This is a genomic window from Pseudomonas sp. EZ-C24 (genome assembly GCF_014525325.1).
Classification (GTDB): domain Bacteria; phylum Pseudomonadota; class Gammaproteobacteria; order Pseudomonadales; family Pseudomonadaceae; genus Aquipseudomonas; species Aquipseudomonas shirazensis.
Map to the genome: position 1 here is coordinate 1 of NZ_JACDIU010000014.1, position 57,025 is coordinate 57,025.

Annotated in this window: 46 protein-coding genes and 1 pseudogene (1 of these 47 cut by a window edge); 14 read left to right on the plus strand and 33 right to left on the minus strand. The window is 63.0% G+C overall.

Going from position 1 to position 57,025, the window contains the following annotated elements; translation table 11 throughout:
* Positions 1–192 precede the first annotated feature (192 nt).
* From IDM28_RS09120 to IDM28_RS09130, 3 genes are all read right to left on the minus strand, one after another.
* A complete protein-coding gene (locus tag IDM28_RS09120; protein WP_188035761.1) occupies positions 193–2,514 on the minus strand; it encodes a TonB-dependent receptor in 2,322 nt (773 codons plus the stop codon).
* A 77-nt stretch (positions 2,515–2,591) separates the two neighbouring features.
* Complete coding sequence (locus IDM28_RS09125) at positions 2,592–3,710, minus strand: aryl-sulfate sulfotransferase (protein ID WP_188035762.1); 1,119 nt, start codon at positions 3,708–3,710, stop codon at positions 2,592–2,594.
* A 61-nt stretch (positions 3,711–3,771) separates the two neighbouring features.
* A complete protein-coding gene (locus IDM28_RS09130; RefSeq protein WP_101318651.1) occupies positions 3,772–4,755 on the minus strand; it encodes an aliphatic sulfonate ABC transporter substrate-binding protein in 984 nt (327 codons plus the stop codon).
* A gap of 85 nt (positions 4,756–4,840) precedes the next feature.
* Between IDM28_RS09130 and IDM28_RS09135 the strand changes: the two genes are divergently transcribed.
* Positions 4,841–5,926, plus strand: a complete 1,086-nt coding sequence (locus tag IDM28_RS09135; RefSeq protein WP_188035763.1) for a GlxA family transcriptional regulator — start codon at positions 4,841–4,843, stop codon at positions 5,924–5,926.
* Positions 5,927–5,933: 7 nt separating this feature from the next.
* Here IDM28_RS09135 and IDM28_RS09140 read toward each other — a convergent pair whose 3' ends face one another.
* From IDM28_RS09140 to IDM28_RS09160, 5 genes are all read right to left on the minus strand, one after another.
* A complete protein-coding gene (locus IDM28_RS09140) occupies positions 5,934–6,896 on the minus strand; it encodes an endonuclease (RefSeq protein ID WP_150573855.1) in 963 nt (320 codons plus the stop codon).
* A gap of 142 nt (positions 6,897–7,038) precedes the next feature.
* Complete coding sequence (locus tag IDM28_RS09145; protein ID WP_262500045.1) at positions 7,039–8,772, minus strand: FAD-dependent oxidoreductase; 1,734 nt, start codon at positions 8,770–8,772, stop codon at positions 7,039–7,041.
* A 72-nt stretch (positions 8,773–8,844) separates the two neighbouring features.
* Positions 8,845–9,165, minus strand: a complete 321-nt coding sequence (locus IDM28_RS09150; protein ID WP_150569518.1) for an NIPSNAP family protein — start codon at positions 9,163–9,165, stop codon at positions 8,845–8,847.
* Positions 9,155–10,897, minus strand: coding sequence for an FAD-dependent oxidoreductase (locus tag IDM28_RS09155; protein WP_188035764.1), 1,743 nt, complete (start codon positions 10,895–10,897; stop codon positions 9,155–9,157). Before IDM28_RS09155 ends, IDM28_RS09150 begins: the two co-directional genes overlap by 11 nt.
* Before the next feature lie 26 nt (positions 10,898–10,923).
* A complete protein-coding gene (locus IDM28_RS09160) occupies positions 10,924–11,739 on the minus strand; it encodes a shikimate dehydrogenase family protein (RefSeq protein WP_188035765.1) in 816 nt (271 codons plus the stop codon).
* A 124-nt stretch (positions 11,740–11,863) separates the two neighbouring features.
* Between IDM28_RS09160 and IDM28_RS09165 the strand changes: the two genes are divergently transcribed.
* Positions 11,864–12,637: an IclR family transcriptional regulator C-terminal domain-containing protein gene (locus IDM28_RS09165; protein WP_101318663.1), complete on the plus strand. Its 774-nt coding sequence runs from the start codon at positions 11,864–11,866 to the stop codon at positions 12,635–12,637.
* Positions 12,638–12,687: 50 nt separating this feature from the next.
* On the opposite strand, the gene IDM28_RS09170 is transcribed toward IDM28_RS09165, so the two are convergent.
* From IDM28_RS09170 to IDM28_RS09190, 5 genes are all read right to left on the minus strand, one after another.
* A complete protein-coding gene (locus IDM28_RS09170; RefSeq protein WP_188035766.1) occupies positions 12,688–13,380 on the minus strand; it encodes a type 1 glutamine amidotransferase domain-containing protein in 693 nt (230 codons plus the stop codon).
* Positions 13,381–13,501: 121 nt separating this feature from the next.
* On the minus strand, positions 13,502–16,066 hold the full coding sequence (locus IDM28_RS09175; protein ID WP_188035767.1) for an EAL domain-containing protein: 2,565 nt from the start codon (positions 16,064–16,066) through the stop codon (positions 13,502–13,504).
* Between the two features lie 111 nt (positions 16,067–16,177).
* Complete coding sequence (locus IDM28_RS09180; RefSeq protein WP_188035768.1) at positions 16,178–16,948, minus strand: SDR family NAD(P)-dependent oxidoreductase; 771 nt, start codon at positions 16,946–16,948, stop codon at positions 16,178–16,180.
* A 68-nt stretch (positions 16,949–17,016) separates the two neighbouring features.
* Positions 17,017–17,196, minus strand: a complete 180-nt coding sequence (locus tag IDM28_RS09185; RefSeq protein WP_101318671.1) for a CsbD family protein — start codon at positions 17,194–17,196, stop codon at positions 17,017–17,019.
* A 133-nt stretch (positions 17,197–17,329) separates the two neighbouring features.
* Positions 17,330–18,319, minus strand: coding sequence for a hypothetical protein (locus IDM28_RS09190; protein WP_150572937.1), 990 nt, complete (start codon positions 18,317–18,319; stop codon positions 17,330–17,332).
* A 232-nt stretch (positions 18,320–18,551) separates the two neighbouring features.
* Here IDM28_RS09190 and IDM28_RS09195 point away from each other — a divergent pair, with 232 nt between their 5' ends.
* The 3 genes from IDM28_RS09195 to IDM28_RS09205 are packed head-to-tail and all read left to right on the plus strand — an operon-like array spanning position 18,552 to position 20,559.
* Complete coding sequence (locus IDM28_RS09195; protein WP_101318674.1) at positions 18,552–20,033, plus strand: helix-turn-helix transcriptional regulator; 1,482 nt, start codon at positions 18,552–18,554, stop codon at positions 20,031–20,033.
* Positions 20,034–20,092: 59 nt separating this feature from the next.
* Entirely contained in the window at positions 20,093–20,242 is a 150-nt protein-coding gene (locus IDM28_RS09200) for a hypothetical protein (protein WP_181089522.1), read from the plus strand.
* The gene (locus IDM28_RS09205; protein ID WP_150569513.1) at positions 20,242–20,559 is read left to right on the plus strand and encodes a hypothetical protein; all 318 of its coding nucleotides are present in this window, start codon (positions 20,242–20,244) and stop codon (positions 20,557–20,559) included. The genes IDM28_RS09200 and IDM28_RS09205 overlap by 1 nt, the downstream gene beginning before the upstream one ends.
* 52 nt (positions 20,560–20,611) lie before the next feature.
* Here the strand turns inward: IDM28_RS09205 and IDM28_RS09210 are convergent, their stop codons facing one another.
* From IDM28_RS09210 to IDM28_RS09235, 6 genes and pseudogenes are all read right to left on the minus strand, one after another.
* Positions 20,612–21,928: a cytochrome c gene (locus tag IDM28_RS09210; RefSeq protein ID WP_101318678.1), complete on the minus strand. Its 1,317-nt coding sequence runs from the start codon at positions 21,926–21,928 to the stop codon at positions 20,612–20,614.
* 11 nt (positions 21,929–21,939) lie between these two features.
* Entirely contained in the window at positions 21,940–23,709 is a 1,770-nt protein-coding gene (locus tag IDM28_RS09215) for a GMC family oxidoreductase (protein WP_188035769.1), read from the minus strand.
* 36 nt (positions 23,710–23,745) lie between these two features.
* Positions 23,746–24,465 carry a gluconate 2-dehydrogenase subunit 3 family protein gene (locus IDM28_RS09220; protein WP_101318682.1) on the minus strand — a complete coding sequence of 240 codons (720 nt, stop codon included), beginning with the start codon at positions 24,463–24,465 and terminating at the stop codon, positions 23,746–23,748.
* A 385-nt stretch (positions 24,466–24,850) separates the two neighbouring features.
* Positions 24,851–25,006, minus strand: coding sequence for a DUF2986 domain-containing protein (locus IDM28_RS09225; RefSeq protein WP_101318684.1), 156 nt, complete (start codon positions 25,004–25,006; stop codon positions 24,851–24,853).
* Between the two features lie 99 nt (positions 25,007–25,105).
* Positions 25,106–26,167, minus strand: a complete 1,062-nt coding sequence (locus IDM28_RS09230) for an SDR family oxidoreductase (protein WP_101318686.1) — start codon at positions 26,165–26,167, stop codon at positions 25,106–25,108.
* A gap of 71 nt (positions 26,168–26,238) precedes the next feature.
* Positions 26,239–27,061 (minus strand): annotated as a pseudogene (locus IDM28_RS09235) (MFS transporter).
* Positions 27,062–27,212: 151 nt separating this feature from the next.
* Here IDM28_RS09235 and IDM28_RS09240 point away from each other — a divergent pair.
* A complete protein-coding gene (locus tag IDM28_RS09240) occupies positions 27,213–28,106 on the plus strand; it encodes a LysR family transcriptional regulator (RefSeq protein WP_150572925.1) in 894 nt (297 codons plus the stop codon).
* Between the two features lies 1 nt (position 28,107).
* Here IDM28_RS09240 and IDM28_RS09245 read toward each other — a convergent pair whose 3' ends face one another.
* Positions 28,108–29,061 (minus strand): LysR family transcriptional regulator, encoded by a 954-nt coding sequence (locus IDM28_RS09245; RefSeq protein ID WP_150569507.1) that lies wholly within the window; start codon positions 29,059–29,061, stop codon positions 28,108–28,110.
* 143 nt (positions 29,062–29,204) lie between these two features.
* Here IDM28_RS09245 and IDM28_RS09250 point away from each other — a divergent pair, with 143 nt between their 5' ends.
* The 3 genes from IDM28_RS09250 (at position 29,205) to IDM28_RS09260 (ending at position 31,791) form a co-directional block, all read left to right on the plus strand.
* Positions 29,205–30,032, plus strand: coding sequence for an amidohydrolase family protein (locus tag IDM28_RS09250; RefSeq protein ID WP_101318691.1), 828 nt, complete (start codon positions 29,205–29,207; stop codon positions 30,030–30,032).
* Positions 30,033–30,076: 44 nt separating this feature from the next.
* Positions 30,077–30,817 (plus strand): SDR family NAD(P)-dependent oxidoreductase, encoded by a 741-nt coding sequence (locus IDM28_RS09255; protein ID WP_101318693.1) that lies wholly within the window; start codon positions 30,077–30,079, stop codon positions 30,815–30,817.
* A 149-nt stretch (positions 30,818–30,966) separates the two neighbouring features.
* Positions 30,967–31,791 (plus strand): substrate-binding periplasmic protein, encoded by an 825-nt coding sequence (locus tag IDM28_RS09260; RefSeq protein WP_188035770.1) that lies wholly within the window; start codon positions 30,967–30,969, stop codon positions 31,789–31,791.
* 5 nt (positions 31,792–31,796) lie between these two features.
* Here the strand turns inward: IDM28_RS09260 and IDM28_RS09265 are convergent, their stop codons facing one another.
* Both IDM28_RS09265 and IDM28_RS09270 read right to left on the minus strand, forming a co-directional pair.
* Complete coding sequence (locus tag IDM28_RS09265) at positions 31,797–32,000, minus strand: hypothetical protein (protein ID WP_150569503.1); 204 nt, start codon at positions 31,998–32,000, stop codon at positions 31,797–31,799.
* A gap of 138 nt (positions 32,001–32,138) precedes the next feature.
* On the minus strand, positions 32,139–34,568 hold the full coding sequence (locus IDM28_RS09270) for a TonB-dependent siderophore receptor (RefSeq protein WP_188035771.1): 2,430 nt from the start codon (positions 34,566–34,568) through the stop codon (positions 32,139–32,141).
* 204 nt (positions 34,569–34,772) lie between these two features.
* Between IDM28_RS09270 and IDM28_RS09275 the strand changes: the two genes are divergently transcribed.
* A complete protein-coding gene (locus IDM28_RS09275) occupies positions 34,773–35,237 on the plus strand; it encodes a hemerythrin domain-containing protein (protein WP_101318702.1) in 465 nt (154 codons plus the stop codon).
* Positions 35,238–35,295: 58 nt separating this feature from the next.
* Here IDM28_RS09275 and IDM28_RS09280 read toward each other — a convergent pair whose 3' ends face one another.
* The 4 genes from IDM28_RS09280 to IDM28_RS09295 all read right to left on the minus strand — a co-directional run bounded on the left by IDM28_RS09280 (position 35,296) and on the right by IDM28_RS09295 (position 41,620).
* Positions 35,296–37,479: a TonB-dependent siderophore receptor gene (locus tag IDM28_RS09280; protein WP_188035772.1), complete on the minus strand. Its 2,184-nt coding sequence runs from the start codon at positions 37,477–37,479 to the stop codon at positions 35,296–35,298.
* Positions 37,480–37,645: 166 nt separating this feature from the next.
* The gene (locus tag IDM28_RS09285) at positions 37,646–38,488 is read right to left on the minus strand and encodes a TIGR03915 family putative DNA repair protein (RefSeq protein WP_150572918.1); all 843 of its coding nucleotides are present in this window, start codon (positions 38,486–38,488) and stop codon (positions 37,646–37,648) included.
* Complete coding sequence (locus IDM28_RS09290; RefSeq protein ID WP_101318708.1) at positions 38,479–39,699, minus strand: putative DNA modification/repair radical SAM protein; 1,221 nt, start codon at positions 39,697–39,699, stop codon at positions 38,479–38,481. Before IDM28_RS09290 ends, IDM28_RS09285 begins: the two co-directional genes overlap by 10 nt.
* Positions 39,700–39,835: 136 nt before the next feature.
* Complete coding sequence (locus IDM28_RS09295) at positions 39,836–41,620, minus strand: thiamine pyrophosphate-requiring protein (protein WP_188035773.1); 1,785 nt, start codon at positions 41,618–41,620, stop codon at positions 39,836–39,838.
* A gap of 235 nt (positions 41,621–41,855) precedes the next feature.
* On the opposite strand from IDM28_RS09295, the gene mqo reads away from it, so the two are divergent.
* Positions 41,856–43,508 carry a malate dehydrogenase (quinone) gene (gene mqo, locus IDM28_RS09300; RefSeq protein ID WP_101318712.1) on the plus strand — a complete coding sequence of 551 codons (1,653 nt, stop codon included), beginning with the start codon at positions 41,856–41,858 and terminating at the stop codon, positions 43,506–43,508.
* Between the two features lie 57 nt (positions 43,509–43,565).
* Here the strand turns inward: mqo and IDM28_RS09305 are convergent, their stop codons facing one another.
* Both IDM28_RS09305 and IDM28_RS09310 read right to left on the minus strand, forming a co-directional pair.
* Positions 43,566–44,810 carry a saccharopine dehydrogenase family protein gene (locus IDM28_RS09305; RefSeq protein WP_188035774.1) on the minus strand — a complete coding sequence of 415 codons (1,245 nt, stop codon included), beginning with the start codon at positions 44,808–44,810 and terminating at the stop codon, positions 43,566–43,568.
* A gap of 31 nt (positions 44,811–44,841) precedes the next feature.
* Positions 44,842–45,939 carry a carboxynorspermidine decarboxylase gene (locus IDM28_RS09310; protein WP_101318716.1) on the minus strand — a complete coding sequence of 366 codons (1,098 nt, stop codon included), beginning with the start codon at positions 45,937–45,939 and terminating at the stop codon, positions 44,842–44,844.
* A gap of 207 nt (positions 45,940–46,146) precedes the next feature.
* On the opposite strand from IDM28_RS09310, the gene IDM28_RS09315 reads away from it, so the two are divergent.
* Positions 46,147–46,356 (plus strand): DUF2945 domain-containing protein, encoded by a 210-nt coding sequence (locus IDM28_RS09315; protein WP_188035775.1) that lies wholly within the window; start codon positions 46,147–46,149, stop codon positions 46,354–46,356.
* Between the two features lie 58 nt (positions 46,357–46,414).
* Positions 46,415–46,687, plus strand: coding sequence for a PepSY domain-containing protein (locus IDM28_RS09320; protein ID WP_101318720.1), 273 nt, complete (start codon positions 46,415–46,417; stop codon positions 46,685–46,687).
* 78 nt (positions 46,688–46,765) lie between these two features.
* On the opposite strand, the gene IDM28_RS09325 is transcribed toward IDM28_RS09320, so the two are convergent.
* The 3 genes from IDM28_RS09325 to IDM28_RS09335 all read right to left on the minus strand — a co-directional run bounded on the left by IDM28_RS09325 (position 46,766) and on the right by IDM28_RS09335 (position 50,179).
* Entirely contained in the window at positions 46,766–47,680 is a 915-nt protein-coding gene (locus tag IDM28_RS09325; protein ID WP_188035776.1) for a pyridoxal-phosphate dependent enzyme, read from the minus strand.
* Between the two features lie 16 nt (positions 47,681–47,696).
* Positions 47,697–48,401: a transcriptional regulator gene (locus IDM28_RS09330; RefSeq protein WP_101318723.1), complete on the minus strand. Its 705-nt coding sequence runs from the start codon at positions 48,399–48,401 to the stop codon at positions 47,697–47,699.
* 74 nt (positions 48,402–48,475) lie between these two features.
* Positions 48,476–50,179 (minus strand): amidase, encoded by a 1,704-nt coding sequence (locus IDM28_RS09335; RefSeq protein WP_150572914.1) that lies wholly within the window; start codon positions 50,177–50,179, stop codon positions 48,476–48,478.
* 230 nt (positions 50,180–50,409) lie between these two features.
* On the opposite strand from IDM28_RS09335, the gene IDM28_RS09340 reads away from it, so the two are divergent.
* Entirely contained in the window at positions 50,410–52,386 is a 1,977-nt protein-coding gene (locus IDM28_RS09340; protein WP_101318727.1) for a BCCT family transporter, read from the plus strand.
* A 278-nt stretch (positions 52,387–52,664) separates the two neighbouring features.
* On the opposite strand, the gene IDM28_RS09345 is transcribed toward IDM28_RS09340, so the two are convergent.
* Together IDM28_RS09345 and IDM28_RS09350 are read right to left on the minus strand one after the other, a co-directional pair.
* The gene (locus tag IDM28_RS09345) at positions 52,665–54,080 is read right to left on the minus strand and encodes an efflux transporter outer membrane subunit (RefSeq protein ID WP_188035777.1); all 1,416 of its coding nucleotides are present in this window, start codon (positions 54,078–54,080) and stop codon (positions 52,665–52,667) included.
* Positions 54,077–57,025, minus strand: the 3' portion of a protein-coding gene (locus tag IDM28_RS09350) for an efflux RND transporter permease subunit (RefSeq protein ID WP_101318731.1). Its footprint extends 231 nt past the window's final position; 2,949 of the gene's 3,180 nt are visible here — the last part of the coding sequence; its start codon lies off the right edge, out of view — the gene reads right to left on this strand; the stop codon is at positions 54,077–54,079. The genes IDM28_RS09345 and IDM28_RS09350 overlap by 4 nt, the downstream gene beginning before the upstream one ends.

Consider the following 57,025-nt stretch of genomic DNA (forward strand, 5'->3'; position numbering starts at 1 on the left):
ACTAGGCCGCTCCTACAGGGACCGCTACGCATCAAGATAGGCGCTGTTGGCGTCGTACCCGGTGGGTATGGTCTATTGTGATGCGATGCATCACACCAGCGTGAAATGCTCGATCAACATCGAGGTCGAGTCGACTGCGGGCAAAGGCACCACCTTCAACGTGCGTATCCCGCTGCAGGTGGCGACGGTTGCTCAGAAGTCGTAGCGGCCAGTGACGCCAAGTGTGCGGGGTGTTCCCAACACCCCGGTGTAGGCACCGTTCGGTGAGTTCCACAAGGTGCTGTAGTAGGTCTTGTTGCCGGCATTGCGCAGCCACAGCGACAGGTCCCACTGGCCGTCGCCGAGGTCGCCGCGCACGCCCGCCGAAAGATTGACCACCGCATAACTGGGCAACTGCGCAAAGCGCGAGTCATCCACCGTGCCGACCGCGTGCGAGCGGAATGCATAGCTCGCATTGACGTAAGGCCGCAACATCCCAGCCTGCCATTCATAGGCGCCGTTGGCATTGAAGATCCACTTCGAGGCGCCGACCACCGCGTGCCCGCTCAGATCACAGGAGGCCGGTGCGCCCGGTTGCAAGGCGACCTCAGCCGGGCATGGCGCGTCGACGTAGTCGCGATAGCGCACGTCGTTCCACGAGCCGTTGAGGTTCAAGGTCAGACCGCGGGTCGGCAGCAACGTCGACTCAAGCTCCAGCCCGCGGCTGCGCACCGCTCCGGCGTTGGTCAGGTAGCTGGTGAGGTTGGCATCATCGTAGGCGTTGGTCTGGTAGCCATGCACCTCAGTCCAGAACAGGTTGGCATTGAGCAGCAGACGCTGATCGAACAGGCTGCTCTTGAGACCAAGCTCGGCATCGTTGGCGCGTTCGCTGCCAATCAACAGCGAGTCGGCGCCGGCCACCGGCGCGCTGGCCACGCTGAGGTTGACCCCGCCGGACTTCTCGCCGTGGGACAACGATGCGTATCCCATCACCTGATCATTGAAGTGGTAGGCGAGGCTGACCAGCGCCGAGGGGCTGAAACTGTACAGGCCAAGGTCGCCCGAGTCGTAAGCACCCAGCCGCGCCGCGCGCACGTTGGCAGCAGCACCCGTCACCGATGCGCCGCCGCTGGGCGCAAAACGGTTGACCCGCGCCTGTTTGACCTCATAAGTGCCGCGCAGACCGGCGCTCAGGTCCAGACGCGGCGTCAGGTGCCAGGTGCCCTGGGCGAACAAGGCAAAGCTGTCGGTATCGATGCGTCCCTTACCCAGGCTGGAGACATCGTTCAAGGCGCCTTGAGGCGTGCCGTTCCAGGTGTCGGCGAGCGGGCCGTAGTCGGTGAACACTTCATTGCGCATTTCCTGGCGCATGTAGTAAGCCCCGGCTACATAGTCGAACAACTCCCCGCGCGGCGAGGCCAGGCGCAGCTCCTGCGAATACTGGCGGTCGCGCGCCGACTGGCCGACATTGCGCATCACCGGTACGTTCAGCTCGTCATCGTTGCGCGGGGTGAAATCCCACCAGCGCCAGGCGGTGATCGAGGTCAGGGTGTAATCACCCGGCAGGGTCCAGTTGGCTTCCAGCGAGCTGCCGCCCTGAAATACGCGCACGTTCTGTTCGGCATCCAGATTGACCCGACGGCCCTCGGCCAACGTTGCGCCCACGGCTGCTGCGCGCTGCTGATAGCGGTTGACGCCGTTGATGGTCGGCCCGGTGCTGAACAACGAGCGCGTGCCTGCGCTGGAGTCTTCTTCGTTGTAGTCGGCGATCCAGCGCAGGTTGAAGCTGTCGTTGGGTTCGAACAGCAATTGCCCACGTAGGCCCTGGCGGGTGCCGCCACCCAGGGTTTCACCATTGAACTGGTTATCGACGTAGCCATTTTCTTCGCTGCGGTAGGCCGAAAGGCGCCCTGCCAAGGTGCTGCTCAATGGCCCGCCGAGGCTGGCGTGTGTCTGCTGATAGCCGCCTTCGCCGATCGATGTGGCGACGCTGCCCTCGGGGCTGAAGGTCGGCCGCCGAGTGCTGATATTGAGCACTCCGGCGGTGGTGTTCTTGCCAAACAAAGTGCCTTGCGGGCCGCGCAGCAGCTCCAGCTGCTCGATGTCGAGCAGGTCGAACACGGCCATGCCTGGTCGGCCGAGATAAACGTTGTCGAGGTAGATGCCGGCGCTGCCCTCGAGGCCGTCGCTCGCCGGATTGTTGCCCAGGCCGCGAATCGACAGGCTCGACTGACGGGCATGCATGAACGCGACGTTGACGCTGGGCATGGCTTGTTGCAGGTCTTGCAGCCGGTACAACCGTTGGTTCTGCAGGGTCTGCGCTGACAACACCGACATCGCTGAGGGCACGCTTTGCGCATCTTCCTCGCGGCGCCGGGCATTGACGGTAACGGTTTGCAGGCTCGTGTCATCGGCGTGCGCCGAGGCTGCGAGCGGCTCTGCGGCATGGCTTGGGCTGCACGCCAGCGCGAACAGGCCGGGGATAACCCGGGGCCAGAGGCACGCGCGGCGCTGATGAGAAAAACGCAGGTTCATCGGTAACTCCAGTGATGAGGCACCTCTCGCTGCGCGTGGTTTGCGTAAGCGTGATCGCAAGGGTTGGGGGTATTGGCTCAGTCGCGCAGCCAGGGGATGTCGGCGGCCTGATAGCGATGGGCGCGGAAGATCGCGTTGTTTTCACCGGGCAGGTACGCACGCGAGGCGGCGTCCGGGTACGCGGCAAAGTGCGGATTGATGTATTCCCATACCACTTCGCCGGCGCGGGTTACCTCGAACAGCCGGCCGAAGTTGGCTTCGGTGATCAAGGTATTGCCGTTATGCAGGCGTTGGGCACCGCCCATGAACGGGGTGAAGAAGGCATAGCCTGGGCTGTCGGCGTATTGCCATTCAATGCGCTGGGTATGCGGGTCGACTTCGATGACCCGCGAATGCGGCATCGACACGTGTGGCCGCGAGATGCCGTTGTCGAAGATCAGGATGCGCCCGTCCTCAAGTTCACTTGGGCAGTGCTGCTGGGCTACCACATCGTGACCCAGGCGCCAGAGCACGCGGTCGCTGGCCTTGTCCACGGCAATCACCGCCGACACGCTGCGCAGGCTGAGAATGACCTTGCCGTCGCGGCCCGGAGTAACTGCGTTGGTCATCGGCCAGTGATAGCGCTCAAAGCAAGCGTGCAGCGGGTAGTCTTCCGGCGCCAGGTGCTCCCAACTGCGCCATTGCCAGACCAGCGTGCCGCTGCGGTCAACCTCCTTGACCACATCGCCGTAGATCACCCCGCCTGCGGCCTCGCTGCCGGGGATACCGCCCTGGATGCGCTGCGCAAACGCTGCCGGCAGTGGCTCGGCGGTGGTGTAGAGCAGGTTGCCGTTGGCCAGCCATTGGGCATCGTGGTGGTGCGCCAGGTCGGTGTACTCCCAGACCACCTCGCCGTCCGGCGTAACCTCGCTGAAGGCACCGCCATGCCAGACCGACCAGCCGCCGAACAGCTCAGCCGAGTCTGGGTGGTTGCCGTTGTAGCCCAGGTTGCCATTGGCCAGGATCACCGCATCGCGGCCGGGCCGCTGCGGCAGTTTCCAGTGGTGTACCTGCTCACCGCGCAGGTTGATCAGGTACACGTTGCCGTCGGCGGTCTGCGGCGCAAACAGGGTGTAGCCGCCAGCCGAACGTTCGGCGTCGATGCCGATCAGGCCGGTGGCATGGCGGCGCAAGGTAGTGCGGTCGAGTGCGGGCATGGCTTTTCTCCAGATGAGCGCGGCCCTGCCGACGAGTGCGGCATGCTGCGCGGGGTTCAGGTCAGGGGCGGTGGGGCAACAGCGGGTTGTAGCGGTCGTCGAAGGCCTCGGCGACCTTGATCGGGCGGGGCAGCAAGCGCGCCTCGGTGAAGCGGTCAGCCAGACGTTGCTGCAGGTCGGTCACCCGTGGGTCCAGCGCCACGTAGTGCAGCTGCTGGCTGGCGAGCATCTCCTGCAGCAAGGGCAACGGCAGGCGGGTGACTGTGGCCAGTTGCGCGGCCCAGGCGTCGGGATGCGCGGTGGCCCAGTCCTGCGCGCGCGCCAGGCGCTGGATGAAGTCGCCAAGCAGCTCGGCCTTGACCGGGTCTTGCAGCGCCGCGAGGCTGGCGACGGTGAAGTTGAGGCCGGTTTCTGGCCATTGGCTGCCGTCGAGCAGCTTGCGCGCACCGCGCGAGGTGGCCTGGCCGACAAATGGATACCACACCGCCCAGGCATCCAGCTTGCCGCTGGCGAAGGCGTTTTGCGCATCGACCGGGCTGGCGTAGATCAGCTCGACGTCGCTGCTGCGCAACCCGGCCTGGGCAAGCGCTGCCAGCAGCAGATAGTGACCGCTGGTGCCCTTGGCCACGGCAATCCGTTTGCCCTTGAGCTCGGCTACCTGGCTAATCGACGAGTTGCCCTGAACCAGCAGGGCGTTGTTGTTCTGCGCGCCTTCGGCAGCGGCTACCACCCGCACATCGAAGCCGCCGGCCTGGGCGAAGACGGGCGGAGCATTGCCGACTACGCCGACATCCACTGCCGCAGCGTTCAGGGCTTCCAGCAATGCAGTGCCGGCCGCAAAAGGATGCCAGTCGAGGCGATAAGGCAGCCCTTGATCCTCACCCGCTGCCGCCAGCAGGGCCTGGGTCAAGCCGCTCTGGTCACCCACCTCCAGTTCGGCCACCGACGCTGCCTGAGCGGGCAGGGCGGCGAACAGCAGGCTGGTCAACAACAGCTGTGCCAGGGGGCGCGCAAGGTACTTGGCAGGCAACGATTTTGTCGGCATCGTCTGGGCTCTTGAATTGGAAAGTGCACTCAGTATGTCCACGCGGCCTCGTCCCCACCATGTCAAACACCCCTCGTTTTCTGCCATGACGGCGCCGCGAACGGTACTGGTGCTGGCCTTCCCCGGCGCACTGCTGCTCAACGCCGCCGGGCCGTTGGAGGTGTTCGCCGCCGCGCCACGGGTACTTGCTGGCGAGTTGGCAAGTAACCCGCCGTATCGGGTGGTGTTGGCCTCGCCCGCAGGGGGCGAGGTCGAGACGATCTCCGGTATTGGGGTCATGACCCGCTCTTTGCAGGAGGTCGAGGCCGAGGCAGTGCTGGACACGCTGATCGTGATTGGCGGGCCGGGGGTGGCCGCGCTGGAGCGTGACGCCGAGGTGATTGCGTGGTTGCAACGGCGTGCGCCGAGTGCGCGGCGCGTCTGCTCGATTGGCAGCGGCGCGTTTGCCTTGGCCGCTGCCGGCCTGCTCGACGGGCGGCGGGTGGTCACCCACTGGCAGTTTGCCGAGAGCCTGCAGCGCAGTTACCCGGCATTGACCGTCGAGAACGACGGGCTTTACCTGCACGACGGCGCGCTGTGGACCTGTGGTGGCGCCAGTGCCGGGATCGATCTAGGGCTGGCGTTGGTCGAGGAGGACCTCGGCCCCCATGCTGCGCTGGCCCTGGCCCGCTACTTCACGCTGTTTCTGCGCCGCTCGGCCGAGCAGGCCCAGCTCAGCGCACCGCTCAAGGCGCAGAGCGATGCCCTGCGTAGCGACCGTGATCAGCGCCTGGTGCGCCTGCATGGCTGGATTGCCGAGAACCTCGACAGTGATCTGCGCGTCGAGCGCCTGGCCGAGAAGTTCGGTATGAGCCCGCGCCATTTTGCCCGCGCCTACACCGCAGCCACCGGCGGCACCCCGGCACAGACGGTCGAGACCTTGCGCCTCGAGGCTGCCTGCCGCTTGCTCGAGACCAGCCAGGAGCCGATCAAGCGGATTGCCGAAACCAGCGGCTTCGGCAATGAAGAGCGCATGCGCCGTAGCTTCCAGCGCCAGCTCGGCGTGAGCCCGTTGGCCTATCGCTCACACTCGCGGCTCACCTCAGCGACGCAGGACGCGCCAGCGGCAGGGCAGACCGGGTATCGCCATGACCCCCGGCTGGAGATTGCCATGGAGCACCTGGCGCAGTAGCCAGCGGCTATTTGCAGTTGCCTGCCTTGCGGTACCCGGCAGCCTGCGCCTGGGCTTCGGAGTCGAACGTCACCTGGTTCTTGCTGGCGACCTGGCTGTAGCTCGGGCAGCCGCTGGGCAGGTGATAGACGTGGCTGTTGCGGTTACCGATGATTGTGCCGGTGTTGGCACTGGCCAGTGACGGTTGTGGAGCAGGGCGCGCTGCTTTGCTCGGAACACTGCTGACCACGCCATCGGCCACCGGCTTGTAGCCCGGCGTCCAGCTGCGGGCGCCGGTCACGAACGGGTTGGAATGGCCCATGACGGCGCTGATGCGCCGGTCGCGTTCCTTCTCCCAGGCCGTCACCGGGTGCTGTTTGTCCCAGGCCATCAGCAGCTGTTGCTGTTGCCGCGACATGTTCAGGTTGTAGCGATCGAACATGTAGAAGGTGGTGCGTGCCACCAGGCCTTTGACCTCGTCACGCGGCTCGGCGGCGCGCTGGTTGAAGTCGACGCGGGTCTGGCACTGGCCATATTGCGGGCCGACGCTTGCGGCCATGCCGTAATTGAAGTTGCTGCGGTCGCCATTCACTTCACCCACGGCCGGGTAGAGGTTGAACAGGTCGGCTTCCATCGCCTTGAACACCGGATCGTCGTTGGCGCAGTTTTCGCGGCCGCCGTTCTTCCAGCACTGGCGCTGGTGGCCGAAGGTCCAGGCCGGGACGATGTGCTCCCATTCGGTACGCTCGGCGCGGCTTTGTTGCTTGCGGGTCTGGTAGCCGCACGACGCCGGGTCGATGCGGCCGCCGGACTTGCCGACCCAGGTCCATTTGCAGCCACAGTACAGCTCGCCCATGGCGCTGCTGGCCTGGTCCAGATAGATCTTCTGTTTGGCGACGACTTTGGCTTCGGTGAAGGTGGCAGGTGGTGTGGCGAAGGCGGGGTAAATGACCGCGAGGCTCAGCCCGAGGACATACAGCAGTTTTTTCATGGTCAGGCTTATCAGTCAGGCTTATCAGATTGGGGCGCGCATTATACGCACGAAACCTGTCTATCTTGCCTACATCAGGGCAGGCTTATGCCTACAGCCAAACACCCTTTGGCCATGCAGAGGTGCTGGCTTGCAGCCATGTTTATCCAAGGTTCTGGCCCGCCAGCATTCGCGCTGCCAGGTAGCCAAAGGTCATACCGGGGCCGAGGGTGATGCCGCCGCTGGGGTAATAGCCGCGCATGATGCTGTTCATGTCATTGCCCACCGCGAACAGCCCAGGGATCGGCGTTTGCTGTTGGTCGAGCACGCGGGCCTGGGCATCGGTGACCAGCCCGGTGAATGTGCCAAGGCTGCCCGGCACCAGCTTGACCGCGTAGAACGGGCCCTGCCGGACACTGCCCAATGACGGGTTGGGGCCGTGCAAGGGTTCACCCTGGGCCCGGTTGTAGGCTGACTCGCCACGTTGAAACAGCGGGTCGCGGCCCTGTTCTGCATGCTGGTTGAAGCGGGCCACGGTCGCTTGCAATTGCTCGCCATCGATCCCGCACTGGTCGGCCAGTGCCGCCAATGTGGGCGCCTTGTGCAGGTAGCCTTGGCGCACGTAGGGGGTGGTCGGAAACGGCCATGGCTTTGACCAGCCGAGGCCATAGCGGCGCTGCGCGCGGTGGTCGCAGATCAGCCAGGCCACCGGGCTTTCATTCGACGCGGTGGCGGCAAACAGCGCGCACATGAAATCGTGGTAGGAGTCGGCCTCATTGACGAAGCGTTGGCCATTTTGCCGCACCGCGATAAAGCCCGGCTTGGCCCGTTCCATAAGGTGGGCGAAGCCGCTGAAGCCGCCATCGGCACGCGGCACCCGCGACACCGGTGCCCAGGCAGCGCCATGGGCCATGTCGGCGCTCACCTGCGCACCGACGCTTTCACCCAGGCGCAGGCCATCACCGCTGTTGCCCTTTGGCGCGGCGCTCAAGTGCTCGCTGCCGTCGGCACAGTGAGCGAGCAACTGTGCGCTGCGGTGGCGATCGTGGGGGAAGCCGCCGCATGCCAGCACTACTCCGCGCCTGACGTGTACCTGGACACGTCGCCCGCCGTGCTCAACCGTCGCTCCGAGCACGCGCTGGCCGTCGCTGAGCAATGCGCGGACAGGGGTTTCGGCAAGTAGCTGCACATCGCGTTGGAGGGCGCTCTTCAGCAGGCGTGCGACCAGCGCATTGCCGTTGACCAGGTGCATGCCGCGGCCATGCCAAAGCATGTCTCGGGCATGGCGCAATACGCGCATGCCGGCGTAGCGCAGTGAGCGCCAGCGGTGTCTGGCATTGAGCAGATGATTCAGGTCAGCGCCGCCGGCAATGCCCATGCCGGCCGGACTGATCAGGTCGAGTGGGCGCCGCAGCTTGTTGATCCAAGGCCCCAGCTCGCGGCCGTCATAGGGCTCGGCGCAGACCGAGCGGCCGCCTTTGGCATGGCCCGCGCTGGCGTGAAAATCAGGCATCGTGCTGCCGCAGAAAAATTTCACTTCGGTGTGCTGCTGGAAGAAACCGACCATCTCCGGGCCGTGGCGCAAGTACGCCTCCAGGCGCGTATCGAGCTGATCACAATGCAATTCGTTGCACAGGTAGAGCCGCGCCTGCTCGATATCGGCGGCCCCGCCATCAGCGCCCGCCAACGGATTGCCAGGGACCCACAACCAGCCCCCGGACCAGGCGCTGGTGCCGCCGAAAACCGGCGCCTTCTCGACCACGATGACCTCCAGCCCCAGCTCGGCAGCGGTGACGGCTGCAGCCAGGCCCGCGGCGCCGGAGCCGACCACCAGCACATCGCATTGCAGGGTTTGACTGGCCGACAGGGCAGCAGTGTTCGACGGCAAAGCGCTCAAGGCAGCCTCCGTTGTAATGGCTTGAAGAAGCGGCTGCGCCCGAGCGGGCGCGAGCCTTAGGGACCTGCGCGGTTATTGCAGCGGCGAGAAATCGGTCGGGCGCAGCAGGCGCGACTCCAGCGTGACTACCGCATCGAGCGCTTTGTTCTGGCGGGCGAACTCCAGCCAGCGCGGATCGGCCGCCATTGCTGCGCGGCGGGCGGTGCGCTCATCCAAGCTGGTGTAGGCCCACAGGTGTACCACCTGGTTGACCTCGCCAATTTCGGTGGTGAAAAAGCCGACCAGATTGCCCAGGTGCTCTTGCTGTACTTCCAGCGCAGCGCTTTTGTACAACGCCAGCCAGTCAGCCAGCTTGGTCGGTTTCAGGGTGTAGGTGCGTAGTTCATAGAACATGCTGCTCTCCAGAGGGCTGTGTTGAGTGGGTTGAGGTGGTTGCGGTGGCGCCATTCAGGCGCCCGGCGATGTCTTTGGCAGCCAGATAGGCAAAGGTCAGGGCAGGGCCGAGGGTGATGCCCGGCCCTGGATAGGTGCCGGCCATGATCGAGTTCATTTCGTTGCCGGCGGCATACAGCCCGGCGATCGGTTCGCCCTGTGCGTTGAGCACATTGGCCTGGCCGTTGGTGATCAGCCCGCGTGCCGAACCGAGGTCGCCGGTGTGCAGGCGTATGGCGTAGTAGGGCGGCTTGTTCAGCGGCCTCAGGCAGGGGTTGGGCGTGTGCAACGGGTCGCCCATATAGCGGTTGTAGGCATTGCTGCCCTTGCCGAACTGGCGGTCGACGCCTGCCGCTGCGTCGTTGTTGAAGCGCTGTACGGTCTGCGCCAATTTGCTGGGGTCGATCGCCAGCCGCGCGGCCAACTCGGCCAGGCTATCGGCCCGTAGCAAGTAGCCGGCTGCGATCAATGCGCTGTTGTCGACCGGCCGCGGTCGCGCCAGGCCCAGGCCGTAGGTGTTCAGCGCCTCGCCGTCACAGACCAGCCAGCAGGGCGCGTTGGCTCCGCCGTTGGCAAACATCGCCTCGACAAAACTGTGATAGGAGTTGGCTTCGTTGACGAAGCGCTGGCCGTCCTGATTGACCGCAATCACCCCCGGCTTGGCGCGGTCGGTGACCAGGTGGGGAAAGCGCTCCTCGCTGCCGTCGGCCTTGCGCAGGCGCGAGACCGGCGCCCAGAAGAAGTTGGCTGCCAGTTGCTCGCCCAGCGCTGCCTGCACCGATGCCGCCAGGCGCTGGCCATCGCCGACATTGGCTGGTGGCGACATGCTCAAGTGCGGCGCAGCACTGGCCGGGCGCCACTGCCCGGCGTGTTCGCCAGCAGCAAAGCCGCCCATGGCCAGCAGCACCCCGCCCCGGGCGCGCACGGCGTGTTCCTCGCCGCGCCAGTGGATGCGCACGCCGCTGACCACACCGTCCTCGACGATCAACGCCTGCGCCGAAGCCTCGAGCCAGAGCTCGACACCATTGGCAAATGCCGTGGTGGCCAGCCGCGCGATCAACGCATTACCGACCGTCAGGCGGGTGCCGCGCGGGTGACTGAGACGATCCAGGCCATAACGCGCAAGCAGTTTCAGGCAATGGCCGAGCGAACGCAGCGAGCGCTTGCAGCTGAGAAAATGCTGGATGTCGACCCGATTGACCATCATCCCGCCAAACAGCAGCATGCCGTCCGGTGGTTGTTTCAGGTGCCTGAACTGCGCGCCCAGGCGGCGCCCGTCGTACTCGTCGATCTCCAGCGCGCGCCCGCTCTGGGTCGCGCCGGGCAGGTCCGGGTAATAATCCGGCGACAACGGCCGCAGGCTGTATTTGAGTTCGCTGTTCTGTTGCAGAAAACGCAGCGCCTCACGGCCATGTTCGATGAAGGCGTCGACCAGTTCGGGCTGATAGTTGGCGCCGATGACCTGCTGCAGATACAGGCGCATTTGCTCGGCCGGCAACTGCAGCCCGGCGGCGCGCGCCTGGTCGGTGTCATGCAGCCAGACCGCACCGCCGGAAATCGCCGATGTACCGCCAAAACGGTCGGCTTTTTCCACCAGCAGCACGTTCAAGCCAAGGCTGCTGGCACTTACCGCAGCGGCGAAACCGGCAGCGCCGCTGCCGAGCACGATCAGGTCATAATTTTTGTTGTTCATGTCTGTCACCTGATTGACCCTGCGGGTCAGATATCCAGCGGAGTCACGCCCATGAAATGGCCGAGATTGCCCAACTGCGCCAGCGCCATCTCCGGGCCGGTCTGGATGGCGCAGCCCATGCCCCGGGCAAACGACAGGAACGGCGTGAGCGCCGGCGCCGTGACTACGTCGGCAACCAGGGTGCTGTCGCGCAGTGTCTGCATCAGCGCGACCGGCAGTGGCATCGGCCCGTCGCCAGTAGCGCCCATGCCCACCGGCGAGGCGTTGACCACCAGATCGAATTCGGCCAGCGAGGCGGGGCTGGCGCTGATGGCGATATGCGGGAAGGAGGTGCGCAGCAGCTCAGCCAGCGCTTCGACCCGCCGGCCGTCGAGGTCGCTGATGGCCAACCGGATCAGTCCGGCCTGGCACAGCGAATAGGCGATGGCGCTGCCAACGCCACCAGTGCCGATCACCAGTGCGTTTTTATTGCGCGGATCGAAGCCCTGCTTGCGCGCGGCATTGAGAAAGCCCTCGCCATCGACGATGTCGCCGAGTAAACGGCCATCGGCTTCACGGCGAATCACATTGACCGTGCCCAGCGCCTGGGAGCGTTCGCTGAGGCCGTCCAGGCGGCTGGCCAGCTGCTGCTTGTAGGGCACGGTGACCACGCATCCGCGCAGGTTGTGCCAGCCGCGCAGCATCGTCACAAAGCCATCAAGGGCCGTGTGCTGCAGGTCGATGGCGAGCATGGCGGTGTCCTGACCTTGCTCGGCGAACCAGCGATTGAAGTTTTCCGGTGACTTCACCTGGGCAATAGGTGAGCCGACAATGGCGACCAGTTGGGTCGATCCCTTGATCATATGCAGCACTCGCTGGTTGGCTTTGTTGTGAGCCGATAGTGCGAGCTGCGGCTTGCAGCAACAATCAAGGTGAACGCCAGATCGGTTGATAATCGCACTCATCCCTTTAATGAGCGCAGGCGCCATGAAGCAGCCCACTATCCACTCGCGCGATCTGATCGTCGGGCTGCAAAAAGGCCTGGCACTGATGCAGTTGTTTTCCCAGGACCACCCGCGCCTGAGCGTGCCCGAGGCGGCGCGGCTCGCCGACATGACCCATAGCGCCGCACGGCGCTTCCTGCTGACCCTGGTGCATGACGACTATGCGCAAACCGATGGCCGCTATTACTGGCTGACTGCCAAAGCCCTGCGCATCGGCCAGGCCTACGTCGATTCGGCGGTTTTGCCGCGCATGCTGCGGCCGATCGTCGAGCAGGTCGCGCGAACCACTCAGGAGCATGTTTCGGTCGGGGTGCGTGATGGCGACGACATCGTGCATATCGTACGCAGCCGCTACAGCCACATCGCGTCGCTGTCGATCCGTCCCGGCTCGCGGGTGCCGATGTACTGCACCGGCAGCGGTCGGCTATGGCTGGCGAGCCTCGATGAAGAAGCGCTGGCGGGCTATTTTGCGCGTAACCCGCTGCGGGCGATTACCCCGTATACCTTGATCGACGAGACAGAGGTGCGCGCCCAGATCAACCTGGCCCGCGAGCGCGGGTATGTGTTGCTGGATCAGGAATACGAGGTGGGGATGCGTGTGCTGAGCGTGCCGCTGATCGATCGGGAAGGGCGGTTGCAGGCGGTCCTGACCATCACCACCCATGCCTCGCGAATGACCACCGAGCAGATGCGCGAACGCTATTTGTCGGCGTTGTACGAGGGCCAGGCGTTGTTGCGGCCGATCATGACCTTGTAGCTGAGGGTAGTTCGCCGCCAGCGCCTGAGCGATAGCGGCGAACGTTTGGCTCAGTCAGCCTGTTCCTGGCGCAGTCGCGTCAGCAGCGCCTCTGCCGTCGCTTCCGACGATGCCGGGTTCTGGCCGGTGATCAGGTTGCCGTCCTCGACCACGTAACTGGCCCAGTCGGCGGCTTTGGAGTAGTTGCCGCCTTTGCCCTTGAGCATGTCTTCGACCAGAAACGGCACCACCTTGGTCAGGCCGACGGCTTCTTCCTCGGAGTTGGTGAAGCCGGTCACGCGCTTGCCTTGGACGACCGGGGTGCCATCAGCTGCGTTGACGTTTTTCAGCACGCCTGGGGCATGGCACACGGCGGCTACCGGTTTGTTCGAGGCGTAGAAGGCCTCGATCAGGGTTTTCGAGTCGAGGTCTTCGGCCAGATCCCACAGTGGGCCGTGGCCGCCTGGGTAGAACACTGCATCGAAGTCGTACGGGTCGATCTCGCCCAGCGGCAGGGTGTCGGCGAGTAGCGCTTGCGCTTTGCTGTCAGCGGCGAAGCGGCGGGTGGCTTCGGTTTGTGCGTCGGGTTCATCGCTTTTCGGGTCCAGTGGCGGCTGGCCGCCTTTGGGCGAGGCGAGGGTGACCTCGGCCTGGGCGTCGATGAAGGTGTAATAAGGGGCGGCGAACTCTTCCAGCCAGAAGCCGGTTTTCTTGCCGGTGTCGCCGAGTTGGTCGTGGGATGTCAGGACCATCAGAATCTTCATGTGAGGCTGTCCTCCAGAGCTGGATGTGTAGGTGCGTTTATTTCAGAGGCTTGGCTGGCGCAGACGTTCAACGATTCCGGCCATGAGCCCAGAAACAGCTGGGAGGCGCTGCGAGTCAACCTCAAGCATCCACCCCACCGGCAATCGCAGACAAAGCCCTGAACGCATCACTGCCCAACGGCCGACTCAAGTAATACCCTTGACCTTCATCACACGCCACCGCCTGCAGCAGTTTCAGGTGATCCGTAGTTTCCACGCCTTCAGCGGTAACCGTGAGAGACAACGCTCGGCCCAAGCCAACGATGGCCTGAATGATCGCCTGATCACTTTCGTTGTTGCTGCTCTGGTCCAACCGACTAAGAAAGCTTCGGTCGATCTTCAAGCCATCGAACGGAAACGCGCGCAGGTAGCTCAACGACGAATAACCCGTTCCAAAATCATCAAGGGCGATGCGCACGCCCAAGCGTTTAAGCGTGCGCATGATCTCTAGCGCACCCGCAGCATCGTCGAGCATGACCCCTTCGGTGATTTCCAGCTCAAGCCGAGCAGGGGCGATGTTGCTGGCGCTCAGCACATGCTGGATCCGCTCGATCAGGTTGCCGCGTTTGAATTCGGATGGCGACAGGTTGACCGATACAAACAGCTGCGCGGGCCAGTTGGCGGCATTGCGGCAGGCCTGTTCGAGCACCCAGTTGCTCAACGCCAGGATCAACCCGGACTCTTCGGCAATCGGCACGAACACATCCGGTGCGATCTGTCCGCGCAGCGGATGCTGCCAGCGCACCAGGGCTTCGGCGCCGACCATCTGGCCGTCGGCGATGCGGTAGCGGGGCTGGAAGTGCAGCTCCAGCTCGCCGTTCTTGATCGCCTGGCGCAGGTCGCTTTCCAGGCGTCTGCGCTCGATGATCCGCGCGTTCATGTCGCCGGCATAGAAGCGCCAGGTGTTGCGCCCGCCGCTCTTGGCTTCATACAGGGCGATGTCGGCATAGCGCAGCAGTGCGGTCGCCTCGCAGGCATCGTGCGGGGCCATGGCAATGCCGATGCTAGCACTGATGAACACCTCTTGGTCTTCGATCGCGATCGGCATTTCGATGGAGGCGATCAGCCGCCGGCACAGGGTTTCGACCTCTTCCTGAGAACTGACATCGGTCACGATCAGGACGAATTCGTCGCCGCCCACCCGCGCTACCAGGTCGGCATGCCGTACGCAATCGGCCAGGCGACTGGATACTTCATTGAGTACCCGATCACCGGCGGCATGGCCGAGCAGGTCGTTCACCGGTTTGAAGCGGTCCAGGTCCAGGCAGAGCATCACCAGCGGCTGCTCGACAGTGGGCTGGGCCTTCAGTTTGCCGTCGAGGAAGGCCTGCAGGCGGGTGCGGTTGGGCAGGCCAGTCAGGGCATCGTGCTGAGACAGGAACTCGATGCGCCGGCGCGCTTCGACTTCTTCGGTGACATCGGTAGCGGTGCCGCGCACGCCGCCGTCGGGCAAGGTGCGTGCTGACAGGCGGGTGATCCGTGCTTGCCCGCGGGCATCCAGGTAGCGGCATTGCACACTGATCTCGGGGCGGCGGTTGGGAATGCTCAGCCACTGCGATAGCAGACCCATTTCGGTGGTCAGCAGATCGTCGATGTGGGCGCCCAGCCAAGTGTCGCTGGACAGTCCAGTCACGCACTGAAAGCGCTCCGACAGGTAAGTGAAGCGCAGGGCCGCGTCGACCTCCCAGATCCAGTCGGAGCTGGCTTCGGCAACATCGCGAAAGCGCGCTTCGCTGGTGGCCAGGGCAGCCTGGCTGTGTTGCAACGAGGCAAAGCTGGCGTCCAGCGCCTGGGCGGCGGCGGTGGTGCGGCGCAGGATCACCCAAGTCATCAGCGCCACCAGCAAAGCGGCCAGGCCGATCAGCGGCAGGCCACCGGCCAGCAGGCGCCAACCCGGCTGAGCTGGGGTCCATTGCAGGGTGCCGCCGTCATCGGCCAGCGTTACTACGCTATCAACGGAATGCTGACCATGGCTTGCTACACGCAGCTGAGCTACACCGAAGTCGGTGCCCAGGGCAGCCAGTTTTTTCGGGTCCAACACATCGACAAAGATCAGCACCGAGTGTGCTCGGTTGTCTGGCGTGACGGTGGGATCGGTGCCTGGGGTGATGGCCGCTGCGGCAATCACTGCGGGCGCACCGCCAATATTGATATAGCGGGTAACGGAGGTTTGCGCCTCGGCACCGGCCCGGGCCGCGTCGGCGATGCCGGCAATGGGCTGACGCAGCCAGTCGCTGGCCTCTTCACTGCGCTGTTTGCCATCGATTACCGAATACACCGTGCGGTTCTGGTCATCGACCACGAACAGCCCCTGAAAGCCGAAGTCGTCGTACAGCGTCGGGCCGATATTCTGATTGATGTAGGCCCAGTCGGTGTCGACCTCGGCGTGCAAATGGCGGTAAGCATCGCCCCAGAAGGCATAATCCTGAACCGTTACGGCCAAGGATTTTTCCAGCGACTGCACCGCCTTGCGCACGTAGAAGGCATTTTTTTCCTGCTCAGTGCGGTCGAGATCCTGCGCCAGATAGACCAGCGAAATGGCGGCGAGCAAAAACACGCCAGCGAGCAGCGCAACGAATTTGAAAAGTGGCGCACTGGCCAACCGTACGCTGGAAGGGCTGACAGCATTGGAAGACCTGTTGGACATGGATTGCGCTGCTCGAAAGGGCTCATGGATGTTATCGGCTGCGTGAACTCGAGGATGAGGAGTGGCGGGCAGTTCCCGATGAACTGTCTATCGGTTGGCGCCGTTCATGACTTACCAACTGATCGGCTTGCCATCCCAGGCCCAGAAACTACCGCTCTGCTCGGGCCCATGCTGGCGTGCCAGCTCGAGGATGCACTTGGCGGCAAACGCAGTGGTGAATAGCTGCTCGGCGGGTACATTGGCCTGAAACGGCCGGGACAGCTGTGTGTCAGTGGTGCCAGGGTGCACCAGCAATACGGTGGATGCCGGGTTGACTCGGCGCAGTTCGATGCTGGCGGTGCGCAGCAATTGATTAAGGGCGGCTTTGCTGGCGCGGTAGCTGTACCAGCCGCCAAGCTGGTTGTCGTCGATCGAACCGACCCGTGCCGACAGCGCAACGAAGGTTGTCGGTTGCCTGCGCAGCAGTGGCAGCAAGTGCTTGAGCAGCAGCACTGGAGCAAAGGCATTGGTCGCGAAAGTGGCTTGCAGGCCGCTGAGGTCGAGTTGCGCCAGGCTCTTTTCGGCGCGGGCGCCGTCCTGCTGAAGAATACCCAGAGTGCTGATCACCAGGTGCAAGTGTTGGCAGCTCGCGCCAACTTCGCGCGCCAACTGCGCCAGCGCTTGCTCATCGCGGGCATCGCAGTCAAACCGCAGCAGGCGTTGGCCATGGTCCTGGGCCAATGCTTCCAGCTCAGCGCTGGTACTGGCGTGCCGCGCTACTGCGTATACCCGCTCGACGTCAGGGTGGGCGAGCAGGCTTTGACACAGAGCCAGGCCAATGCCTTGGCTGGCGCCGCAGATCAGTGCACTGGCAGGGGCAGCGAGCGCGGGAATCAGTTTCATCGACTACCTCGGAAACGCAAAAAACGGCCGTCCGAGGACGACCGTTCTGGGTTACGTTGGCGACACTATCAGTGTTTGTCCACTGTGTTCTTCACATCGCCTACCACTTGCTGAGCTTCACCTTTCTTCTCCTGAACCTTGCCTTTGACTTCCAGTTCAGTGTTGTCGGTGGCCTTGCCAACGGCTTGTTTTACTTTACCAACAGCTTCGTTGGCCATGCCTTTGATTTTGTCAGAAGTACCGCTCATGGACGTTCTCCTAGCTCAATAGTATGTGTGTGTCGTCGACATCTTTAATGACCGCTTGCCGCTTTCAACAGTTGCACCTCCTGGCGAAAATAAATTCGGTTTCATCTTCTTCGCTTTCATTGCCATCAACTAATCAGCGCAGCGTTGCGATCTGGCGGTTACGGCTGGTCAGCGCAAAGCGACCGATAGCAAAGCTCAGTGCGCCGCTGATAAGCAGGGTGATCAAGGTGCCCCAGGCTGCTTTGGACAGGTTCTTGGCGGCTACGTCAGCTGCTTCGCGGGCTTGCTGCTCAGCCTGTTGCTTGAGGGCTTCGACTTTCTCTGCAGCCTGCTGGTAAGCACGGGCGTAGTTGTCGACGACCTGCTGGGCTTCTTCGCGGCTCTTGCCGGTCCGAGCAGCCACGATGTTGACCAGTGCATCCTTGTCAGCGGCGCTCAGCGCTGGGTCGCCAGCCTGCTTGATGCGGTCGAACCACTGCTGCAGTTGCTCCATGGCTTGAGTCGGGTCATTGGCGACGGTGGTCGCAGCCTGTTCGGTCTCGGCGCTCACCTGTGCAGCGCTTTGCTCAACATTATTCGGCGCCAGGCCTGCTTTGCCGGACTGTTGCAGGGTTTTGTCCAGCTCAGCCTTGAGGCTGTCCCAGTCCAGGCTGATACCGTTCTTGTCGAGCTGCTGCTTGATGCTCTGGCCAACCCCCGGCGCTGCTGCGGCTACGCCATCAGCGGCCAGCGACAAGCCTTTGCCCGCGATATTGCCGGCGGTGCCGACCACACCGGTGGCCAGCGAGGCCAGCAGCCAGGTGGTGAGCAGGGTGGTGATGGTCCAGCTCAACAGGCCATGCAGGCCACCGCGAGTGGGGGCAGTGCGGCCTGCCACCCACGCACCAGCAGCTACTGCAAGCAGGGTGCTGGCGAACAACCAGATACCGGCACCGGTGCCGAATCCGCGCAGCGGGTTGCCGGCTTCGAGCGGATCAACCGCGCCAGCACCGATCGCGGTACCGAGCACGCTCAACAGCAGATAAGTCACCAGGGCAATTGCACCACCGGCGAACACTGAGCTCCACGATACCCGCAATGGCTGGGCAGGCACTGCGGTAGTGGTTGCGTACGCGTCAGTCATGTCAGTCATCTATGCATCCTCAGCAAGGCAGATTCCAGTTCAGTCACACCGTGGGTGGACCGTGATTTGAGTTTGCCCAGGCGTCCAGGGCCTGTAATGACGCATCTGCACCCCCCGATCTGGTGCATTCGCACTAATCTGCACGGGCAGGCGATGCACTAAGCTGGGCGGGCACCTTTTGCCACGGCGTGCTTCTAACCCGGGTGCGCCTTGACCCACTGGAGATCGACCCATGAGCGACGCTGTGCTTGCCCGAGAAACCAACCGCCGCCAGTTGCAGCAGATCATCTCCGGGTTGTCCGATGGGGTGATCCTGGTCGAGGTCGATCAGACCATCCTCTGGGCCAACGAAGCTGCCCTGCAGATGCACGGTGTCAGCGAGATCAGCGAGCTGGGCGCCAACGCAGAGGAGTACCGCGAGCGGTTTGCCTTGCGCTATCGCAACAACCACCCGCTGGAGCCCGAGCAATACCCGATCAGCCGGGTCGCGGCCGGTGACGTGTTCAGTGATGTGCTGGTCGAGGTGCTGCGGATAGGCGATGAAGAAGAGCGCATGCGCGTGCAGCGCATCCGCAGCATGGTCCTGGAAGACAGCAAGGGCGCCCCGGAGTCCCTGGTGCTGATCATCGCCGATGCCACCCAGTGGGCGAGTGCCGAGCAACGCTTCGAGAAGACCTTCAACGCCAACCCGGCACCGGCGGTGATCTGCCGCTTGAGCGACCTGCGTTTCATCAAGGTCAACCAGGGCTTTCTGGAGATGACCGGGCACACCCGGGAGAACGTCATCGGCCGCTCGGTGTACGAGGTAGACGTGCTGGAAAACGCCGAGCGCAAGGACCTTGCCATCGAACGCTTGACCAGCGGCGGTACCATCCCGCAGATGCAGGCCGAATTGCGCCTGCCTGAAGGCGGCAGCAAGCTGGTGATCGTTGCCGGCCAGCCACTGGACATGCATGAAGAAGACTGCATGCTGTTTTCCTTTACCGACCTTGAGCCACGGCGCAAGGCCGAAACCGCGTTGCGCCAGAGTGAAGAGCGCTTCGCCAAGGCGTTTCGCCTGAACCCGGTGCCGACCCTGGTGTGCAGTGCTGACCGCCAGCAGGTGGTGGACGCCAACGAGGCGTTCCTGGCGACCCTGGGCTACACCGCGCAGGAGCTGATCGGACGTACCGTTGATGAGCTGGATGTGGTCGAAGGCCGCGAGGTGAGCACTCAGCTGTTCGACCTGCTGGAAAAGTCCGGACGCATCGAGGGCCTGGACTTGAAGTTGCGCAAGAAGGGCGGCGAGATCATCGACTGCGTGCTCGCCGCCGACACCGTCAGCCTGCAGGACTCGCCGTGCTACCTGCTGGTGGTGATGGACATCACCGAGCGCAAACGCTCCGAGCTTGAGCTGGTGGAAGCCATTGAGGCGGTGATGCACGATGCGTCCTGGTTCAGCCAGACCCTGATCGAAAAACTGGCCAACGCCAAGAACCTCAACACCCGCCAGTTCCCGCCGGCGTCAGTGACCGACCTGACCGCGCGCGAGCGCGAAGTGCTGGGCCTGATCTGCGAAGGCCTGGCCGACAAGGAAATCGCCGCGCGGCTCAAGCTGGCGCCCAACACCGTGCGTAACCACGTGGCGACGGTGTACTCCAAGCTCGATGTGCACAGCCGCAGCGAGGCCATTGTCTGGGCTCGCGACCGGCGCCTGTTCGTGCGCCAGGGTTGAACGTTGGCCGGCGCGCGGGTCTCTAACGGTACGCATTGATCACTGGAGAGGTACTGACAATGAACCCAGCAACGGAAGGTTTGGAAGAACAGGGGCCCAGCGGCGTGCCGTTCATCAACGACCCGCAAAAGCCTGCCAACCATGGCCACACCGAGGTGGTTGAGGAAGAGGAAGATATCGATCCGGTCGAGCCAGAAGAGGCCGACTGATGGCCGCGCCAACCACACCTGATGGTCGTTATTTCGTGATCGATGGGGTGCTCTGGCGCTGCTCCAATCCCAGCCTGGCCGAGCCAGAGCGGCAACGCTTGGTGAATGAGCTGATGACTGCTCGACGGGCTGTGAAAGCGGCCAAGGGCAGTGTGGATGCAGAGGCGTTGCGCGAGGCTAGAGCAGGCGTGCAGGCGGCCAAGGTAGCCCTGGGCGAACGCGGCCCGGTGTGGTGGGACGATGGCAGTGCCGACTTCAATCGGCACAAGGTCCGGAATACACCCTATGCGCAGTGGTATGAGGGTTTGCAGACCTGAGCAAGCGGCTATCGCGGGCCAGGACGGCCCGCGACAATTGCGCTATGGCACCTCAGTGATGCTGGAGCGCGGCACGTACTTCACGGACCTGTGCCGCAGTCACCTTCGAGGCCTGGTTCGACCAGCCATGGCGCAGGAAGCTCGCCAGCGCGGCCACTTCAGCATCGTCCATGCGCTCGGCAAAGCCGGGCATCGGCAGCACCGAAGGGGCACGTTCGGTGGATGGCGTCATGGCACCCGCGAGGATTACCTGGATCAGCGCCGACGGGTTCTCGGCATTGACCACCGAAGCACCGTCAAGCCGCGGGAATACCTGCTCGGCGCCCTGGCCGGTGACAAAGTGACACGCGCCACAGTTGTCCAGGTACAGCCGCTGACCCAGATCCAGGTCCTTGGCCGCCGTCAGTTTGGCGATGGTGGCCTGGCTGCGCTGCGGGGCGTGCTGATACTCACCTTTACCGGTGGCCTCCAGCGATTTGAGGTAGGCGGCCATCGCCAGCAGGTCTTCGTCGCTCATGTGCGAGGTACTGTTGGCGACCACATCCTTCATCTCGCCCGCCACAGCGGCGATGCTGTTGCGCCCGGTGCCCAGGTAGTCAACGATCTGCTGCTCGCTCCAGTGCGGCATGCCGCGCAGCGCCGGTACCGCCCAGCCATTGAGCTCAGCGCCGCTGAGATAGCTGCCAGTGCGCTCGTCCAGCCCTTGCTCCTGCATGGTCAGTGCCCGTGGCGTGTGGCATGAGCCACAGTGGCCAAGGCCCTGAACCAGGTAGGCGCCGCGCTGTAGTTGGGCATCGTCGATGCTCACGGCGTCCGCCGCAGCCGCTTCGGGCGTAGGCGAGAACAGCGCGCGCCAGTACGCCAGCGGCCAACGGATCGACAGCGGCCAGGCAATGCCATTGGCTTTGTTGGCCTGTTCCACCGGCGCCACACCCTTCATGAAGTAGGCATACAGCGCCTGCAGGTCGGCATCGCTGACCTTGGCATAGGACGGGTAGGGCATCGCCGGATACAGCGCGCTGCCGTCATGGCCGATACCGCGGCGCATGGCCCGTTCGAACTCACCGTAGCTCCAGGCGCCGATACCGGTCTTGTGGTCGGGGGTGATGTTGGTGGAGTAGATGGTGCCGATTGGCGAAGCAATGCCCAGGCCCCCGGCGAAAGCCTTGCCGCCATCGTGGCTGGTGTGGCAGGCCACGCAGTCGCCGACCCGGGCCAGGTAGGCGCCCTTGTCGATCAACTGTTCGGTGATCGGCTGTGGCATCTGCGCGCTGGCGTCGCCGGAGCGGTTCAGCCACAGGCTCACGGCCCAGGCCAGCAATGCCAGCAGGGCCGCGAGCAGGAGCAGACGGATCAGGGTCGATTTCATCGAAGCGCTCCTCATGCCTGCACCAGCGGGCCAGGGTTTTTCAGGTACTGGTCCTTGATCGCCTGGGCGGCGAACAAGGTCAGCGCGCCGATCAGCGCGGTCGGGTTGGCCTGGAAGTTCTGCGGGAAGGCGTTGCCGCCGGGGACGAATACGTTGTGCACGTCCCAGCTCTGCAGGTAGCGGTTGAGCGCGCTGGTCTCGGGCGAGTCGCCCATAATCGCGCCGCCGACGTTGTGGGTGGAGACGTACTTGGTGATGTCCCAGTGCGAATCCATGTCCAGGTAGCTTTCGCTGACGCTGTCGGGGTTGAGCTCCTTGGTGATGTCGCCAACGATGCCACGCAGGTGCTGCTGCAGTTTCAGCTCGTTGGGCTTCCAGTCGAAGGTGATCCGCAACAGCGGCTGGCCCCACGGGTCCTTGTAGGTCGGGTCGAGGTCCAGGTAGTGCTCGCGATAGGACATGCAGCCGGTAGAGATACTGACCTTCATCGAATGGCCGTACCAGTCCTGCATGCCTTCTTTCCAGCCCTGGCCCCACTCAGGGGTGCCGGCGGGCAGGGCGGTGCCGATCGGCGTGCCGGTGGCCTGCGAGCTGTGGATCTTGGCGCCGCCGATCACGCCCAGTGCCGGGCCGTCGAAGTTGCCTGGCGAGATGTCGTTGAACATCTGCCCGGTGGCGCCGGCAGTGGCGAACGGGTTGAAGGTCTTGTCCTTGAAGAACAGGGTGCTGCCGCCAACGCTGAGGAAGGCATAGTTGCGGCCGATGGTGCCCTTGCCGGTCAGCGGGCTGTACGGCTGGCCGATGCCCGACAGCAGCATCAGGCGCACGTTGACGAACTGGAAGCCCGCCAGCACGACGATCTTGGCCGGCTGGAACACTTCGTTGCCCTGGCCATCGGCATAGGTAACGCCCTTGGCAGTCTTGCCGTCGGCGTGCAGCTCAACCCGCAGGACGTTGGCGTTGGTGCGGTAATCGAAGTTGTCCATGCGCTTGAGAGCGTCCATCACCGCGGTTTGCGGCGAGGCCTTGGAGTAGTTCAGGCACGGGTACTTGCTGCAATAACCGCAGTAGTTACACGGCGCGATCTGGTTGCCGTAGGGGTTTTTCCAGGCGCGCGAAACGTTGGCCGAAGGGTTGGGGAACGGGTGATAACCCAGCTTGCGCGCGGCTTCGGCGAACATCGTGTTGTTCAGCGTGTCTTCCAGCGCCGGCAGCGGGAAGGGGCTCGAGCGTGGCCCTTCGAACGGGTCGCCGCCTTCGATGATGCGCCCCTGCAGGTTGCCGGTATTGCCCGACAGGCCGCAGATCTTGTCGAATTTATCCAGGTACGGCTCGATTTCTTCCCAGGTGAACGGGTAGTCCTGAATCTGCATACCTTCACCCAGCACGCCGGGTTTGTAGGCCTGGTCGGCGTAGGTCTTGAGCTTGATGTCGGTCGGCGTTGGCCGAATCAGCACGCCGGTCCAGTGCAGGCCCGAGCCGCCGACGCCGGTGCCGGGCACGAATGCGCCCCACTGGCGAGTCGGCAGAGCGGTGCTCTGCATGTTGTGGCGCACGGTGAGGGCGCCGTCCTTGGGCGTGACCATGATCTTGTTGCGCACGCCGTAAGCGTACTGGTCGGCGGGCTTGGGGTAGGTGAAGTCGGCATTGCTGCGGTCTTCGCCACGTTCCAGGGCGCGCACCTTGAGGCCGGCCTGGGCGAGCTCGATGCTCATCAGCGAGCCGGCCCAACCGAGGCCGACCACGACTACATCGACTTCGTCATTGGTAATGTTTGGCATAGGTAACCTTGAATGCTCTGTCGCTTGGCGAAGGGTTCAACCGCGCTGGCCGGTCAGGCTGACCGGGCCGAGCGGGTAGGGGACGTTGTGCTGGGCTACCCATTCCAGGTAGCTGGCACGCGCGCCGGGGAAGCCGATCGCAATCCACGCCTTCATGCCTTTGTTGCCGCCGTAGATCGGATCGGCAAGCCAGCCCTGGCGGGTGATGTTGAGCAGTTCGCTGAACAGCAGCTTGGCCTTGAGCACAGGCTCGCCGTGGGCGGCAAAGTCGACCTGGCCGTTCTGCATCTGCTTGAGCACCTGCTCGCGATCGCTCAGGGACAGCAGGGCGAAGTGCTGGCCGTATTTGGCCTGGCACCAGCCTTCGAGCGCGGCGATGCCCTGGCGGTAGATCTGCTGCGGAGTGAACGGCAGCTGGTAGCCGAGGGTGGCCGGCGCGTTGACGTCGAACGGGCCCTCAAGGTACACCTCGCTACCCAGGTCACCGGCCAGTTGCTGGTCGATGAAGATCGGCACGTTGGTCTCCAGCGCACCGGGGCCGCGGCCATCAGCAGGGATCAAGCGGTCGCAGGCAGCCAGGATGAAGGTCCATTCGGCTGCAGTGAAAAAGATCGGCGTGTAGCTGTCCAGGCTCGGCGCGGCGAGCTCGGCGGCGGCAGCGGCGCTCAGGCCGTTGAGGGCGATGCCCATGGCGGGCAAGGCGATCAGCGAGGACAGCAGAAACTTTCTTCGCGATGTTTGCGTGGCAATCAGCATGCGGGTTCACCTATGACTATTCACGAGGAACCCGAGATGTATCCGGTAATCCGTTACCTGTAGGAGCCGCGATAGTCTCAGATGAGATAGCGCTATCTTTCAGTGTGCCTGGTCAGGCGCTACAGCAAAAACGGCTCTACGAAGTGTGGGGAGACTGAATTGGGCGCTGCTCTTGTATGAAGCCTGGCAGTCGCGTGGCTTGAATGAACGACCCTCTCGAGGGCGTCATTAGGCCTGATTTGGACATCACGGGTAGCGAGAAGCATAGCAAGCTACCGAGTCTGTTACAAAACATTTCTGGATGGATGTCAATGTCGCTAGCGTCGCAGGCCTTCAATGCACCAGCTGAGTGATGCATGCCGGTCGCGAGAGCTGTCTGGCTGCTTTATTCAGGGCTGGATACAGCGGCCTCAGCTGCTTCGGCAGCGGCTTTCAGACGGTCTGCCTTGCAGATGTACTTGGGTTTTTTCGGGGCGAGTTTGGCGTTGGCTTTTTGCGCCTTGGCCTTGAACAGCTGTTGCAGTTTTTTCTGGCGGTTCATGTGCTTTCTACCTGCGAATGGACGCCGGCATGATATCGCGATTTCAGCTCGCGCGTGTGCGCCGGCTGGCCGGCGCACAGAGCGACTGAAGCGTAAACCTCAGGGAATCAAACGTGCCTCTCGCAATTGATCAAACACCTCGAAAAACGCCCGATCACTTGCTTGATAGGCACTGAAGCCCAGCAACCGACTCTTGGTCATGTCGGTCACGACTTCGATCGGCCGGCCGAGGTCGGCATCGGTGTGCCAGGGCGAGACCAGGCGGCTGATGTCGGCTTCCTTGAGGCCATGCTCGGCGACGATCTGGCTCCACAGCGCCTGGTCATCGGCCATCTGCGCCTCCAGCGGCGTCGGCGACTCGGGGAAGGGCGCGGGTGTGAGGCCGAAGTAATTGGCGATCCGGCCCCACATCCACTGCCAGCGGAACACATCGCCATTGGTGATGTTGAACGCCTGATTGGCGGCTTCAGGGGTAGTCGCCGCCCATAGTTGCTGCTGCGCGAGCTGGCGGGCGTCAGTCATGTCGGTCAGGCTCTGCCACTGCACGCGCGAGCCGGGGAACACGAACGGGCGGCCGCTTTGCTTGCAGATGCTGGCGTATACGGCGAGGGTGGTTGCCATGTTCATCGCATTGCCGACGGCCACGCCGGTGACGGTGTGCGGGCGGTGGACGCTCCAAGTGAAACCATCGCGCTCGGCAGCGGCAAACAGTTCGTCTTCCTGGGCGTAGTAGAAGTTCTCGACATCCAGCCGGCCTTGTTCCTCACGAAACGGCGTCTGCGGCAGGCTGCCCTTGCCATAGGCCTCGAAGGGGCCAAGGTAGTGTTTCAGGCCGGTGACCAGAGCGACGTGTTTGACGCTGCCTGCCGGGCGCAGCGCTGCGAGCACATTGCGCACCATGGCGCCATTGACGCGGATGTTTTCCGCTTCGCTGGCCTGGCGCGACCAGGTGGTGATGAATACGTGGGTAGGCTTGAGGTCGGCCAGCGCCGCCTGCAGCGAGGCAGGGTCTTGCAGGTCTGCGGCCACCGGGATGATCCCCGGCGCCGCCGTTGGCGTACGCGAGAGCGCTGCCACCTGCCAGTGATTGTCGAGCAAAAGCTGGGTGATGGCGCTGCCGACGATGCCGCTGGCGCCGACTACCAATGCTGTCTGGGTCATGATGTTCTCCTCAAGTAATGGTTTTCTGAGCAGGCCAGCACGCCAGAGGTTCAAGCCGATCTGTGTTCGATTCAGCCGCTGGCCCGAGCGGCGCGCAGGGTCAGCAGCGCTGACAGGACCAGCAGTGCGGCGCTGGCAAAGAATGTCAGCCGATAGCCACTGCTGTCGAAGAGTACCCCGCCTGCGGTCGAGCCGAGTGCGATGGACAACTGGATTACCGCCACCATCAGCCCGCCGCCGGCTTCTGCATCATTGGGCAGCGACTCGGCCAGCCAAGCCCACCAGCCCACCGGTGCAGCAGTGGCAAACAGGCCCCACAGGGCGAGCAGGGCGAACACGGCGGGTACCGAAGTGCCGAACATGACCAGGCCTACGCCGATGACGGCCATCAACAACGGGATGAAGATCAATGGCCGGTACAGGTTGCGCTTGAGGAAGGCGCCGATCAGCACTGTGCCGATAAAGCCCGAGACGCGCCCTGGGCACGCTGGCCTTGGGCACCAGGCGCATGGCAACCGCCGCAGACATCGACCAGAAGCCGCCGATGACCACGCCGATCAGGGCACGGCCGAGCATGTAGACGCTGTAATTGCTGGCCGAGCCGACAATCAGCCCAGATACGCACATCAGTGCGGTCAATAACAGCAGCAGGGTCTTGCGGTCGAGCGAGCCGGCCAGCCTGGCGATGGTCAGGCTGGTCAGCACGGCGAACGCGCCGGAGATGGCAATGCCGTAGCCGGCCAGCCCTTCGCTGACGCTCAGGTCGCGAGCGATTGGCGTAAGCAGGCTTACCGGCATGAACTCGGAGGCAATCAGCGCGAACACGCACAGGGTCATGGCAAAGATGCCGCTCCAGTAAGCGGGCGCACTGCCCTGGCCGTCGTTGCGGTGCATACCCGGCGAGGCCTCGATGGTTGGGCTGGACATAATGGATTCCGTTTTTGAAGGACAATGCAGCTGACGTGTCGTGGTTTAAATCTTGACTGATAGAGCGTCTGCTGATTAGTAGAGGGAATCTGAATGTGGTTGTGAGAAAATATCAGCAATGAAGCACGCCAAGATCAACGACCTGCAAGCGTTCATCGCTGTCGCCCAGGAACAGAGTTTTACCAAGGCAGCGGCCCAGCTGGGCGTCACGCCGTCGGCGTTGAGCCATGCGATGCGTGCGTTGGAGCAGCGCCTGGGCGTACGGTTGCTGGCCAGGACTACCCGCAATGTCGCGCCCACCGAGGCCGGGCAGCGCTTGCTGCAGTCGCTGGCGCCGCTGTTCGAGCAGATTGCCGAGCAGGTCGAGGCGCTCGGCGAGCTGCGCGACAAGCCTGCCGGGACCCTGCGCATCACCTGCACCGATGACGCCATCGATCTGTACATCCGGCCCAAGCTGAAGGCCTTTCTGCAGACCTACCCGGATATCACCCTGGAGCTGATGGTGGACTACGGCTTCACCAACGTGGTCGAGCAGCGTTTCGACGCCGGGATCAGAATGGGCGAGTCGATCAGCAAGGACATGATCGCCGTGCGCATCAGCCCGGACTGGCGCCTTGCGGTGGTTGCTTCACCCGAGTATTTCGCCGCTCACGGCATACCGCAGACGCCACACCAGCTCACTGAGCACCGCTGCCTGAATATCCGCCACCGCCCTGCTGGATCGATCTATGCGTGGGAGTTCGAGAAGGATGGCCAGGCCTTTACCGTGAAGGGCGAGGGCCAGTTGGTGGTCAACAGCATCATGCACGTGCTCAACAGCGCGGTTGACGGTATCGGCCTTGGCTACGTGCCGTACGCCCTGGCGGCGCCACTGATCGCTGAGGGGCGCTTGCAGGAAGTGCTGGCGGACTGGTGCCCGTACTTTCAGGGCTTTCACCTTTATTACCCGAATCGGCGGCAGCCCTCGCCAGCATTTACCGCCTTTGTCGAGGCGATGCGCTATCGCCCGTAGCTCAGGTGAGCGCCGGTTCGACTGGTTCGATCGCCCGGCCCAGCTGCATTGCCTGCGCCTGCAAGATACGCATCAACTGCAGCGTGGCCTGGGCTGGTGGTTCGAAGCGCGAGTAGACAAAGCTGATATCGAAGCTGATCTCATCACTTAGCGGCACAGTTTTGAGGCCGCTGTCCTGGGCGACGAACTCGTCGATGATGGTCATACCCATGCCTTGCTTGACCAGTGCCACGGCCTCCACTGCATTGGTGAACGACAACAGCGAATCAAGCTGCACGCCGCAGCGGCTGAAGGCCTCGCCGAGCAATTGACCGAATGCCATGTCCGGGCGGAACAGCAGCAGGGGATAGCCCTGCAGTTGTTGCAATGACAGGGATGGGTGATGCGCCAACGGGTGGTCGAACGGCATCAGCGCAACCATGCGCCCGCGCATGTAGGGCACCGAGTGCAGGTGGTCGTGCGGCAGCGGCAGGGCGGCGATGGCCAGGTCGACCTTTTTCGACAGGATCTGATTGGCCATCTCGACCATGAGCGTGGTCTGCCATTCGATATTCAGCGCCGGCACCTCGCGCTTGAGCTGGGCCAGCGCTGCCGGGATGACCACGGTCGACAGCGAGGCACTGCAGCACAGGCGCAAGGTGCGCTGGGCACCGCTGGCCAGTGCCAGCGCACAGTCGTTGACTACCAACGCCGCTTGGTACACCCGCTCGACTTCACGATAGAGGACCTGCGCCTCGCCGGTCGGTACCAGGCGATTGTTGATCCGTTCGAACAAGCGGTAGCCCAGGCGCCCTTCGATGTAGCCCATGAGCTTGCTCACCGCTGGTTGCGAGACATAGAGCAGCTTGGCCGCGGCGCTGATCGAGCCGGTCAGCATCACCGCGCGGAATACTTCCATGTGCCGCAGCTTGAACAGCATGTGATCTGCGCTCGGTCGGTCTGAGGGCATAATCATTACCTTTGGTTATGGTCTTGCTCATCCAGGTATGAGCGCTGGTGGCGGCTGCGCAGTATCGTTAGCTCCTGCCTGGCGCCACGTCGGTGGCGACAATACCAAGATTTGCGGGCCCGCGCTGCGGCGTCTGGAGAGAGAAACGCATGAGTATTTTCGACGAGCCAAAGATCGACTGCCATAACCATTTGTTTGATCCAGTAGCTTACCCCTATCACCCCGATGCGCCGTATGCGCCCTCCGGCCAGGAAGTGGCCACGCTGACGCAGTGGGAGGAGGTCATGGCTGCCTACGGCGTATGCAATGCCTTACTGGTCGGCCCCAACAGTGGCTACCACACCGACAACCGTTGTCTGTTGGCGGCATTGGCAGCTGGTCAGGGCCGTTTCAAGGGCATTGCGGTGGTCGACAACGCTATCAGCCTCGACGCCTTGGCTGCGCTGCAGGCCCAGGGCGTAGTTGGGGTTGCCTTCAACCCGGCGCTGTACGGCCTGCAAACCATGGATGGTGCCGAAGCACGTCTGGCCAAGCTGGCCGAGTTGGGCATGTTTGCCCAGATTCAGGTGTGTGATGACCAGTTGCTGGAGCTGCACGGGCTGCTCGAACGTAGTCCGGTGCGCCTGCTGATTGATCACTGTGGCCGGCCGAACGCGGCGGCCGGGGTAGGGCAACCGGGCTTTCAGGCGTTGCTCAAGCTGGCGCGTTCCGGGCGCGCCAGTGTCAAGCTGTCGGGTATGCAGAAGTTTGCCGCGGCCGATGCCTTGCACGCCCAGAGCCATGCCTATGTGCAGGCCTTGATCGAGGCATTCGGCCCAAACGCCTGCGTGTGGGGCTCGGACTGGCCGTTCATTCGTCAGCACTCGCGGATCGACTACGGCCCGCTGCTCAAGCTTGCCGAGCGGCTGATGCCAGACCCGCAACTGCGCCGCGAGATCATGTGGGACACCCCACGCCGGCTGTTCGGCTTTGCCTGAGCCGCGGCCATCACCGCCTGTAATCTCAACCAAGGAGCAACACCGTGAGCCTGCACCTCGAAGGACAAACCGCGATTGTGACCGGTGGCATGCGCGGCATCGGCCTGGCCATTGCCCGCCGGCTGCATGCCGAAGGCGCCCGTATCGTCATCTGGGATCTGGCGGTGGATAGCTGGGACAGCACTGCCGCTGGCTTCGAGCCAACAATGTGCCAGGCCGTCGATGTCGCCTCGCTGGCCTCGGTCGAGGCGGCCTTTGCCGAACTGATCGAGAACCTGGGCCGGGTCGATATTCTGGTCAACAACGCCGGCATCAACGGGCCGGTGCTGCCGTCCTGGGAGTATCCGGTAGAAGCCTGGGACAAGGTCATCGCGATTGACTTGAACGGCGTGTTTTATTGCTGCCGCACGGTCATCCCGCATATGCGCGAACGCGGCTACGGCCGCATCGTCAATATCGCCTCGATGGCCGGCAAGGACGGCGTGCAGTACATTTCCGGCTATTCGGCGGCCAAGGCTGGTGTGATCGCCTTCACCAAGGCTGCAGCCAAGGAGCTGGCGCAGGACGGGGTGCTGCTCAACTGTGTGGCACCTGCCATGGTCGAGACGCCACTGATGGCCGAGATGACCCAAGAGCACATCGACGCGAGCAAGGCCAAGATCCCCATGGGGCGGTTCCTCAAGGCCGAAGAAATCGCCAACATGGTCACCTGGATCGCCGGCCCAGAGTGCAGCTTCACCACCGGCTTCGTGTTCGACCTCAGTGGCGGCCGAGCCACCTATTGACGGGATTGTTGCCAACGATTGACCTGCGGCATGCAAACCCGCCACGCGCGCATTGGCGCCCGGGCAATTCTGGGCCAGACTGACGGGGCGTCGTCAGTCTGCCGGGATTGCTTGGGCAGACGCACCGTCATCCTTGCCGAGGGTCGCCAATGCTCGAACGCTGTCGCTGGCGATGTTGCCTGTTGTCGCTGATTCTGCTGCTGCCGATGGCTGCGATGGCAGCGGACGACTGTCGGCACCTGACCGCTACCGGTAATCCGGAATATCCACCGTACCTGTGGCGCGACCCGGACAACCCGGCACTGCTGATCGGCGCCAATGTCGACTTGCTCCAGCATGTGGCCAGGCAACTGGGCATCGACATCGCCGTGGTCTACAGCGGGCCGTGGTCGCGGGCGCAAGAGCAGGTACGCAACGGCCGTATCGACCTGCTTGCCGGTCTGTTCATCACGCAAACGCGCGAACAGACCATGGACTTCATCAAGCCGGCCTTTCTGACCACCGCCAGTATGGTCTGGGTCCGTCGTGATGACGGCTTTGCCTACGTCAAATGGGACGACCTGAAAGGACGCAGTGGCGGCACCCTGGTCAACAACAGCCACGGCCAGGCGTTCGATGACTTCGCCAGCGCCAATCTCAACCTGGAAGCCGTGCCCAGCGCCCACCAGGCGTTCGAGAAGCTGCTGCACAAACGCAACGACTACGTGCTGTTCGAACGCTATCCCGGCATGGCACTGGCGCGCACGCTGGGTGTGGAGCACAAGCTGCAGATGCTTGAGCCGCCGGTATCTGCCGAGGGTTTGTACCTGGCCGTGTCGCACAATGCGCCATGCAACGTGGCCGAGCTGCGCCAGCGGCTGGCGGCGAGCATGCAAGAGGTGGCCGCCGGGCCGTTGCCCGCGCAGTGGGTCATGCACAACCTGCAGCGTTGGCGCAGTCAGAACGAGCCCGGAACGTTGCCTGGCAAGCCCTGAACGTTTCAGCCAGGCGCACTCACGTTAAGCCGCGAGCACTCCGCTTCAGCCTCAGCTCGCTGATTGAAGGTCAGTTGCAATCGCAGCTTTTCGACGTTGTCGTACAGGTTGAAGCCGCTGCAGGCCGCCCCTGTAAAAAGACGAATACCGTGCTGCGGGCACGGTTTTTCTTTTGGCATAGCCGGAACCACAACAAAGCGCGGCTGCATGTCGAGTGCCTCCCCAGGCAGATGCATTAACTATTAGTCTGCATCATGCAAGCGTGCAAGGAGGCTCATGATTGGGCGACCGACGGCAGCCTGCCGCACCAGGGCGCCCGTTGCGGGCGCCACGTCCTCGGGGCGCGGTCAGAAGTCCCAGCGAGTGGTCAGCATGTAGTTGCGCGGTTCGCCGTAGGCGCCGGCTTTGTAGAAGCCGAGGTTGGTGTAGTAAGTCTTGTCGAACAGGTTGTTGGCATTGACGGTCGCGGACAGCTGCTTGGTGAACTGGTAGCGGGCCATGGCATCTACCAGCCAGTAGGACTTTTGCGAAAACTCCTCGTAGCGCGCCTGCGGCGTGTTGTAGATGTCCTGCCAGGCCACGCTCTGCCAGCGCGCGCCGCCGCCGATAGTCAGCTTGTCGAGTGCACCGGTCAGCTTGTAGCTGGTGTACAGGGTGACCTGATCTTCAGGTTCGAAGGTGGAGATCTTCAGGTTGTTGTCATCACGCACGATCTTGTGGGTGTAGCCGGCCTGGACCTGCCAACCCGGCGCAAGCTCGCCGGTCGCTTCGAGCTCGTAGCCTTTGGTGACTGCCTGAGTGCCCTTGAAGGCATAGTTGTCTGGCGTGGGCACGCGATCGTTGTATTCGTCATCGGAAATCGAGCGGTTGTCCTCATGCACCTCGAAGTAAGCGGCGCTGGCGTTCAGGCGGCCATCGAGAAACTCGGCTTTCAGACCAATCTCGTAGTTCTGGCCTTCGTCCGGCTCGAGCATCTTGTTGTCGCGATCACGATTGAAGGCTTCCTGCGGCATGAAGATATCGGTGTAGCTGGCGTACACCGAGTAGGTGTCGTTGAGGTCGTAGATGGCGCCGACGTAGGGCACGAAGCGGCCGCTTTCCTTGTAGGTCGGGTCGAGGCCACTGATGGTGTAGTTGACCACCCGACCGCCGAGCAGCACTTTCAGGTCGTCAGTGATGTTGAGCCGGGTGGTGAAGTAGGCGCCGGTCTGGCGCACGGTATCGTCGGTACGCTGCGACGGCCTGCCCCAGTCCGGTTCGGCAATGTTGCCGTGCCAGTTGTTGAAGTCGACTACGTTGGGCTCGCGCAGGGTGTAGTTCCAGTAGCCTTTGCCATCCCAGTTGGAGTGGGCGATGGAGCCGCCGACCACCAGTTCGTGTTCACGCCCAAACAGGCTGAACGGGCCGGAGGCATACAGGTCGGCCGAGTCGCTGACAGTCTCGCCGGTGAACTTGCCGGGGACGATCGCCGAGGTGCCGTCGGCATTCGGCGTGGTGCCCTGAATGGTGCCCATCACCGCGTGGTAACCATTGATCTTGTGATCGACCTGCAGTTTGCTCACCCAGCCGTTGTCGAAGTTGTGCTCGAGCATGGCGAACACGGTGCGGGTGTACTGCTCCCAGCTGCTCCAGTCAGCCGCATTGTTGAACGAGCGCGAGATGTTGTTGTGCTGGCCTTGGGCGTTGAGCAGGGGGAAACTGCCTGACCACGACGAGGCCTTGGGCAGGCTGTCCTGATAGTCGCCGCCGACGGTGAGCAGGGTGTCTGGCGACAGGTCGAACTCAAGGATGCCGTAGTACACCGGGGTCTTGCGCGAGTAGCGGTCCATGAACGAGTGCTTGTCCTGATAGGCCGCTACCGCTCGCCCACGCACGTTGCCGCTGTCGTTGAGCGGGCCGCTGACGTCCAGCTCGCTGCGGTAGTTGTCCCACGAGCCTGCGCCCAGCGTCGCGTGGCCCTGGAAGTCGGCCGTAGGCTTTTTGCGTACCAGGTTGATGGTCGCACCCAGCGAGCCTGCGCCGGTGAGCAAACCAGTCGCGCCCTTGAGCACCTCGACGCGGTCGTAGATGGCCATGTCACTGAGGGTGTTGCCGGCTGAATAGCCGACGTTGCGCGCGGTCGAGGGGATGCCGTCGTACTGGAAGTTGTTGATCGAAAAGCCGCGCGCGTAGTAGTTGCTGCGCTCGCTGTCGAAGGCTGAAACGGTAATGCCCGGGGTGTGACGCATGACGTCGTCGACGCTGTTGAGGCCGAAGTCATCCATGTGCTGACGGGTGACCACGGTGATCGACTGTGGCGTCTGGCGCGGGGTCAGTACCAGCCGGGTGGCGGTGGCGATCGAGCCTGGGGTGTACGAGCCGGTGCCTTCGCTGACGGTACCCAACTGATTGGAAATCACTTCGGTGGCGCCCAGCTCTAGGGCCGCGCCGTCCTGTGCGATCGGTTGCAGCGAGTAACGACCGTCGCCCTCGCGCACCGCTTGCAGGCCGGAATTGAGCAACAGTCGTTGCAGGCCTTGATCGGAAGCAAAACTGCCATCCAGGCCAGCCGTAGCCAGACCCCGCGTCAGCGCTGGGTCGAACGACAGCACCACGCCGCTTTCAGCAGCGAAACGGGTCAGCGCAGTGCCCAGGTCGCCGGCCTGGATGTGGTAATCGCGCTCGCTGCTGTCGGCAGCCTTGGCGGGCATGGCCAGGCCCAGCCCAAGCAGGGTGGAGAGGAGCAGGGCGCTGCGAAGGCTGGCGCTGAGGCGGCCAACCGGGAAAGGGGCGGTCATGGCGTGAAATCTCGTTGTGGGTGGCAGGCGGGCTTATCTGCCCTTCGCTGAGTAAGTCGAATGGGAATGAGAAAACCTATCATCCATGCCGAGATTTTTTTCAGCAGCGTTTGCCGCCTGGCAAACGTATGGAACCTGTACGAACACGAGCAACTCAATCCTACGCGACGCCGTGATTCCAACCGGGTACTGATGAGGTGCTGAATGAACGCTATCGAACTGCTGGAACAAGACCACAAGACAGTGAAAAAGCTGCTCGAAGAGCTGTCCAACACCACTGAACGGGCATTGAAAAAACGCACCGAGCTGTTGGCGCGGATCGAGCTGGAGCTGCAGGCGCATACCACCATCGAAGAAGAGATCTTCTACCCTGCGCTGACCCAGGCCGGCGACAAGGACGACGTCAAGATGTACCACGAGGCCAAGGAGGAGCACCGCACGGTGGATGCGCTGGTATTGCCTGACTTGCTCAAGACGCCACCCGATACCCTGGAGTTTTCAGGGCGGATGAAGGTGCTCAAGGAACTGCTCGAGCATCACATCGAAGAGGAGGAGTCGGATATGTTCCCGCGCGCCAAGGAGCTGCTCGACAAGGCAACCCTTGAGCAACTGGGCGACGCCATGCAGGCGCAGAAAAAACTGATCAAAGACGAACACCGCGTCGCCTGATGCAGGCAGGGGCCACGCGCCAGGTTGAATCTGGCGTGTGGCCCTTGCACGTCTTCGCTTAGAAGCTGTACTTGGCGGTCAGCATCATGTTGCGCGGCGCGCCATAGACATCGCCGCCGTATTGCCAGGATTGCGAGATCGCCGAGTAGTACTTGCGATCAAAGATGTTGTTGGCATTGAGCTGCAGGTCGAGGTTGCGGTTGACCTGATAGCCGGCCATGACGTCGGTGACTGCATAGGCACCTTGTTCAAGACGGTAGTTGCCACCGTCGACCAATGCGATGTCGTTGTACATCCGGCTCTGCCAGTTGACGCTGCCGCCGACGCGCAGTTTTTCCAGAGGGCCCTGGAAACGGTAGGTCGTGCTGATCTTGAACTGATGCTCAGGGGTGTCCGTGTCGAACTGCTTGTTGACCAGCGCCGGCTGCGCGGCATTCTTGGTGGTATGGGTGCGAGCATAGGTGTAACCGCCGCCTATCTGCCAGTTGTCGGTGAGTGCGCCTTGCAGTTCCATGTCGATACCTTGGCTGCGAATCTCGCCAGAGGCTTCGTAGCAGGTAAGCTGAGTCGACGAACAGACAGTACGGTCGAGCACTTCCACCGCACGGTTTTCCTGGTCGACGCGGAATACCGCCAGGCTGGCGTTCAGGGCACCGTTGAAGTACTCGCCCTTGATGCCTACCTCGTAGTTCTTGCCTTCAATCGGACGCACCGGCGAATTGCTTGAGCCGCGCTCGGTCTGTGGCTGGAAGATATCGCTGTAGCTGACATACACAGAGTGATTGTCATTGAGCTCGTAGATCAGGCCGGCATAGCGGGTCACGTTGCGGGTGACCTTGTAATCGCCCTGGCCATCCTTGTCATCGTAGTCATACCAGTCCAGCCGGCCGCCGAGGATGAGCTTGAGTGGGTCGGCCAGGCTTAGGCGGGTGGTCATGTACAGGCCGTCTTGAGTCGTGACGGAGCGGTCGTTGGTGGTATGCAGGAAGTTCGGTTTGCCGGCGTTGATGGGCCAGTTGGGGTCGTATGGGCTGTAGTTGTGGTTGGTCATGTCGTAGATGCGGCGGCTGGTGCCGACCACCAGTTCATGGCTGCGCCCCAGCGCCTGGAACGGCCCGCTGGCGAACACATCCACGCCTGCCTGGTTTTCATCGTGCTTGGACTGGTAAACCGTTCGACCCAGCGTAGTGCCGGTCCAACGCGACTGATACGACCCCGAGAACAGCGCATTCTGCTCGGCATAATTGGCATTGACCTGCAGCTTCCAGTCATTGGCCAGGCGCTGGCGCAGTTCGGCAAACACCGTGTTGATTTCCTGGTCCTTGTTCTCCCAGTCGGTGCTCGGGTTGTACGAGCGCGGCAGGTCGAGGTGGTGGCCATCGAGGCCAACCATCGAAGAGCCCCAGAAGTAGTTGGTCTTGTCCTTCTGGTGCGACAGGCCTACGGTCAGCGTGGTGTCTTCGCTGAGGTCCGCTTCGGTCACCGCGTAGAACAGGCCGTGGCTTTCTTCGGCATCGTCGACAAAGCTGTTGGCGTCGCGGTAGGAGGTGACCACTCGGCCGCGCAGAGTGCCGCTGTCGTTCAGCGGGCTGGAGGCATCGACCTCGCCGCGGTAGTCGTCCCAGCTGCCGGCAGCGCCGGTCAGGGTGACTTTCTGTTCGGCCAAGGGCCGCTTGCGTACCATGTTGATCGCCGCCGACGGATTGCCCGCGCCGGTCACCAAACCTGTAGCGCCGCGTACGACTTCAACCCGGTCGAACATCGCCAGGTTTGGCTGCACCCCTGCCGTCCAGCCCGAGTAACCGCTGGGGATACCGTCGTACATGATGTTGTCGATGTCGAAGCCACGCGCGGTATAGGTCTGTCGGCCAGGGCCACTGGAGAAGTTGAGGAACAGCCCCGGCGTGGCCTTGACCACGTCATTGATGCTGGTCATCGCCTGGTCGTCCATGCGCTGGCGGGTAATCACGGTGACTGCCTGTGGCGTCTCGCGCATGGTCAGCGGCAGTTTGGTCGCCGTGGCCATGGCGCCTGTGGTGTAGGAGCGGGAGCCCTCGGTGGTGCTGCCCAGCCGGTCCGAGCTGACTTCGGTTGCGCCTAATTCCATGACAGTCGATTGCGCCCTATCCTTGGGCTTGACGGCTTCTTCGGCTACGGCATGGGCCATGCTGGCCATGCAGATGGCGGAAGCCAAGAGAGTACGCGACGGGCTGAAACGACGTTGCGGGATAAGGCGCGACATGGGTTGCGGTTCCTGACGGTCTTTTTAGTAAATGTTTATGCTTATGAGAAACATTACCAATTAGTTTGTCAGGATTTTCCGAGCAGCAACAGCCAAGGGCTGCAAAAAATCCAATGAATTTTTCACATTTGGCTGATCAGTAGATGCAGTGGGTGCCGCGACCGTTTCAGTCTTTGCCTTTGCCGATACGTTTGCCGGCCTGCTGAGCAACTTCCAGCGCCTGGCCATCGCGCTGCTTGCCTTGTCGGGCCTGGCCCATCAGTTGCGGGATCAGCATGCCTTCGGGCAAGTGCCGCCAGAACCTGCCCGGCATGTGCATGCGCATTGCATCGGGGTTGAGCCGGGCCGGATTGAAGATGTGCCGGTAGTAGGTGCGCCACAGATCCGCACCGGGGTCGTCGGCGTGCTGCGCCCATTGCCGCCAGGGCTCGGGGCAGTGGCGTCGGTAGTCCAGTGTATGGCCGTCGAAGCGAATGCCGTCGCGGTCGGTGGCGATCAACCAGCGCTGGCGGCCGAGGCGCTCGGCAAAGTGGCCGCTGGCGCTTTCAAGAATGTCGTGGGCTGGCTGATGATAGGCGACCAGGTCCAGTTGCAGTTGCGCAGCCAGTGCTGCCGGCAGCGGCACGAAGCGCACAAACGCGTGCAAGTGATGGGCTTCGCGGCTGACCTGCTTGATCCGCCGGTGCAGCTCGCTGCCGAGGCGGTCGCCGGGGAGCATGGCGGTACGATCGCCATGGGCGACCCGCCAGAGCACTTCATACAGCAGGTTCCAGCGCTGCTCGCCGCAGTAGCGCGAGGCCTGTTCCAGCTGCGCCAGCAACGCCGCTGGCACCTTTGCCCGAAACGGCCCCGGGCCCTCTGGCAGGGGCGCCGGCACTGCCAGCAGATCGTCCATCGGCCCTTGCGCCCAGGTGACGTCGGCGGGATCGATGCCATGCCCGAGCAGCGCGCGCGCCTGTTCGCGCCAGAGGCTGAATTGCTGGTCGCAGTCGAGCGCGATCATCCCCACAGGCCCATCTGCACTGGCGCTTGCGGTTCGCGCAGGCGCGCTCGCAGCAGGCCGCTGCGCAAATCGGCCTGCGCCGGGCGATAATCGCTGGTGACAATGAAAGGCCGCGCCTTGTCGAGTACGCAGCGCAGCTGGATCAGGTCGTCATAACGTATGCGCCGCTCCCGGCGTAGCGCTACCAAGCGTTCGACGCTGCGCAGGCCAATGCCGGGAATCCGCGCGAGCAAGGCGGGCTCGGCGCGGTTGAGGTCCAGCGGGAACACCTCGCGATTGGACAGCGCCCAAGCTAGCTTGGGGTCGATATCCAGGTCCAGGTTGCCAGCCTGGCTGAGCAGCTCGCCAGCCTTGTAGCCGTAACCGCGCATGAGGAAGTCAGCCTGGTACAGACGGTGCTCGCGCAGCAATGGCGGGGCGGCTAGAGGCACGCTGCCAGGGCTGTCGGGGATCGGGCTGAAGGCCGAGTAATACACGCGCTTGAGGCCAAACCCCTGATACAACGATTCGGAATTGCCAAGCAGGGTCCGGTCATCGGTGTCATCAGCGCCGACAATGACCTGGGTACTTTGCCCTGCGGGGGCAAAACGCGGCGCCCGCGGCTCGCCAGCTACGGCCTGTTGACCGCGCTGGATAGTGCCCATGGCCTGGCGGATGGTGTGGCCCTGTTTTTCCGGGGCCAGGCGCTTGAGGCTTTCATCGGTGGGCAGTTCGACATTCACGCTCAGCCGATCCGCCAGGCGACCGGCTTGCTCGATCAGCAGCGGGTCAGCGTCAGGGATGGTCTTGAGGTGGATGTAGCCGCGAAACTCGTGCTCTTCACGCAGCAGCCGGGCAACTTCGATCAACTGCTCCATGGTGTAGTCGGCCGAGCGAATGATGCCGGAACTGAGAAACAGCCCGCTGATGCAGTTGCGCCGGTAGAAATCCAGGGTCAGCCGCACCACCTCTTCAGGGGTGAAGCGCGCTCGCGGCACGTTGCTGGTACGGCGGTTGACGCAGTATTGGCAGTCGTACAGGCAGAAGTTGGTCAGCAGCACCTTGAGCAGCGAGACGCAGCGGCCATCCGGCGTGTAGCTGTGACAGATGCCCATGCCATTGGTCGCACCAAGCCCGTCGCGACCGCGCGAGCTGCGCTTGGGCGCGCCGCTGCTGGCGCACGAGGCGTCGTACTTGGCGGCGTCGGCAAGGATGCCGAGCTTGGCGATGAGCTCCATTAGTCGATCTCGATGTACTGAATATTCATACAGTATTTGTAGATCGGTCTGGTTGCAAGTGTTGGCCGTCGGCAATTGCCAAATGGCCCTGAAACCATTGCGGCAAATGCGCCGCAGCGGCTTCAGGGCATAGGCATCAATCGCGTTTAGGCAGTACGCCGCTGAGCAATTGCTTGGCAGTCTGCTTGATGATCCCGGCCTGATTGGGATCGCCCTGGAGCAATGCCGAGGCAAATTTCTTCGCCTGCTCAAGGGTCATATGAGGCGGCAGCGGTGGCACATCCGGGTCGGTGCGGAAATCGATCACCACCGGCACATCACTGGCCAGGGCTTCTTCCCAGGCGGGCGCGACGTCTTCTTCGCGGCCTACATAAATGCCCTTCAAGCCGATCGAAATGGCGAACAGGTGATAGGGCACATCAGGGATGTCCTGGCTGGCGGCGAACTTCGGGTCGCCCTCCATCACCCGTTGCTCCCAGGTCACCTGGTTGAGGTCCTGGTTGTTGAACACCGCGCAGATCCAGCGGCCATTGCCCCATTGCTGCCAATACTTGGCCACGGTGATCAACTCGGCCATGTTGCTCATCTGCATCGCGCCGTCACCTACCAGCGCGACAACGCTGCGCTCCGGATGGGCGAACTTGGCGGCAATCGCATAGGGCACCGCTGCGCCCATGGACGCCAGCCCGCCGGAGAGCGAGCACTGCATGCCCCTACGGATCTGCAGGTCGCGGGCAAACCAGTTGGCGCACGAGCCGGAATCGCTGGTGATGATGGCGTTGTCGGGGAGGCGTGGCGACAATTCGTGCACCACTCGCTGCGGGTTGATCGGGTCGGCAGAGGTCAGCGCTCGCTTGGCCAGCTTCTTGTCCCAATCCTTGCGCCAGCCTTCGACCTTGTGCTGCCAACTACGCTGGCTTTTTTCTTCCAGCAGTGGCAGCAGGGCTGCGAGGGTGTCGGCGGCATCACCGACCAGATTCACTTCCATCGGGTAGCGCAGGCTGAGCATGTCTGGGGCAAGGTCGATCTGCACGCCCCGAGCCTGGCCCTCCTTGGGCAGGAACTCGGCGTAGGGGAAGCCCGAGCCGATCATCAGCAAAGTGTCGCATTCCTCCATCAGCTTGAAGCTTGGTTCGGTGCCGAGCAGGCCGATGCAGCCAGTGACCCAGGGCAGGTCGTCAGGCAGGACCGCTTTACCGAGCAGGGCTTTGGCAACACCTGCACCGAGTTTTTCGGCAACTGCCTGCACCTGCTCACCCGCCTGCAAGGCGCCGGCACCGACCAGAATCGCAACTTTCTTGCCAGCATTGAGCGCATCGGCTGCGCGCTGCAGATCGGCATCGTACGGAACTACTTTGGGCTTGCTGAAGCCGATACCCGAATGCAGCGTGCCATGGGCCCGGGCTGGTTCTTCATACGCCAGCTCCTGCAAGTCGTTGGGCAGGATCAATGCAGTGACCTTGCGCTCGCCGATGGCGGTGCGCACGGCGCGGTCGACCAGGTGGCGCACCTGCGACGGCGCGGCGGCCTGCTGAACAAAGGCGCCGGCGACGTCCTTGAACATCGACACCAGGTCCAACTCCTGCTGGTAGTGCCCGCCCAACGCCGTGCGCGCCTGTTGGCCGACAATGGCCAGGACCGGCATATGGTCCATGCGTGCGTCATACAGACCGGTCAGCAGGTGCGAGGCGCCGGGCCCGGAGGTGGCGATGCACACTCCCAGCTCGCCGGTGAACTTGGCATGTGCGCTGGCCATGAACGCGGCCATTTCTTCGTGGCGGCACTGCACGAATTCGATCGAGCCGGCCCGACGCAGGGCGCCGAACACGCCGTTGATGCCGTCGCCGGGGTAGCCAAAGATGCGCGTGACACCCCACTGGCGCAAACGCTCGACGAGAAAGTCACTTACGGTGATAGCCATCGGTTTCTCCTTCATTGATGCGTGGATGAAGGTTGGGACTGGCTCTGTCCCGGCGCGTTCAGATTAAACCGGCCAGAGGCGACCCCGGACACTCGGTTGAACTGATCCCGCCTGGCTCGCCTCGAAACCAGACACCCCTGAGTGGAGGCAGCACCCAACCTGGGCTAACACTGATAAGGCTGGGTCATTCATTCACCTACAGACAGAGGCGCGTCTGGCCTCGCTGGAGAACCACATGACGATCACGAACACCTCGAAACTGCTGCTCGCAGGTTTCACCCTCAGTTGTGGGCTGGCCAACGCCCAGGCTGCCGAAACCAAGCGGGTGGACGTCTTGCTGGTTGGCGGCGGGATCATGAGTTCGACCCTGGCGATCTGGCTCAACGAACTGGAGCCGAGCTGGTCGATGGAGATGGTCGAGCGCCTGGACAAGGTCGCCGAAGAAAGCTCCAACGGCTGGAACAACGCCGGCACTGGGCACTCTGCGCTGGCCGAACTCAATTACACCCCCGAGAAAGACGGCAAGATCGACATCACCAAGGCGGTGGAGATCAACGAGTCGTTCCAGATCACTCGCCAGTTCCTCGCCTGGCAGGTCAAGAACGGCGTGTTGAAAAACCCACGCTCGTTCATCAATTCAACGCCGCACATGAGTTTCGTCTGGGGCGATGACAACATTCGCTTCCTGAAAAAACGCTACGACGCGCTCCAGGCCAGCCCGCTATTCAGAGGGATGCAGTATTCCGAAGACCCTGCCCAGATCAAACAATGGGTGCCGTTGATGATGGAAGGGCGCGACCCCAATCAGAAGCTTGCGGCGACCTGGACGCCGCTCGGCACCGACGTCAACTTTGGTGAAATTACCCGCCAGTACGTAGGGTATTTGCAATCACGCGAAAACTTCAGCCTCAAGCTCTCCAGCGAAGTGCAGGACATCAGCCGCAACGACGATGGCTCCTGGCACGTCGAGTACAAGAACCTCAAGGATGGCAGCAAGTCGGCCACCGATGCCAAGTTCCTGTTCATCGGTGCTGGCGGCGCAGCGCTGCCGCTGCTGCAGAAGTCCGGCATCGAAGAGGCCAAGGATTACGCAGGCTTCCCCGTGGGAGGCTCGTTTCTGGTGACCGACAATCCAGCTATCGCCGAGCGCCACATGGCCAAGGCCTACGGCATCGCTGCAACCGGTGCGCCGCCCATGTCGGTGCCGCATCTTGATACCCGTGTGCTGGATGGCAAGCGGATGATCCTGTTCGGCCCGTTCGCGACCTTCTCGACCAAGTTCCTCAAGCAGGGCTCGCTGTTCGATCTTATGGCCAGCATGAGCCTGCACAACACCTGGCCGATGGTGCGTGTTGGCGTGCGTGAATTCGACCTGGTGCAGTACCTGGTTGGCCAGGTACTGCAGTCCGATGACGACCGCTTCGAAGCGTTACAGACCTACTTCCCCGAGGCGAAGAAAGAAGACTGGCGCCTGTGGCAGGCCGGTCAGCGCGTGCAGATCATCAAGAAAGACGAAAACCAGGGCGGGGTGCTCAAGCTCGGCACTGAAGTGGTCGCGTCCAAGGATGGCAGTATCGCCGGGCTGCTCGGTGCATCGCCGGGCGCTTCGACTGCGCCGCCGATCATGCTCGATCTGCTCAACAAGGTGTTCAAGGACAAACTCGCGAGCGCGCCGTGGCAGGACAAGATCAAGCAGATCATCCCATCGTACGGCACGCATCTGAACGACAGTCCCGAGCGGGTCGAGGAGGAGTGGGCCTACACCAGCGAGATTCTCCAGCTAACCACGCCACCGGCCATCGACAAGCGCCAGGACCCGGCCAACCCGGATGATATCGACCCGGTCAGCCAGGACCATCAGACCACTGACCCTGACCTCAAGCCCTGATCAGCACAACCCGCAATGCAGAAGGGGCGCCATCATGGCGCCCCTTCGTGTTACTGCTTAGGCTTCAGCGTCCCAGGGACGATCGCCGTGTTCATCCTTGATACGGGTCGGCAGGCCCATCACGTCCAGCGCCTTGAGGAACGGCTCGGCTGGCAGCTCCTCGACGTTGGCCATGCGCTTGACGTCCCATTCGCCGCGAGCAACCAGCAACGCCGCCGCCACTGGCGGCACGCCTGCGGTGTAGGAGATGCCCTGGCTGTCGGTCTCGGCGTAGGCTTCTTCGTGATCAGCCACGTTGTAGATGAACACTTCGCGCGGCTGGCCGTTCTTGCTGCCCTTGACCAGGTCACCGATGCAGGTCTTGCCGGTGTAGCCAGGCGCCAGCGAGGACGGGTCAGGCAGCACTGCCTTGACCACTTTCAACGGCACCACTTCAAGGCCTTCAGCGGTCTTGACCGGTTGCTCGGAGAGCAGGCCAAGGTTTTTCAGCACGGTGAAGACGTTGATGTAGTGCTCGCCGAAGCTCATCCAGAAGCGCACGTTGGGCACGCCGAGGTTTTTCGACAGCGAGTGCACTTCGTCGTGACCGGTCAGGTACAGGTTCTGCGAACCGACCACCGGCAGGTCGTCGGTGCGCTTGACCTCGAACATGGTATTGCTGGTCCACTGGCTGTTCTGCCAGCTCCACACTTGCCCGGTGAACTCGCGGAAGTTGATTTCCGGGTCGAAGTTGGTGGCGAAGTACTTGCCATGCGAGCCAGCGTTGACGTCGAGAATGTCGATCGAGTCAATCTGGTCGAAGTATTGCTGCTGTGCCAGTGCGGCATAGCTGTTGACCACACCCGGGTCGAAACCGACGCCGAGAATGGCTGTGATGTTCTTGGCCTGGCATTCTTCGAGGTGTTTCCACTCGTAGTTGCCGTACCACGGCGGGGTCTCGCAGATCTTGCCCGGCTCTTCGTGGATGGCGGTGTCCAGGTAGGCAACGCCGGTATCGATGCAGGCACGCAGCACCGACATGTTGAGGAATGCAGAGCCGACGTTGATCACGATCTGCGATTCGGTCTCGCGGATCAGTGCCTTGGTCGCCTCGATATCGAGTGCATTGAGCGAGAAGGCCTGGATATCGGCGGGAACCTTGAGGCTGCCCTTGGCCTTGACGCTGTCGATGATGGCCTGGCATTTGGAGATGTTCCGCGACGCAATGGCAATACGACCGAGTTCGTCGTTATGCTGCGCGCACTTGTGGGCCACCACCTTGGCGACACCTCCTGCACCAATGATAAGAACGTTCTTCTTCAATTTATCCCTTGCTCCTTACTGAAGGCCTGACTTACGACAGGCTGGAAACGTAGTCTTCAAAACCGAACTCGCGGACCACTTCGACGCTGCCGTCGAGTTGCTTGACCACAATGGACGGCATTTTCAAACCGTTGAACCAGTTTTTCTTGACCATGGTGTAACCGGCCGCGTCGATGAACGACAGGCGATCACCAATGGCCAGCGGACGATCGAATTGGTACTCGCCGAAAATGTCACCGGCCAGGCACGACTTGCCGCATACCATGTAGCTGTGCGCGCCATCGTTGGGGGCCATCTTGGCGTCGAGGCGGTAGATCAGCAGGTCGAGCATGTGCGCTTCGATCGAGCTGTCGACCACGGCCAGGTTCTTGCCGTTGTACAGGGTGTCGAGCACGGTCACTTCCAGCGAGGCGCTCTGGGTGATGGCGGCTTCGCCCGGCTCCAGGTACACCTGCACGCCGTACTTCTCGGAGAAGCCCTTGAGGCGCGCGCAGAACTCGTCCAGCGCATAGTCGGCACCGGTGAAGTGGATACCGCCACCGAGGCTGACCCACTCGACCTTGTGCAGCAGATGGCCAAAGCGCTCTTCGATGTGCGCAAGCATCTTGTCGAACAGGCTGAAGTCGCCGTTCTCGCAGTTGTTGTGGAACATGAACCCAGAGATCTGGCCGATGACCTGCTCGATCTTCTCCGGGTCCCACTCGCCGAGGCGGCTGAATGGGCGCGCCGGGTCGGCCAGCAGGTAATCGGAGCTGCTCACCTGCGGGTTGACGCGCAGGCCGCGGACCTTGCCTTCGGACTGTTCGGCAAAGCGCTGCAGCTGGCCGATCGAGTTGAAGATGATCTTGTCGCAGTTGGCGAGCATGTCTTCGATTTCGTCATCGGCCCAGGCCACGCTGTAGGCGTGGGTTTCGCCGACGAACTTCTCTCGGCCCAGTTTGAGCTCGTAGAGCGAGGACGAAGTGGTGCCGTCCATGTATTGCTGCATCAGGTCGAATACCGACCAGGTGGCAAAGCACTTGAGTGCCAGCAGCGCCTTGGCGCCGGAGTGTTCGCGCACGTAGGCAATCTTCTCGAGGTTGCCCAGCAGCTTCTGTTTGTCGATGAGGTAGTACGGCGTCTTGATCATTTAAGGCCCCCGGCCAGGCCGGCCAAAAAAAGGACACGCATTGTGCCTTCACTGGCCGCATATCGAAAGGGTCGTAGACGCATTTCGTCAGAGTTGTGTGTCGCCCTGCGCCTGTTGTCGCCATTGGGCGAACGGCGAGGAATTATTTCCCGCAGCTGAGGCCTAGTAAAACAGACAGATATGACGGTCGTGAGGAGGCATCAACCGATGAGCACAAAACACAAAGTGGGCGATACGGTGCGCTGGAATTCCGAGGCCGGAGTCATTCATGGCACGGTGACCAAGGTGCATCTGCACGATGTCGAGTTCATGGGCAGGCAGCGCCATTGCTCGAAGGATGAGCCGCAATACGAGGTCAAAAGTGCCAAGACCGGGCACCTGGCGATGCACCGTGAAGACGCCTTGCACAAGGAGTGAACCTTCGCCGTATTCGACCGGTCGCAGCAAATACCTTCATGCAAAAAGGACGTTAACGATGAAATCGATGACTCGACTGTTCACAGGTCTCGCTCTGGTAGGTGCATTGGGCGCAAGCGCAGCCTGGGCTGACCAGCCTGGCGCGGACTGGAAAGTCACCAAGGATCAGGCCGAGGCCAGCCTCAAGGCCGCCGGCTACACCCAGATCACCAAGATCGAGGCCGACGACGGCCATTGGGAAGGCGAGGGCGTCAAGGCTGATGGCATGAAGTACGACTTCCATGTCGACCCGTACAGCGGCAAGGTCACCAAGGACGAGATGGATCATTGATGGGCAGTAACTGACGTTTTCTGCGGTGGTGCTCTTGGCCCGTGCTCGTCACGGGCTTTTTTACGCGCTTGGAATGAGCTATTGCGCAGCCAACCACAGCTGAATCTGCTCAAGCGTGGCCGTAGCCCCGCCGCACACCACCACCAGCACCTTGCGGTAGTTGCCCAGCGCTTCGGCTTTATAGGCCAGCGCCAAGGCCGCGCCGCAGGCCGGCTCGACCAGCAGACGGTGATCGGCAAGGAAGCGCTCACAAGCCTGCAGCGCCTCGCGGTCCGTGACCAAATGGCTTTCAACCGGATGGCTGCGCGCGCATTCCAGCGCTTGCTCCGCTACCCGCTTGGCGCCCAAGGAGGTGGCGATGGAGCTAAGTGCCGGCAGCTCGACCGTGTGACCAGCCTCGACTGCAGCGTGAAATGACGCCGCGCCTGTGGTTTCCACCGCCAGCACCGGCACATCGTCCCAGCCATTGCGCTTGAGGCCTTCGACTACACCGCTGAGCAGGCCGCCACCACCGACCGACAAGATCAGCGCATCGGGCTTGCAGTCGGCAGCGGCGACTTCGTCGATCAGGCTGGCGTGGCCCGTCCACAGTAGCGGGTCATCGAATGGATGAATGAAGGCATCATTGGCGCCGACCAGGGTTTGCGCCAGCTGGTTGGCTTCCTGCCAGGAGCCGCCGTGGACGATGACCTTGGCGTCCTCCAGGCGCAGCAGCTCCCTGGCCCGCTCGCTGGTGGTCTCGGGGACGACCACGGTCACCGGCACGCCCAGGCTGCGCCCGGCATAGGCCACCGCCAGCCCGGCGTTGCCGCCCGACGAAGATACAAAGTGACGCGCACCGCGAGCATGGTGCTGCTCACAGGCGTGGCCAACCCCGCGCAGCTTGAACGAGCCGCACGGCTGCAGGGCGTCGAGCTTGAGCCAGATCGAACGGCCAGCGGCGAGCGACATCGGCCGCGATTCGATCAAGGGGGTGTGGATGTGCAAAGGCATGCTGATCTCCGCTGGATTATGGCTGGCGGGGCGCTGCAGTGGGCTCGCCACGCAGCTGCTCCAGATAGTTGTAAACGGTGTAGCGGGTCACGCCGAGCGCGGCTGCGGCCTTCTCGACCCCACCCTTGACGATGAACAGGCCGCGCTCCTGCATCAGGCGCACGGCCTCGACCTTGGCCTGCTTGGTGAGCCGGCCCTGACCAGATGAAGCCAGGGCGCTGTCGATGATCTGGGTCATCAGCAGCGCCATGTCGGCCGCGTCCTCAACCACCGCCACTGCAGGTGGCGCGGCAGTCAGTGGCTGCAGCTGGGTGAGAAAGGCGAGGGCGGCATCCAGCCCACTGTTGTCGACGTTGATGCACAGGCTGGCGAACGGCTGCCCTTCGCTGTCGCGCAGGATCGCCGTGGCGCTGCGCAGGGTGCGGCCTTTGATCACGGTGGGGTAGTCGGGCAGGATCACCGGCTCGCAGCCAGGCTGGTTGGCCGCCTGCATCAGGGCCTTGAAGCCCTGGTCCTGCTCCGGCGCGGCAAGGATCGGGCTGCCGACCACGCGCCCGGACAGCTGGCCATTGGCGATGGCGACCACCGATTGCTCTGGCTGGTCGAGGTCGTGCAGGAGGATTTCCATATTGCGCCCGGCAACGCTGCCGATTGCCGCGATGGCGGCTTTCAGCGTGGAGAGGACGATCTGGCGTTCACGAAGAATGTGTGCAGCGGGCATGGATAATTCAACAAAATGTCAATTTTTAACATTCTGTTGAATTATCGCGAGGGCGTCAATCGGCAGCGCGTGGTTCAGCCCAGTGCCGGAGTGCGCGGCGGCACGATGCGGCGCGAGCCGGTCGACTCGAAGGCGCAGGCGAAGCTCAGCAGGGCCGAGTCATCGTAGGCACGGCCGGCAAAGGTCAGCCCGACCGGCATACCGATATCGGCCATCACACCCATTGGCACGGTTACGGTCGGCACGCCCAGGTGGCGGATCGCGAGGTTACCGTTGGCAACCCAGACGCCGTTGCTCCAGGCAATGTCGGCCGAGGCTGGATTGACGTCGGCATCGGCGGGGCCGACATCGGCCACCGTCGGGAACAGCACGGCGTGCAAGCCAAGCTGGTCCATCCAGTCTTCCAGGTCGAGCTTGCGCGTCTGCTCCAGGCCGCGCAGGCCATCGGCAACGGTGGCGATCTGATCCCAGCTCTTGAGGCCGCGCTTGGCCATGTTGACGTATTCGTCCATGCCGGCCGCGAGGTCGTCTTCACGGTTAGGCAGGGTGCCCGGGTCGTGCGGGAAGATCTGCGGCCCGTCGACATCGGCCAGGCAGTTGAGCTTGGGGTCGTTGTTGGCGCGCAGGAAGTCGTCAAAGGCCCAGCCGGACAACTCCCACAGCTCGTCGTGGAGAAACTCCTTGCTGACGATGCCACGGTTGTAGACGGTCGGCGCACCCGGGCGATCGCCTTCGCAGTTGGACACCAGCGGGAAGTCCACCTCGATCACTTCGGCGCCGGCGGCTTCCAGCGCCTGGCGCGCCTGCTGCCACAGCGCGATGACGCTTGGGCGAGTGTGGATACGCTGGCCGGTCGGGCCACCGATGCCGGGTTTTTCCGAGGTGCCGGCGAGTTCGTCGGCATTGATGTACATGCGTGGCACGCCGAAGCGCTTGCCCTGCAGCGAGTTGGCATCCTGCGCTAGATCAAGATAGGACGCCGGGCGTACCGCCGATGCCTTGGGAATTGGCACCCACGGCTGCAGGCGCCACAGATCGCCACGGGTGTCGGCATCGTCGGCCACCACCACGTCGAGGATTTCCAGCAGGTCGTGCATGGTCCGCGCAAACGGCACCACCACATCCATGGTAGGTGTCAGCGGCCAGTTGCCGCGCACCGAGATCACCCCGCGCGATGGCGTGTAGGCGCACAGGCCGTTGTTCGAGGCCGGGCCGCGGCCACTGGACCAGGTTTCTTCAGCCAGGCCAAATGCGCAGAAGCTCGCGGCGGTGGCGGTGCCGGCACCGTTGGACGAGCCGGAGGCAAACGGTGCGGTCAGGTAGGCGGCGTTATACGGGCTCTCGGCGCGGCCATACACACCGCGCTGCATGCCACCGTTGGCCATCGGCGGCATGTTGGTCTTGCCCAGGCAGACCGCACCGGCGGCGCGCAGTCGCTCGATGGTGAAGGCGTCCCGTTGCGCCACCAGCTTGGCAAATGCCGGGCTGCCGGAGGCGGCGGTCATGCCTTTGACCAGGTAGCTGTCCTTGGCGGTGTAGGGGATGCCTTCCAGCGGGCCGCGGCTTTCACCACGAGCACGGCGAGCATCGGACGCCTGGGCTTCGGCGATCGCCTCTGGGTTGCGCACCACGACCGCATTCAGCGCGCTGGCGCTGTCGGCCGTGTCATAGGCATCGATGCGTGCCAGGTAGGCCTTGACCAGTTCGACCGCTGTGGTGCGGCCAGCTTCGAGCGCGGCGCGCAGCTCGGCAATGGAAACCTCGGTTACCTCGATCATGCTGTCACCAAACGTATACAGGTGGGGGCTAGTGGCGCGAGTGTACAAGAAGGATTGGGGGGAAGCAGGCTTGCAGCGGGGAAAAGCATTGTTGCAGGGCGGCATTTATTGGCCCTATTTGCCCTGAGCATTGATCGTTTTCCGACAGACATTGTCGGACGAAACATGCACGGTCTACGCTTGACCTGAAAAAAGTGCGCACGATGCGCCACGCTGGAGCCAACTGTCTGATGTCGACACCGCCTGACAAAACACCAAAAGCTACCATCAATCCCCCTGTGTTCTGGATTTCTTCTGTTCTGCTGTTGCTGATCGTGCTCTACGCGAGCGTGTTCCAGGCCCATGCGCAAAGCCTGTTTGCGCACATCCAGGGCTGGATCATCGGCAACGTCAGCTGGTTCTACATCCTGGCCGTAGCAATCATCCTCGGCACCGTGGTGTTCCTCGGCATCAGCCGCTATGGCGACATCAAACTCGGGCCTGACCACAGCACCCCCGACTACAGCAGCACCACCTGGTTTGCCATGCTGTTCTCGGCCGGCATGGGCATCGGCCTGATGTTCTTCGGCGTTGCCGAGCCGGTCATGCACTTTCTCAAGCCGCCCATTGGTGACGGCGGCACGGTCCAGGCGGCGGGGGAGGCGATGCGCATCACCTTCTTCCATTGGGGCCTGCACGCCTGGGCAATCTATGCCATCGTCGCGCTGATCCTGGCCTATTTCAGCTATCGCCAGGGCTTGCCGTTGACCTTGCGCTCGGCGCTGTACCCGCTGATCGGTGAACGCATTTACGGCCCGCTGGGGCATGCCGTGGACATCTTCGCCATCATCGGTACGGTGTTCGGCGTTGCCACTTCGCTGGGCTTTGGCGTGGCGCAGATCAATACCGGGCTCAATGCGCTGTTCGGTGTGCCGGTGTCGACCGGGGTGCAGATCGCCTTGATCATCGGCACCACCTTCCTCGCCACCTTGTCGGTGATGTCTGGCCTGGACAAAGGCATCCGCCGCCTGTCCGAACTGAACCTGGGTTTGGCGGTGCTGCTGTTGCTGATGGTCATGCTGCTGGGGCCGACCGTGTTGATCCTGCAGACCTTCGTGCAAAACACGGGCGGTTACTTGAGCGAGATCGTCAGCCGCACACTCAACCTGTATGCCTACCAGCCAACCGACTGGATCGGCGGCTGGACCTTGTTCTACTGGGGCTGGTGGCTGGCCTGGTCGCCCTTTGTCGGCCTGTTCATTGCGCGGATTTCCCGTGGCCGGACCATTCGTGAGTTCGTCACCGGCGTGCTGCTGGTACCGACCGCGTTTACCCTGCTGTGGATGACCGTGTTCGGCAATACCGCAATCCACATGATCCTCGACGAGGGCCTGACTGACCTGGCCATGGCGGTCGACAAGGACACCTCGCTGGCACTGTTTGCCTTCCTTGAGCACTTCCCGTTCGCCAGCGTGATCAGCACCCTGGCGGTGATCATGGTGGTGGTGTTCTTCGTCACCTCGGCGGATACCGGGGCGATGGTAGTGGACATGCTGGCGTCTGGTGGGCAGGAGAACACCCCGTTGCGCCAGCGCGTGTTCTGGGCGGCGAGCATGGGCCTGGTGGCGATTGCGCTGTTGCTGGCCGACGGCCTCAAGGCGTTGCAGACGGCAACCATCGCCAGTGCATTGCCGTTCACCCTGGCGCTGCTGTTCAGTACCCGCGGGCTGCTCAAGGCGCTCAAGCTGGACGCTACCAAACGTGATCTGCGCTATCAGGCACTGGCGATTTCGCCAACAGCCTCGCGTGCTGCCGGTAACTGGCAACGGCGCCTGCGCACCCTGGCGATGTTCCCGCGGCGTGCCCACGTCGCGCGGTTTATCGCCGACGTTGGCTTGCCAGCATGTGAGGCGGTGGCTGATGAGTGGCGCAGGCAGGGTTATGACTGCAGCGTCGAGCAAGGCAGCGAGGGCAGTGTGATGCTCAAGGTCGGCCCGAGCGAGGGCACCTTCGTCTACGAGATCAGGCCGCAGGCGTATGCCACGCCAAGCTTTGTCACCGCCAGCGATGCGCCGCCGGGCGAGGAGCGCAAGTACTTCCGCGCCGAGGTGCACCTGCGTGAAGGCGGCCAGGACCATGACGTGATGGGCTGGTCCAAGGATGAGGTGATCGGCGACATTCTCGATCACTTTGAGCGGCATATGCATTATCTGCATCTGGTTGGTTGAGGCAGGTCCTGCTCTATACCGGGCAAAAAAAGCCCCGCGGGCCAGGCCTGCGGGGCAAACGGTTGGGGGAGGAGCCAACCAAAGGAGCTGTTGCTAGGCCATCCGCTTTTCAGATACTTGCGCTTAGCTTGAGTACGTCGGGGCCAGCTGCGCTGGCCTTTCGCGACACAAGGCCGCTCCTACAGTGACCGCGTAAGCCGTTGATGCGCGGTCCCTGTAGGAGCGGCCTTGCCGGGGCGCCGGACCGGTCGGAAAGGGGTGCATAGCGCCCCCCAGCGTCATCGCAAACTAGCCACCGCTTCAGGCTGCCAGCCGCCACCCAAAGCCTTGTAGATCGCGACGATGCCGCGATACAACTCGACTTCGCCCTGGGCCTGGGCATCTTCCGCGCTGAGCCGCTCGCGCTCGGCATCCAGCAGTACCAGATAATCCACGGTGCCTTCGCGATAGCGGATCGAAGCCAGGTCGGCGGCCTTGCGGCTGGCATCGCTCTGGCGCATCAAGGCCTGCAAACGCTGTTGGGTCTTGCCGTAATCACTGAATGCATTGGATGACTCTTCCAGCGCCAGCAGCACCTGCTGTTCGTAGGTAGCCAGTGCGCCTTCGGCGTCAGCCTTGGCGCCACGGATGCGCGCACGTACGCTGCCCAGGTCGAACGCTGCCCAGGTGATACTTGGGCCAAGCCCCCAGGCATTGGCTGCGGACGAGCCGATCTGCGAGCCACGCGCGGCGGTGAAGCCAAGGAAGCCACTCAGGCTTACCCGCGGGAACAGGTCGGCGGTCGCTACCCCAACGTTGGCGGTCGCCGCTGCCAACTGGCGCTCGGCGCTGCGAACATCCGGGCGCCGACGCAGCAGTTCAGCAGGGTCGCCGATCGGCAGTGCTTTGGCGATTGCCGGCAGCTGTTTAGGCGACAGATCAACGCTGAGCTGATCCGGGCGCTGGCCGAGCAGAGTGGCGATGCGGTTTTGTGCGCGCACCTGCTGTGCCTGCAGTTGCGGCACGGTGGCCTCGACTGCCGCCAGGCGGGCATCGGCGCGAACCACGTCGAGCTCGTTGCCGACGCCGGCATCGCGCAGGGTCTCGGTAATGCTGCGCGAGTCCTGCTGGGTCTTGAGGTTGGCAAGGGCGATTTTTTCGCGCAACTGCGCGCCACGCAGCTGGCCATAGGCATCGACCAGCTCGGCGATCATGCTCACCTGCAACTGCTGCAGGTCGGCCGCGGCGGCGGCCTCTTGCGCTTCGCTGGCTTCCAGTTGGCGCTGAATGCGGCCGAACAGGTCCAGCTCCCAGGCCATGTCCAGGCCCAGGTCATAGCGTTCGCTGTTGACCCGGCGCTCGGTCTGGCCCGGGATCTGGCCTTTGCCCAGCTCACTGCTGGCACGGCTGCTCACCACCGGCAGGTTGTCGTTGTCGACATCCTCCCGGATCGAGCGCGCCGCCTTGAGCCGGGCGAAGGCCACGCGCAGGTCGCGGTTGCCTTGCAGCGAAGCCAGCACCAGCTGGTTCAGGGTCGGGTCGTCGAACTGCTGCCACCACACGCTTTCGAAGCGGCTACGGTCGAAGGCCTTGACCTGCAACTGGTTGCCCAACTGCGCCGGCTCGGTGTTCGGCGTCTGGTAGTCCGGGCCCACCGCGCAGGCCGCCAGGGCCAGCGCCAACAGGCTCGGGGTCAGTGGTTTGAGGAGGTTCATGCGTGGTTCTCCAGCGGCTTGGCTTGCGCGGCCTTGCGGGCTTCGCGACGCTCGACATAACGGCGGATCAGGACGAAGAACACCGGGGTCAGGAACAGGCCGAACACGGTCACCCCGATCATCCCCGAGAACACTGCCACACCCATCGCATGGCGCATCTCGGCACCGGCGCCGGACGAGAACACCAGCGGCACCACGCCCATGATGAAGGCAATCGAAGTCATCAGGATCGGCCGCAGACGCAGGCGGCAGGCTTCCAATACTGCGGCCAGGGGATTGAGCCCTTCGGCTTGCTTGTCCTTGGCGAACTCGACGATGAGGATGGCGTTCTTGCACGCCAGGCCCACCAGCACGATCAGGCCGATCTGGGTGAAGATGTTGTTGTCACCGCCCGACATGATCACCCCGGTAATCGCCGACAGCAGCGTCATCGGTACGATCAGGATCACCGCCAGCGGCAGGCTCCAGCTTTCGTACTGCGCCGCCAGCACCAGGAACGCCAGCAGTACGCAGAGCGGGAACACCAGCAGCGCGGTGTTGCCAGACAGGATCTGCTGGTAGGTGAGGTCGGTCCACTCGTAAGTCATGCCGTTGGGCAACTCGGCCTTGAGCAGTCTTTCCATAGCCGCCTCGGCCTGGCCGGAGCTGTAGCCTGGGGCGGCGCCACCGTTGATTTCTGCGGTGATGTAGCCGTTGTAGTGCATCACCCGGTCTGGCCCCGAGGTGTCGCTGACCTTGAGGAAGGTCGCCAGCGGGATCATCTCGCCCAGATTGTTACGCACTTTCAGCTGACCGATCTGCTCGGCGTCGAGGCGGAACTGCTGTTCAGCCTGAACGTTGACCTGATAGGTGCGGCCAAAGCGGTTGAAGTCGTTGGTGTACAGCGAGCCCAGGTAGACCTGCAGGGTGTCGAAGATATCGTTGATCGCCACGCCGTGGGTCTTGGCCTTTTCCCGGTCGATATCGGCATCGACCTGCGGCACGTTGACCTGATAGCTGGTGAACAGCCCTGCCAGCTCGGGTACGTTGTGGCTCTTGGCAATGATGTTCTGGGTTTCTTCGTACAGCGCTTCGTAGCCGAGGTTGCCGCGGTCTTCGATCTGCAGGCGGAAGCCGCCAATGGTGCCCAGGCCCTGTACCGGCGGCGGTGGGAAGATCGCGATGTAGGCATCCTGAATATCAGCAAACTGCGCGTTCAACGCAGCCGCGATGGCCGCCGCCGACTGGCTCGGGTCGGTACGCTCTTCAAACGGCTTGAGCGGAGTGAAGACAATGCCGCTGTTGGGGCTGTTGGTGAAGCCGTTGATCGACAGGCCTGGGAAGGCTACCGAGTCGGCCACACCGGGCTGCTTCAGGGCAATCTCGCTCATGCGCTTGATGACGGCTTCGGTGCGGTCGAGGCTGGCCGCGTCGGGCAGTTGGGCGAAGGCGACCAGATACTGTTTGTCCTGCGCCGGGACGAAGCCGGTCGGGGTCGAGGCAAAGCCCAGGTAGGTCAGCGCCATCAGCCCGGCATAGACGAACAGGGCGATGCCGCTGGAGCGGATGACCCGGCCCACGCCGGCCACGTAACGCAGGCTGGCACGCTCGAAGAAGCGGTTGAACGGGTTGAACAACCAGCGCCCGAAAATTCGGTCCAGGGCACGCGAGAAGCGGTCCTTGGGCGCGCCGTGTTCTTGCAGCAATACCGCCGCCAGTGCTGGCGACAGGGTCAGCGAGTTGAAGGCCGAGATCACTGTCGAAATAGCGATGGTCAGGGCGAACTGCTTGTAGAACTGCCCGGTCAGCCCGGAGATGAACGCTGCCGGGATAAACACCGCGCACAGCACCAGCGCCGTAGCGATGATCGGCCCGGTCACTTCACTCATGGCCTTTTGCGTGGCTTCGAGTGGTTTCAGGCCCAGGCCGATATTACGTTCGACGTTTTCCACCACCACGATGGCGTCGTCGACCACGATGCCGATCGCCAGCACCAGGCCGAACAGCGACAGGGCGTTGAGCGAGAAGCCGAACAGATGCATCACGGCAAAGGTGCCGATCAGCGAGACCGGCACGGCCAGCAGCGGAATGATCGAGGCGCGCCAGGTCTGCAGGAACAGAATCACCACCAGCACGACCAGAATCAAAGCTTCGAACAGCGTGTGCACGACGGCTTCGATCGAGCCACGGACGAACACGGTCGGGTCATAGACGATGCTGAAGTCCATCCCTTCGGGGAAGTCCTTTTTCAGCTCGGTCATCTTCGCCCGGACTTCGTCGGAGATTTCGATGGCGTTGGAGCCAGGGCGCTGGAAGATCGGGATCGCCACCGCTGGCTGGTTGTTCAGCAGCGAGCGCAGGGCGTATTGGCTGGAGCCGAGTTCGACCCGGGCAATGTCCTTGAGGCGGGTGATTTCACCATCGGCACCGGCGCGGACGATGATGTTCTCGAACTCTTCCTCACTGACCAGGCGGCCCTGGGTGTTGACCGACAGCTGGAAGCTGGTCGAACCTGGCGCAGGTGGCGCACCGAGCTGGCCGGCAGCGACCTGACGGTTCTGCTCGCGAATCGCCGTGACCACATCGGTGGCGGTCAGGTTGCGCGAGGCAGTCTTGTTCGGATCGAGCCAGACCCGCAGCGAGTAGTCGCCCATGCCGAACAGCTGCACGTCACCGACGCCGCCCAGGCGGGCCAGCTCATCCTTGATGTTGAGGATGGCGTAGTTGGACAGGTAGAGCATGTCGTAGCGCTGATCCGGCGAGGTCAAGTGCACGACCATGGTCAGGTCGGGCGAAGCCTTGTCGACAGTGATACCAATGCGCGTGACTTCTTCGGGCAGCTTGGGCTGGGTCCGGGTGACGCGGTTCTGCACCTGTACCTGGGCGTTGTCCAGGTCAGTGCCCAGGGCGAAGGTGATGGTCAGGGTCAGCTTGCCGTCGGCGGTCGACTGCGAGGACATGTAGAG

Coding starts and splice junctions, on each gene's coding strand:
- IDM28_RS09120 (WP_188035761.1), bottom strand. CDS start 2,514: ATGAACCTGCGTTTTTCTCATCAGCGCCGCGCGTGCCTCTGGCCCCGG.
- IDM28_RS09125 (WP_188035762.1), bottom strand. CDS start 3,710: ATGCCCGCACTCGACCGCACTACCTTGCGCCGCCATGCCACCGGCCTG.
- IDM28_RS09130 (WP_101318651.1), bottom strand. CDS start 4,755: ATGCCGACAAAATCGTTGCCTGCCAAGTACCTTGCGCGCCCCCTGGCA.
- IDM28_RS09135 (WP_188035763.1), top strand. CDS start 4,841: ATGACGGCGCCGCGAACGGTACTGGTGCTGGCCTTCCCCGGCGCACTG.
- IDM28_RS09140 (WP_150573855.1), bottom strand. CDS start 6,896: ATGAAAAAACTGCTGTATGTCCTCGGGCTGAGCCTCGCGGTCATTTAC.
- IDM28_RS09150 (WP_150569518.1), bottom strand. CDS start 9,165: ATGTTCTATGAACTACGCACCTACACCCTGAAACCGACCAAGCTGGCT.
- IDM28_RS09155 (WP_188035764.1), bottom strand. CDS start 10,897: ATGAACAACAAAAATTATGACCTGATCGTGCTCGGCAGCGGCGCTGCC.
- IDM28_RS09160 (WP_188035765.1), bottom strand. CDS start 11,739: ATGATCAAGGGATCGACCCAACTGGTCGCCATTGTCGGCTCACCTATT.
- IDM28_RS09165 (WP_101318663.1), top strand. CDS start 11,864: ATGAAGCAGCCCACTATCCACTCGCGCGATCTGATCGTCGGGCTGCAA.
- IDM28_RS09170 (WP_188035766.1), bottom strand. CDS start 13,380: ATGAAGATTCTGATGGTCCTGACATCCCACGACCAACTCGGCGACACC.
- IDM28_RS09175 (WP_188035767.1), bottom strand. CDS start 16,066: ATGTCCAACAGGTCTTCCAATGCTGTCAGCCCTTCCAGCGTACGGTTG.
- IDM28_RS09180 (WP_188035768.1), bottom strand. CDS start 16,948: ATGAAACTGATTCCCGCGCTCGCTGCCCCTGCCAGTGCACTGATCTGC.
- IDM28_RS09185 (WP_101318671.1), bottom strand. CDS start 17,196: ATGAGCGGTACTTCTGACAAAATCAAAGGCATGGCCAACGAAGCTGTT.
- IDM28_RS09190 (WP_150572937.1), bottom strand. CDS start 18,319: ATGACTGACGCGTACGCAACCACTACCGCAGTGCCTGCCCAGCCATTG.
- IDM28_RS09195 (WP_101318674.1), top strand. CDS start 18,552: ATGAGCGACGCTGTGCTTGCCCGAGAAACCAACCGCCGCCAGTTGCAG.
- IDM28_RS09200 (WP_181089522.1), top strand. CDS start 20,093: ATGAACCCAGCAACGGAAGGTTTGGAAGAACAGGGGCCCAGCGGCGTG.
- IDM28_RS09205 (WP_150569513.1), top strand. CDS start 20,242: ATGGCCGCGCCAACCACACCTGATGGTCGTTATTTCGTGATCGATGGG.
- IDM28_RS09210 (WP_101318678.1), bottom strand. CDS start 21,928: ATGAAATCGACCCTGATCCGTCTGCTCCTGCTCGCGGCCCTGCTGGCA.
- IDM28_RS09215 (WP_188035769.1), bottom strand. CDS start 23,709: ATGCCAAACATTACCAATGACGAAGTCGATGTAGTCGTGGTCGGCCTC.
- IDM28_RS09220 (WP_101318682.1), bottom strand. CDS start 24,465: ATGCTGATTGCCACGCAAACATCGCGAAGAAAGTTTCTGCTGTCCTCG.
- IDM28_RS09225 (WP_101318684.1), bottom strand. CDS start 25,006: ATGAACCGCCAGAAAAAACTGCAACAGCTGTTCAAGGCCAAGGCGCAA.
- IDM28_RS09230 (WP_101318686.1), bottom strand. CDS start 26,167: ATGACCCAGACAGCATTGGTAGTCGGCGCCAGCGGCATCGTCGGCAGC.
- IDM28_RS09240 (WP_150572925.1), top strand. CDS start 27,213: ATGAAGCACGCCAAGATCAACGACCTGCAAGCGTTCATCGCTGTCGCC.
- IDM28_RS09245 (WP_150569507.1), bottom strand. CDS start 29,061: ATGATTATGCCCTCAGACCGACCGAGCGCAGATCACATGCTGTTCAAG.
- IDM28_RS09250 (WP_101318691.1), top strand. CDS start 29,205: ATGAGTATTTTCGACGAGCCAAAGATCGACTGCCATAACCATTTGTTT.
- IDM28_RS09260 (WP_188035770.1), top strand. CDS start 30,967: ATGCTCGAACGCTGTCGCTGGCGATGTTGCCTGTTGTCGCTGATTCTG.
- IDM28_RS09265 (WP_150569503.1), bottom strand. CDS start 32,000: ATGCAGCCGCGCTTTGTTGTGGTTCCGGCTATGCCAAAAGAAAAACCG.
- IDM28_RS09270 (WP_188035771.1), bottom strand. CDS start 34,568: ATGACCGCCCCTTTCCCGGTTGGCCGCCTCAGCGCCAGCCTTCGCAGC.
- IDM28_RS09275 (WP_101318702.1), top strand. CDS start 34,773: ATGAACGCTATCGAACTGCTGGAACAAGACCACAAGACAGTGAAAAAG.
- IDM28_RS09280 (WP_188035772.1), bottom strand. CDS start 37,479: ATGTCGCGCCTTATCCCGCAACGTCGTTTCAGCCCGTCGCGTACTCTC.
- IDM28_RS09290 (WP_101318708.1), bottom strand. CDS start 39,699: ATGGAGCTCATCGCCAAGCTCGGCATCCTTGCCGACGCCGCCAAGTAC.
- IDM28_RS09295 (WP_188035773.1), bottom strand. CDS start 41,620: ATGGCTATCACCGTAAGTGACTTTCTCGTCGAGCGTTTGCGCCAGTGG.
- mqo (WP_101318712.1), top strand. CDS start 41,856: ATGACGATCACGAACACCTCGAAACTGCTGCTCGCAGGTTTCACCCTC.
- IDM28_RS09310 (WP_101318716.1), bottom strand. CDS start 45,939: ATGATCAAGACGCCGTACTACCTCATCGACAAACAGAAGCTGCTGGGC.
- IDM28_RS09315 (WP_188035775.1), top strand. CDS start 46,147: ATGAGCACAAAACACAAAGTGGGCGATACGGTGCGCTGGAATTCCGAG.
- IDM28_RS09320 (WP_101318720.1), top strand. CDS start 46,415: ATGAAATCGATGACTCGACTGTTCACAGGTCTCGCTCTGGTAGGTGCA.
- IDM28_RS09325 (WP_188035776.1), bottom strand. CDS start 47,680: ATGCCTTTGCACATCCACACCCCCTTGATCGAATCGCGGCCGATGTCG.
- IDM28_RS09330 (WP_101318723.1), bottom strand. CDS start 48,401: ATGCCCGCTGCACACATTCTTCGTGAACGCCAGATCGTCCTCTCCACG.
- IDM28_RS09335 (WP_150572914.1), bottom strand. CDS start 50,179: ATGATCGAGGTAACCGAGGTTTCCATTGCCGAGCTGCGCGCCGCGCTC.
- IDM28_RS09340 (WP_101318727.1), top strand. CDS start 50,410: ATGTCGACACCGCCTGACAAAACACCAAAAGCTACCATCAATCCCCCT.
- IDM28_RS09345 (WP_188035777.1), bottom strand. CDS start 54,080: ATGAACCTCCTCAAACCACTGACCCCGAGCCTGTTGGCGCTGGCCCTG.